Source organism: Sporolactobacillus spathodeae (assembly GCF_016908935.1).
GTDB lineage: Bacteria > Bacillota > Bacilli > Bacillales > Sporolactobacillaceae > Sporolactobacillus > Sporolactobacillus spathodeae.
The window spans coordinates 57,672-101,264 of sequence record NZ_JAFBEV010000010.1; the positions used below are offsets into that span (position 1 = coordinate 57,672).

43 protein-coding genes, 1 pseudogene and 1 riboswitch (1 of these 45 cut by a window edge) are annotated in these 43,593 nt (G+C 44.3%); of the genes and pseudogenes, 18 read left to right on the forward strand and 26 right to left on the reverse strand.

Annotated features, from left to right (window positions below; translation table 11 throughout):
• On the reverse strand, positions 1-21 hold the 5' portion of the coding sequence (locus tag JOC27_RS06875) for a zinc ribbon domain-containing protein (RefSeq protein WP_205006353.1). Its footprint begins 336 nt before the window's first position; the window shows 21 of its 357 coding nt (coding positions 1-21); the start codon lies at positions 19-21; its stop codon lies off the left edge, out of view.
• A 337-nt stretch (positions 22-358) separates the two neighbouring features.
• Between JOC27_RS06875 and JOC27_RS06880 the strand changes: the two are divergent.
• From JOC27_RS06880 to JOC27_RS06910, 7 genes and pseudogenes are all read left to right on the forward strand, one after another.
• Positions 359-590 (forward strand): annotated as a pseudogene (locus JOC27_RS06880) (cation efflux transmembrane domain-containing protein); the annotation flags it as partial.
• A 647-nt stretch (positions 591-1,237) separates the two neighbouring features.
• Positions 1,238-1,579 carry an ArsR/SmtB family transcription factor gene (locus JOC27_RS06885; protein WP_205006355.1) on the forward strand — a complete coding sequence of 114 codons (342 nt, stop codon included), beginning with the start codon at positions 1,238-1,240 and terminating at the stop codon, positions 1,577-1,579.
• Positions 1,576-2,637, forward strand: a complete 1,062-nt coding sequence (gene arsB / locus JOC27_RS06890) for an ACR3 family arsenite efflux transporter (RefSeq protein WP_205006357.1) — start codon at positions 1,576-1,578, stop codon at positions 2,635-2,637. Before JOC27_RS06885 ends, arsB begins: the two co-directional genes overlap by 4 nt.
• 1 nt (position 2,638) lies before the next feature.
• Positions 2,639-3,067, forward strand: coding sequence for an arsenate reductase (thioredoxin) (gene arsC / locus JOC27_RS06895; protein WP_205006359.1), 429 nt, complete (start codon positions 2,639-2,641; stop codon positions 3,065-3,067).
• Positions 3,068-3,084: 17 nt separating this feature from the next.
• The gene (locus JOC27_RS06900; RefSeq protein ID WP_205006360.1) at positions 3,085-3,888 is read left to right on the forward strand and encodes an arsenite methyltransferase; all 804 of its coding nucleotides are present in this window, start codon (positions 3,085-3,087) and stop codon (positions 3,886-3,888) included.
• Positions 3,889-4,192: 304 nt separating this feature from the next.
• Positions 4,193-5,077, forward strand: coding sequence for a cation diffusion facilitator family transporter (locus JOC27_RS06905; protein WP_205006362.1), 885 nt, complete (start codon positions 4,193-4,195; stop codon positions 5,075-5,077).
• A gap of 76 nt (positions 5,078-5,153) precedes the next feature.
• The gene (locus JOC27_RS06910) at positions 5,154-5,705 is read left to right on the forward strand and encodes a class I SAM-dependent methyltransferase (RefSeq protein ID WP_205006365.1); all 552 of its coding nucleotides are present in this window, start codon (positions 5,154-5,156) and stop codon (positions 5,703-5,705) included.
• Positions 5,706-5,882: 177 nt separating this feature from the next.
• Here the strand turns inward: JOC27_RS06910 and JOC27_RS06915 are convergent, their stop codons facing one another.
• The 4 genes from JOC27_RS06915 to JOC27_RS06930 all read right to left on the reverse strand — a co-directional run bounded on the left by JOC27_RS06915 (position 5,883) and on the right by JOC27_RS06930 (position 9,964).
• Positions 5,883-6,530: a 3-oxoacid CoA-transferase subunit B gene (locus tag JOC27_RS06915; RefSeq protein WP_205006367.1), complete on the reverse strand. Its 648-nt coding sequence runs from the start codon at positions 6,528-6,530 to the stop codon at positions 5,883-5,885.
• 31 nt (positions 6,531-6,561) lie between these two features.
• Positions 6,562-7,254, reverse strand: a complete 693-nt coding sequence (locus JOC27_RS06920) for a CoA transferase subunit A (RefSeq protein WP_205006368.1) — start codon at positions 7,252-7,254, stop codon at positions 6,562-6,564.
• 92 nt (positions 7,255-7,346) lie between these two features.
• Entirely contained in the window at positions 7,347-8,732 is a 1,386-nt protein-coding gene (locus JOC27_RS06925) for a GntP family permease (protein WP_205006370.1), read from the reverse strand.
• Positions 8,733-8,785: 53 nt separating this feature from the next.
• On the reverse strand, positions 8,786-9,964 hold the full coding sequence (locus JOC27_RS06930; RefSeq protein ID WP_205006373.1) for an acetyl-CoA C-acetyltransferase: 1,179 nt from the start codon (positions 9,962-9,964) through the stop codon (positions 8,786-8,788).
• 213 nt (positions 9,965-10,177) lie between these two features.
• Between JOC27_RS06930 and JOC27_RS06935 the strand changes: the two genes are divergently transcribed.
• On the forward strand, positions 10,178-10,951 hold the full coding sequence (locus JOC27_RS06935; RefSeq protein ID WP_205006375.1) for a 3-hydroxybutyrate dehydrogenase: 774 nt from the start codon (positions 10,178-10,180) through the stop codon (positions 10,949-10,951).
• 160 nt (positions 10,952-11,111) lie between these two features.
• Positions 11,112-13,535: a Xaa-Pro dipeptidyl-peptidase gene (locus JOC27_RS06940; protein ID WP_205006377.1), complete on the forward strand. Its 2,424-nt coding sequence runs from the start codon at positions 11,112-11,114 to the stop codon at positions 13,533-13,535.
• Positions 13,536-13,795: 260 nt separating this feature from the next.
• Here the strand turns inward: JOC27_RS06940 and JOC27_RS06945 are convergent, their stop codons facing one another.
• Positions 13,796-14,284 (reverse strand): hypothetical protein, encoded by a 489-nt coding sequence (locus JOC27_RS06945; protein WP_205006379.1) that lies wholly within the window; start codon positions 14,282-14,284, stop codon positions 13,796-13,798.
• 326 nt (positions 14,285-14,610) lie between these two features.
• Between JOC27_RS06945 and JOC27_RS06950 the strand changes: the two genes are divergently transcribed.
• Entirely contained in the window at positions 14,611-15,294 is a 684-nt protein-coding gene (locus tag JOC27_RS06950; RefSeq protein WP_205006381.1) for a DUF975 family protein, read from the forward strand.
• 122 nt (positions 15,295-15,416) lie between these two features.
• Here JOC27_RS06950 and JOC27_RS06955 read toward each other — a convergent pair whose 3' ends face one another.
• Together JOC27_RS06955 and JOC27_RS06960 are read right to left on the reverse strand one after the other, a co-directional pair.
• Positions 15,417-16,268 (reverse strand): VOC family protein, encoded by an 852-nt coding sequence (locus tag JOC27_RS06955; RefSeq protein ID WP_205006383.1) that lies wholly within the window; start codon positions 16,266-16,268, stop codon positions 15,417-15,419.
• A gap of 222 nt (positions 16,269-16,490) precedes the next feature.
• Positions 16,491-18,221 carry a methyl-accepting chemotaxis protein gene (locus tag JOC27_RS06960; protein ID WP_205006385.1) on the reverse strand — a complete coding sequence of 577 codons (1,731 nt, stop codon included), beginning with the start codon at positions 18,219-18,221 and terminating at the stop codon, positions 16,491-16,493.
• A gap of 229 nt (positions 18,222-18,450) precedes the next feature.
• On the opposite strand from JOC27_RS06960, the gene spoIIP reads away from it, so the two are divergent.
• A complete protein-coding gene (gene spoIIP / locus JOC27_RS06965; RefSeq protein ID WP_239529981.1) occupies positions 18,451-19,587 on the forward strand; it encodes a stage II sporulation protein P in 1,137 nt (378 codons plus the stop codon).
• Between the two features lie 186 nt (positions 19,588-19,773).
• On the forward strand, positions 19,774-21,372 hold the full coding sequence (gene mbcS, locus JOC27_RS06970) for an acyl-CoA synthetase MbcS (RefSeq protein WP_205006388.1): 1,599 nt from the start codon (positions 19,774-19,776) through the stop codon (positions 21,370-21,372).
• A gap of 340 nt (positions 21,373-21,712) precedes the next feature.
• Here the strand turns inward: mbcS and JOC27_RS06975 are convergent, their stop codons facing one another.
• From JOC27_RS06975 to JOC27_RS06990, 4 genes are all read right to left on the reverse strand, one after another.
• Positions 21,713-22,483 (reverse strand): SDR family NAD(P)-dependent oxidoreductase, encoded by a 771-nt coding sequence (locus JOC27_RS06975; RefSeq protein WP_205006390.1) that lies wholly within the window; start codon positions 22,481-22,483, stop codon positions 21,713-21,715.
• 72 nt (positions 22,484-22,555) lie between these two features.
• Positions 22,556-23,359 (reverse strand): energy-coupling factor transporter transmembrane component T family protein, encoded by an 804-nt coding sequence (locus JOC27_RS06980; RefSeq protein WP_205006392.1) that lies wholly within the window; start codon positions 23,357-23,359, stop codon positions 22,556-22,558.
• Positions 23,313-24,809 (reverse strand): ABC transporter ATP-binding protein, encoded by a 1,497-nt coding sequence (locus tag JOC27_RS06985; protein WP_239529982.1) that lies wholly within the window; start codon positions 24,807-24,809, stop codon positions 23,313-23,315. Before JOC27_RS06985 ends, JOC27_RS06980 begins: the two co-directional genes overlap by 47 nt.
• Entirely contained in the window at positions 24,790-25,389 is a 600-nt protein-coding gene (locus JOC27_RS06990; protein ID WP_239529983.1) for an ECF transporter S component, read from the reverse strand. The genes JOC27_RS06985 and JOC27_RS06990 overlap by 20 nt, the downstream gene beginning before the upstream one ends.
• Before the next feature lie 85 nt (positions 25,390-25,474).
• Positions 25,475-25,573, reverse strand: a riboswitch (TPP riboswitch).
• A 139-nt stretch (positions 25,574-25,712) separates the two neighbouring features.
• Between JOC27_RS06990 and JOC27_RS06995 the strand changes: the two genes are divergently transcribed.
• Together JOC27_RS06995 and JOC27_RS07000 are read left to right on the forward strand one after the other, a co-directional pair.
• Positions 25,713-26,246 carry a hypothetical protein gene (locus JOC27_RS06995; RefSeq protein ID WP_205006394.1) on the forward strand — a complete coding sequence of 178 codons (534 nt, stop codon included), beginning with the start codon at positions 25,713-25,715 and terminating at the stop codon, positions 26,244-26,246.
• 81 nt (positions 26,247-26,327) lie between these two features.
• Positions 26,328-26,531 carry a hypothetical protein gene (locus JOC27_RS07000; RefSeq protein ID WP_205006396.1) on the forward strand — a complete coding sequence of 68 codons (204 nt, stop codon included), beginning with the start codon at positions 26,328-26,330 and terminating at the stop codon, positions 26,529-26,531.
• On the opposite strand, the gene JOC27_RS07005 is transcribed toward JOC27_RS07000, so the two are convergent.
• Both JOC27_RS07005 and JOC27_RS07010 read right to left on the reverse strand, forming a co-directional pair.
• Entirely contained in the window at positions 26,508-26,927 is a 420-nt protein-coding gene (locus tag JOC27_RS07005; protein ID WP_205006398.1) for a YppE family protein, read from the reverse strand. The genes JOC27_RS07000 and JOC27_RS07005 overlap by 24 nt on opposite strands.
• 19 nt (positions 26,928-26,946) lie before the next feature.
• On the reverse strand, positions 26,947-27,267 hold the full coding sequence (locus tag JOC27_RS07010) for a hypothetical protein (protein WP_205006400.1): 321 nt from the start codon (positions 27,265-27,267) through the stop codon (positions 26,947-26,949).
• A gap of 264 nt (positions 27,268-27,531) precedes the next feature.
• Between JOC27_RS07010 and recU the strand changes: the two genes are divergently transcribed.
• A complete protein-coding gene (recU, locus tag JOC27_RS07015) occupies positions 27,532-28,140 on the forward strand; it encodes a Holliday junction resolvase RecU (RefSeq protein ID WP_205006402.1) in 609 nt (202 codons plus the stop codon).
• 86 nt (positions 28,141-28,226) lie between these two features.
• The gene (locus JOC27_RS07020) at positions 28,227-30,569 is read left to right on the forward strand and encodes a transglycosylase domain-containing protein (RefSeq protein ID WP_205006404.1); all 2,343 of its coding nucleotides are present in this window, start codon (positions 28,227-28,229) and stop codon (positions 30,567-30,569) included.
• A gap of 97 nt (positions 30,570-30,666) precedes the next feature.
• On the opposite strand, the gene JOC27_RS07025 is transcribed toward JOC27_RS07020, so the two are convergent.
• From JOC27_RS07025 to JOC27_RS07075, 11 genes are all read right to left on the reverse strand, one after another.
• Positions 30,667-31,182: a YpoC family protein gene (locus JOC27_RS07025; protein ID WP_205006405.1), complete on the reverse strand. Its 516-nt coding sequence runs from the start codon at positions 31,180-31,182 to the stop codon at positions 30,667-30,669.
• Positions 31,160-31,840: an endonuclease III gene (gene nth / locus JOC27_RS07030; RefSeq protein ID WP_205006446.1), complete on the reverse strand. Its 681-nt coding sequence runs from the start codon at positions 31,838-31,840 to the stop codon at positions 31,160-31,162. The genes JOC27_RS07025 and nth overlap by 23 nt, the downstream gene beginning before the upstream one ends.
• 14 nt (positions 31,841-31,854) lie before the next feature.
• Entirely contained in the window at positions 31,855-32,553 is a 699-nt protein-coding gene (locus tag JOC27_RS07035) for a DnaD domain-containing protein (protein WP_205006407.1), read from the reverse strand.
• A 254-nt stretch (positions 32,554-32,807) separates the two neighbouring features.
• Positions 32,808-34,100 carry an asparagine--tRNA ligase gene (gene asnS, locus JOC27_RS07040; protein WP_205006409.1) on the reverse strand — a complete coding sequence of 431 codons (1,293 nt, stop codon included), beginning with the start codon at positions 34,098-34,100 and terminating at the stop codon, positions 32,808-32,810.
• A gap of 36 nt (positions 34,101-34,136) precedes the next feature.
• The gene (locus tag JOC27_RS07045; protein ID WP_205006411.1) at positions 34,137-35,321 is read right to left on the reverse strand and encodes a pyridoxal phosphate-dependent aminotransferase; all 1,185 of its coding nucleotides are present in this window, start codon (positions 35,319-35,321) and stop codon (positions 34,137-34,139) included.
• A gap of 46 nt (positions 35,322-35,367) precedes the next feature.
• On the reverse strand, positions 35,368-35,850 hold the full coding sequence (locus JOC27_RS07050) for a cell wall elongation regulator TseB-like domain-containing protein (protein WP_205006413.1): 483 nt from the start codon (positions 35,848-35,850) through the stop codon (positions 35,368-35,370).
• Between the two features lie 276 nt (positions 35,851-36,126).
• Entirely contained in the window at positions 36,127-37,122 is a 996-nt protein-coding gene (locus JOC27_RS07055; RefSeq protein WP_205006415.1) for a biotin--[acetyl-CoA-carboxylase] ligase, read from the reverse strand.
• Positions 37,080-38,294 carry a CCA tRNA nucleotidyltransferase gene (locus JOC27_RS07060; RefSeq protein WP_205006417.1) on the reverse strand — a complete coding sequence of 405 codons (1,215 nt, stop codon included), beginning with the start codon at positions 38,292-38,294 and terminating at the stop codon, positions 37,080-37,082. The genes JOC27_RS07055 and JOC27_RS07060 overlap by 43 nt, the downstream gene beginning before the upstream one ends.
• 33 nt (positions 38,295-38,327) lie before the next feature.
• Positions 38,328-38,732: a methylglyoxal synthase gene (mgsA, locus tag JOC27_RS07065; protein ID WP_205006419.1), complete on the reverse strand. Its 405-nt coding sequence runs from the start codon at positions 38,730-38,732 to the stop codon at positions 38,328-38,330.
• Between the two features lie 97 nt (positions 38,733-38,829).
• Complete coding sequence (dapB, locus tag JOC27_RS07070) at positions 38,830-39,633, reverse strand: 4-hydroxy-tetrahydrodipicolinate reductase (RefSeq protein WP_205006421.1); 804 nt, start codon at positions 39,631-39,633, stop codon at positions 38,830-38,832.
• Positions 39,634-39,639: 6 nt separating this feature from the next.
• Positions 39,640-39,972, reverse strand: a complete 333-nt coding sequence (locus tag JOC27_RS07075) for a nucleotide pyrophosphohydrolase (RefSeq protein ID WP_415641040.1) — start codon at positions 39,970-39,972, stop codon at positions 39,640-39,642.
• Between the two features lie 363 nt (positions 39,973-40,335).
• On the opposite strand from JOC27_RS07075, the gene JOC27_RS07080 reads away from it, so the two are divergent.
• A complete protein-coding gene (locus JOC27_RS07080; protein WP_205006425.1) occupies positions 40,336-41,211 on the forward strand; it encodes a YitT family protein in 876 nt (291 codons plus the stop codon).
• Positions 41,212-41,630: 419 nt separating this feature from the next.
• Here JOC27_RS07080 and coaW read toward each other — a convergent pair whose 3' ends face one another.
• Positions 41,631-42,446, reverse strand: coding sequence for a type II pantothenate kinase (coaW, locus tag JOC27_RS07085; RefSeq protein ID WP_205006426.1), 816 nt, complete (start codon positions 42,444-42,446; stop codon positions 41,631-41,633).
• Between the two features lie 129 nt (positions 42,447-42,575).
• Between coaW and rarD the strand changes: the two genes are divergently transcribed.
• The gene (gene rarD, locus JOC27_RS07090; protein ID WP_205006428.1) at positions 42,576-43,511 is read left to right on the forward strand and encodes an EamA family transporter RarD; all 936 of its coding nucleotides are present in this window, start codon (positions 42,576-42,578) and stop codon (positions 43,509-43,511) included.
• Positions 43,512-43,593 lie beyond the last annotated feature (82 nt).

Genomic DNA, 43,593 nt, shown 5'->3' on the forward strand with positions numbered 1-43,593 from the left:
ACGCTCAAAAAAATCTGACATGTTCAAGCCCTCCTAGTGTATTCAACTTTGTTAAGACTTGTTTTAATCTTTAATGAATGATACATATGAATGATTGTTCATATGTTCAATTAAATTATATCTCATTTGTTTGAGATGTCAATTTCTATTGATCATTTCTTGTCAGATTAAGAAAATGCTCATTTTTCCAGTTTATTAAAAGTCTAAGATTAAGTCAGAACATCGATATCCTGTTATCTTTGTGCAACATTTTTTCGTAACCATTAATTTTATACAATCATCAAAAATGTTTGCTGTAGACACACACGGGTTCGAGTTGCTAAGAAGAACTGAATGGATGGGAATGAAGGTGCCAAACATGATACAAGACAAATATATGAACTTAAGACGTGGGGAGAGGAGCCATCATCAGCATTATTGCGTACGTCTGCTTATCAAGTTTTAAATTATTTATAGGTTTTTCAGCTGGATCACAAGCACTTAAAGCAGATGGGTTAAATAATACAACTGATATTGTTGCTTCCCTTGCCGTACTCATTGGTTTGAGATTATCTCAGCGTCCTGCTGACAGTGATCATCTCTATAGTCACCACTGCAGGTCGAGTCCCCAGGTTTGTGTCGCGTGCTGGTCGAGTCCCCACATTTGTGTCGCAAAATTTGAATATAAAAAACGACACAAATGTGGGGACTGTGCTGTTAAATAGGCATTTTTTTAGTCCCCAAGTTTGTGTCGCAAGACACATTTTGCATCATAAAATTAGGTGCTTTCGATAATATTCCTTCATCAAGATTTTGAATCGCAGCTTTAACTTCGTGTTCTTAATTGGATACATTTAATGTTTTATTCTCAGTTATTAAACCTTTTTAAAACGTAATTATATAGATCAAGAGCCGACTTTTTTAAGTCGGCTCTTGATCTATTTTTTACTTTCCAATAACACGACTCCTGCGCTCCATTAAAATAACGTCATGCCACGTACCATCAGGCATTTGAGCAATCTTTTCTCTGTACCCGATTTTCCTAAATCCACACTTTACATGCAATGCTAAACTTGCTTTTTTCTGTTTCAAGGTGTCAGCAAACATATTTTGGGTCAGAAAGTAACATTAAAATAAAACAACAAAGCTTATTTTTTTAAAAATAACTTTATGCCTCCCTTCTTTTGCTGGCAATTTATTTGATTTAAATATAAGCCAATGATAATATAATTGTAAAGATATATAAGAAGGAGCTTATATGAATAATAAAAATTTGGATGCTATGTCTTTTCTTCTGAAACTGATTAGTGATAAGACAAGGCTTCGCATGCTGGCCTATCTCAAGAATGGTGAAATGTGCGTTTGTGAATTCGTGGACTTATTCACTTTGACCCAGCCTGCAATTAGTCAGCATTTGAAGAAATTACGTACAGCAGGTGTGGTTCAGGAACGGAAACAAGGAACTTGGGTTTATTATCGCTTAAGCCCAGATTTGCCAAACTATATCTCACAGATTCTTGAGAACCTTCCCTCCCTGAAAGCAAAGTCCTGTGACTGTCAAACCCGTGAAGATCTTATACAATTGGAGTCATTAAAATGAAAAAGTTGTCTTTTCTTGATCGTTATTTAACGCTGTGGATATTTATGGCAATGACTATTGGCATTCTAATGGGTCGATTGATCCCTTCTTTCGTTCAAGCGATGAATACGCTCCAGGTTGGCACAACATCCATTCCGATCGCAATTGGCTTAATCATTATGCTGTATCCCCCATTAGCGAAGGTCCGTTATGAAGAACTCGGGAAAGTATTCAAGGATGTGAAAGTTCTCAGCTTATCGCTCGTCCAAAATTGGTTGATCGGTCCGGTATTCATGTTTGCCCTTGCTGTTATTTTCCTGCATGGCTATCCAGCTTATATGACAGGTTTGATAATGATTGGCTTGGCACGTTGCATCGCGATGGTGATTATCTGGAATGATTTGGCACAAGGAAACCGCGAATACACGGCTGGACTGGTCGCTTTTAACTCGATTTTTCAAATTCTGTTTTATTCTGTTTTTGCATATTTCTTCGTGACTGTGCTTCCGGGATGGCTCGGTTTAGAAGGACTTCAGATCCATGTCACGATGATTGAAATTGCACAAAGCGTTTTCATTTACTTAGGAATACCTTTTTTGGCAGGCATCCTGACGCGTTTAATCTTGGTTTCTGTAAAGGGAAAAGAATGGTATGAAAATGCCTTTTGTCCGCTGATTAGTCCCCTTGCCTTAGTCGCGCTTCTTTTCACAATTATTGTGATGTTTTCAATCAAAGGCGAAATGATTATCCAGTTACCTCTTGATGTAGTCCGAGTAGCCATACCGCTCATGATTTATTTCGTCATCATGTTTTTCGCCTCCTTTTTTCTCTCAAGGAGAATTGGCGCAGATTATGGTAAAACATCGGCTCTGAGCTTTACGGCAGCCAGCAATAATTTTGAACTTGCGATCGCAACAGCTGTAGGGCTATTCGGTATTCAATCTGGAGAAGCTTTCGCTGCTGTCATTGGTCCACTCGTGGAAGTTCCAGTCATGATTGGCTTGGTAAATGTCGCACTATTTTTCAGAAAAAAATTCAGCTTTAAAGCCCCTACCACAAACGTGAAGGATGGAATTTAATATGGATAAAAAAATCATTTATTTTCTCTGCACAGGAAATTCTTGTCGGAGTCAAATGGCTGAAGGCTTTGGAAAAAAGTATTTAGGAGACACATATGATTTCCGTTCAGCAGGCATTGAAGCTCATGGATTAAACCCAAACGCAGTTAAAGCCATGAAAGAAGTAGGGGTCGATATTTCACAACATAAATCTAAACTTATTGATATGGATTTATTGAAGCAGGCTTACCTCGTCGTCACCCTTTGTGGGGATGCTGAAGAACGATGCCCGATGACTCCCCAACAGGTTAGACGGGAACATTGGGGCTTCGATGATCCTGCAAAGGCTCAAGGTACCGAAGCTGAAAAATGGGCGGTGTTCCAGCGTGTCCGTGATGGTATTGAAAAGCGAATAAAACAGTTTGCAACAGAAGAACAATTGATTAAATAAAAAAGGAGTTGGTCAATATGTCAATTTCGAATGACAAAATTCGGCAAAACGTTCGGAACCGGTACAAGAAGATTGCTCTTCAGGATGTCTCTACCCCATCCTGTGGCTGTTCCTCTGAAGTGGGATGCTGCGATACGCAAGCTGATCGTAACAGTGTTTCCGAACAACTGGGCTACTCTGCTGAAGAATTAAATGCGGTACCTGAAGGAGCAAATTTAGGGTTAGGGTGCGGCAATCCACAGGCCATCGCCTCTTTAAAGCCTGGTGAGCATGTGCTGGATCTTGGAAGTGGTGGCGGATTTGATTGCTTCCTTGCCGCTCGTCAGGTGGGCGAAACAGGTCAGGCTATTGGTGTTGATATGACGCCCGAAATGGTCAGCCGGTCACGGCAAAACGCTGTTAATGGGCACATCACCAATGTTGATTTTCGTTTGGGAGAAATTGAACATTTGCCTGTGGCCGACCAGTCTATCGATGTCATTCTGTCAAATTGCGTGATCAATCTTTCACCGGATAAACCTCAAGTATTTAAAGAGGCTTTTCGTGTACTTAAGAAAGGCGGGCGACTGGCGATTTCAGATGTTGTGCTTACTGCTGAATTACCTGCCGATATAAAAAATGACCTAGATGTTTCCTACTCAGGCTGTATTTCAGGAGCTTCCTCAATCCCTGATCTTCAAAACATGTTGGAACAAAATGGATTTTCACAAATTGAGATTAGACCCAAAGACGAATCCAAGGCATTCATCAAAGAATGGATTCCAGGAGCAACTATCGAAAACTATATTGTATCGTCAACGATTCAAGCCGTTAAACCTTAATATAGTGAATAAATAAGCCGACTTAAAAAAGTCGGCCATTTTTTTCCAATAACGCGACTCCTGCGTTCCATTAAAACAACGTTAAGTGAAGGTCGAAAAATGTTGCGCGCTGATTCAAGAAGAAAATACTTTACCACCCTCCTTGCATTCACTGCTGATGAAAATACGGATAAACCCGTAAAAGTTCTCTTTGTGAAACACTTTTTCATTTTAACTGATTTTATGTAAACGCAAACAAAGATTGCTGTAGACACACACACATTTGGGTTGCTATGATGTTATGAATGAAAGAAGGTGCTTGCTCATGATCCAAGAAAAATATATGAATCTAAAACGTGGCGAACGAGGGGCAATCGTCAGCATTATTGCCTATCTCTGTTTATCTAGCCTAAAACTCTATATTGGTTTCTTGACTGGTTCACAAGCACTTAAAGCAGATGGTTTAAACAACACTACTGATATAATCGCCTCACTTGCTGTGCTCATCGGCTTGAGAGTATCCCAACGTCCGCCTGACAGTGATCATCTTTATGGTCACTGGAAGAGCGAAACTATAGCTTCTCTGGTCGCTTCCTTTATCATGATGGCTGTTGGCTTACAAGTTATGTTCGATGGTGTTACATCTATTTTTAAAGGTAATGAAGAAACACCTGATTTGATTGCTGCATGGACTGGACTGGTTTGTGCCGCTATCATGTTCTTGATCTACAGCTACAACAAAAACCTGGCAGAAAGAACCAAAAGTTTGTCTGTCATGGCCGCAGCAAAAGATAATCTTTCAGATGCTTGGGTCGGTATCGGTACTTCAGTCGGTATATTTGGCTCCCAGTTAAATCTTCCCTGGCTTGACACATTAGCCGCCATATTCGTGGGCTTTCTTATCTGCAAAACAGCATGGGATATTTTCCGCGAATCCTCGTATAACTTGTCCGATGGATTTGATGAAAATAAAATAAAGGATTTTCAAGAAACGGTCTTGTCTATTAATGGCGTTGAAAGTGTTCAGAAACTAAAGGCAAGAAATTATGGAAACAACGTCGTTGTTGATCTCGTTATAATTGTGGATCCTTATTCTGCACTGAAAGATGCACATGATATCTCGACTCAAGTTGAGCAAGCACTTATCACAAAACATAGGATTTATGAAGTTAATGTTCACTTCGAACCAAAATCAAATGTGCCTGAATAAGCCAAATGAATTTGTGATAGATAAGGCAAAATTTCATGAAAAGAGCAGATAAAAAATGAAATATAGAGAGTCTGGAATGCCTGATGAACAGTTATGGACCACCTTTTATAGCCCAGAACAGATTCTCGCGCAGTTAGACGTAAATCAAAATGTCCATTCATTAGTCGATTTGGGTTGTGGCTATGGCACTTTTTTACTCCCTGCAGCCCGTTTAATTCGTGGAATGGCTATTGGCATCGATATTGAACCACTAATGATTGAGCGATGTAAACAAAAGGCACAAGCACAGCATTTGAAAAATATCACTCTGCTGTGCGTGGATATTTCAACATCAAGTACAAAAATATTGGATGATTATAAGGGAACGATTAATTATATTACGCTCTTCAATATTTTGCATTGTGAGCAACCAATCCCTTTACTGAAAAACGCTTATAAACTTTTAAATAATAAAGGTAAAGTAGGCGTTATTCATTGGAAACAGGAGAAAACACCAAGAGGACCTTCAATGGCGATTAGACCGACACCTGAGACAATATGTGCGTGGGCAGAAAGAGTGGGCTTGCATTTTGTCAAATACATTGAGCTACCACCCTATCATTTTGGATTATTGTTTGAAAAGCTTTAAAGATTATTATCCTTTCTCGTTCGACACCTACCTTCCTTTGCTAACGAAGAAAAATACAGTAAAAAAGAGCGAAGGCGTCTCGCACCTTCGCTCTTTTTTTTGTGCAAATTTTAGATACTTTCTTATCTTGGAGCAAAACACGGCAGCTTTGCTGCCGTGTGGGGAGAATTCTCGCGCTTAAGCTTCCTGAAGTGCCGGCGCAATGGTAAAATCCGCCTCTGTTTTTTTTCTGACATCCTGTAATGTGCTTCCAGGTTGCAGCTCGGTCAATTGGAGCTGTCCGTCTTTCAATTGAAAGACAGCCAAATCGGTAATTAGACAATCAACAACCGCTTTTCCAGTTAAAGGGAGCGTGCATGCTTTCCTGATTTTTGGATCCCCTCTTTTTGTGACGTGATCCATGATCACAACGGTCCGTTTTGCGCCTTGGACGAGATCCATCGCACCCCCCATCCCCTTAACCATTTTGCCTGGAATCATCCAATTGGCGAGATCGCCTGTCTCAGAAACTTCCATGCCGCCTAGGATGGCTAGATCGATATGCCCGCCGCGGATCATCGCGAAGGATTCAGCACTATCGAAATATGCAGCACCTGGAATTTCACTGACTGTTTCTTTGCCTGCATTAATTAAATCCGGATCAATGGCATTTTCATTCGGATACGGTCCAATGCCGAGCAGTCCGTTTTCAGATTGCAGCATCACGCCGAAATCGGATGGAATGCGATCGGCTATCAATGTCGGCATGCCGATGCCAAGATTGACATACATGCCCGCTTGAATCTCACTTAAAGCACGACTAAGAATCCGTTCACGTCCTTCCATAGCCTCTTCCCCCTCTCTTCTTATGATAGAACTATCGGGCCACGGTCCGTCGCTCTATCCGCTTCTCATAGCCAGCGCCTACGAAAATACTTTGAACGAAAACAGATGGCGTATGGATTTGGTCTGGATCAAGCGCGCCTGTATGAACCAGACTTTCCACTTCCGCAAATGTCTTTCGTCCAGCTGCCGCGGCGAGTGGATTGAAGTTGCGTGCTGTTTTCCGATAAACGAGATTGCCGATCGGATCAGCCGCCCACGCTTTGACCAATGCATAGTCAGCAGTAATACTTTTTTCCATTATATAGGTGCGACCGTTGAACACGCGCTCCTCTTTACCTTCAGCAATTGGTGTGCCGACGCCGGTTGCGGTATAAAAAGCGGGAATTCCTGCGCCCCCAGCCCTGAGACGTTCCGCAAGCGTTCCCTGCGGAACGAGTTCGACTTCCAATTCACCGCTTAGAAATTGTTGCTCAAATCGTTTATTCTCCCCGACATAAGATGCAACCATTTTCGTGATTTGTTTATTTTCGAGTAGGAGACCGAGTCCCCAATCATCGACACCGCAATTATTGCTAATCACTGTTAAATCACGGACGCCGCTCTCGCGTAGACCAAGTATCAATTTTTCAGGAATGCCGCAAAGACCGAATCCGCCGACAATCAGACTGGCACCATCATGAATTTGCTCGATCATTGAATCAATTGTTGGCGTGACTTTATTCAACGAATGCTTCCCCTTTCTATTTGAAAAGTTCTGTGAAACGCTGGGTTCCCCTTTGCTTCCTATATCTCCAAAGCAAAGCCAATAGTAAAGGATTAGAAGAAGAATGAACTAACCCCGGCGATGAGAAAAACTGTCGCAGTCTTGATCACGGTAATCGCGAAAATATCCTTATAAGATTGACGATGGGTCAGTCCAGTAATCGCAAGCAATGTGATAACAGCACCATTATGTGGTAATGTGTCCATACCGCCGGATGCCATTGATGCGATTCGGTGCAGTAATTCTGGGCTGATACCAAGTGTGTGCGCCGCGTGAAGATAAGACTTGCTCATGATTTCAAGCGCGATTGAAAGTCCCCCTGAAGCCGATCCAGTAATACCGGAAAGCACATTGACAGATACAGCTTCGGAAAGCAGTGGATTGCTGCTGGCATTCAATACGTGATGCTGAATGGCGGTGAACCCAGGTAATGTTTTAATGACATTGCCGAAGCCGACTTCAGAGGCTGTATTGAAAATAGCCAGTAGTGCGCCAGATGCGGCAATTGTCAATGTCGTCGTTAATTTGACGCTTACCTGCCGAAAATTTAGCAGTAAGGCGGTCAGTATGCCAAGGCTCAAAGCTGCAATCAGTGACCATGAAGAGACAACAGTTGCTGGATCGGCAATCAGAAACACTTTTTTCAGCATCTCTGGATTATACCAATGGCTTGCAGCTATACCGCTGCGGCTGAATAGGAAATTACTGATAATCACGAGGATGAGTGGCAGAACGGCAAGCCAGAATTTCGGAAGTTTGGCTTCTGGATTGATTTCAGGTTCATTTTTATGTCCCGTGCCGTACCCCTCGCTTGCTCGGGCCGCTTTTCGTCGGGCACGTTCCAACCAGAGCATCCCCATGCTGAAAACGATGACTGATCCGATGATGCCGACGAGTGGTGCCGCATATGCATCGGTGCCAAAATAATTTGTCGGAATGATGTTCTGAATCTGCGGTGTACCAGGTAGTGCGTCCATCGTGAAAGTAAACGCGCCGAGTGCAATCGTTCCCGGAATTAGTCGCTTTGGAATATCGGCTTCTTTAAAAATAGCTGCTGCAAACGGATAGACGGCAAATGCGACAACAAACAACGATACCCCACCGTAAGTGAGCAAGGCACAGGCGAGCACAACGGACAAAATTGCATGTTTTGATCCCATTTTTCCAACGATTGAATGCGCGATTGATGCTGCAGCGCCGTTCATTTCCATGATTTTGCCGAAAATAGCGCCAAGCAGGAATATTGGAAAAAAGTTTTTTACATAATTACCGGCATTGGTCATGAAGATTTCCGTATACGTGGGCAATAAATGACCACCAGAAAGCAAAACAGCTAAGAGAGCCATAATTGGCGCGAGAATGATCACCGGATAACCGCGGTAAGCCAGAAACATCAGTAAGCCGAGTGCAATTAAAATCGCTAGAATTTGAAAAAACATCTATCATCTCCCCAATCTTATAAAATAAGAGCGCTTACATTTAATCGTGTTGTTTAACTTTGCTCAACAATCATTGCTGTTCCTTGACCGCCGCCAACACATAACGCGGCCGCTCCACGGCTGGCCCCGGTCCTTCTCATGCTGTAGAGAAGTGTCACTAAAATCCGTGCACCGGAAGCGCCGACAGGATGGCCAAGCGCAATCGCGCCACCTTGGCAATTAACCTTATCCGGGTCAAGTTCCAACTGATCCAAAACAACGAGTGACTGAGCGGCAAAAGCTTCATTGATTTCAAATAGATCAATGTCGCGGGGGCTAAGTCCTTGCTTGGTCAAAGCTTTGCGCATGGCTGGGACGGGTCCATAGCCCATAATTGCTGGGTCAACACCAACATTGGCGTATGAGCGTATCGCAGCAAGAATCGGCAGGCCAAGTTCCTCTGCTTTGCGGCGGGAAGCAACGACCAGCATCGCCGCGCCATCGTTGATACCTGATGCATTACCAACAGTGACTGTGCCATTGTCTTTAAATGCGGGACGCAGCTTGCCAAGCGTCGCCAACGACAGCCCGGCCCGTGGATGTTCATCGATGCGCACCCACTTTTTTTGCTTTTTCTCAGGCACTTCCACCGGAACAATTTCTGCGTCAAACCAGCCGTTTCTTTGCGCGGCTTCCGTTTTTTGCTGACTGTTCAACGCGAAAGCATCCTGTCTTTCCCGACTGATTGTCCACCGTTCCGCCATGTTTTCCGCAGTTATTCCCATATGGTACTGATGAAAAGCATCGGTCAATGCATCCTTAACCATTGAATCCTCGATCGCTCCATCGCCCATCCGTCCCCCCCAACGGTACTTGTCAAGAAGATACGGCGCGCGGCTCATACTCTCCGTGCCGCCAGCGAGCACAAGTTCCGCTTCTCCTGTTTCCACAGCCTGTGCAGCGAGAATGACAGCGCGCAGACCGGATCCGCAGAGCATATTAATACTAAGCGCGGGTGCGGTTGTGGAGACGCCTGATTGTAGCGATACTTGTCTGGCGATATTTTGACCTAGGCCTGCGGAAAGAATGTTGCCGATAATCGTTTCCTCAATCTGCTCACTTTTGATTCCGGCACGCTTAATCGCTTCCTTTGCCGCGCATGTTCCAAGCGTCACAGCTGAAAGCTTCGATAAAGCACCGCCAAACGAGCCGATCGGTGTTCGGGCCGCACTCACGATAACTGCTTCTTGCATGCTACTTCACCCCTTTCACTCAAAAATGGTAGGCAAACAATGATTGATGTTGTGTCAACATAATTTATGGCGGTTATATGACAAATATGTGTATTTTGTTTGTCTGTTCTATTGAATTGGGCATATACTTAATTCTGTTGGAGGTCTAGAACACATAAATGTAACCGATTACATTGGCTTGTCAAAACTTTTAAATGGGTGGAGGTTCTTCTTATGGGACAAAGAACAGCTGTGATAACTGGGTCAGCACGTGGCATTGGCTATTCCATTGGCAAAACATTTGCTGAAAAAGGGATTCGGGTGATATTGTCAGACATCAATGAAGAAGCGGTCAATCAAAGTGCAAAAGCGTTACAGTCGCAGGGCCTACCGGTCAGTGCCATTCCGGCGGATGTAACAAGTGAACAAGATTTGAGCCACTTAATTGAAAAGACAGTTGGCGAGTTCGGGACGCTTGATATCCTCATAAATAATGCCGGACTGCAGCATGTCGCACCGATTGAGGCATTTCCAACTGATAAATTTGAACAAATGGTTCGGATCATGCTTGTCGCCCCCTTTGTAGCGATAAAGCATGTTCTGCCTGTCATGAAGGAACAAAAGTTTGGTCGGATTATTAATATGGCTTCGATCAATGGGCTGATCGGTTTCGCCAATAAAGCCGCCTATAATAGCGCGAAACACGGATTAATCGGTTTGACCAAAGTTGCCGCTCTGGAAAGTGCGCCGTACGGTATCACAGTCAATGCTATCTGTCCAGGATATGTTGATACCGCGCTTGTCCGCGGTCAGATGAATGATTTGGCCAAAACGCGGAATGTACCACTCGAAAAAGTGCTTGATGAAGTCATCTTTCCGCTCGTTCCTCAGAAACGATTGCTTGATGTTTCAGAGATCGCCGGATATGCCTATTTTCTCGCCAGTAACGAAGCACGCGGCGTGACCGGGCAGGCTGTCGTGCTGGATGGTGGTTATACTGCGCAATAATTGAAACCAATGCAGCTTATTGATAGATGTTGGCGCACTTTGATTGTCTGTGCGTCAACTTGTTTTTTTAGCCCATTGACCGAAGCCGTTTGGGAATCCGCTTGATGGCCTTGTTTTTCATGTTATAATGACTCCAGTCACTAATGAGGAGCCTCATTCTATGAAAAATAATCAATTTGCCCGGCAAACTGCCGATCATCAAACAGTTATTAAAGAATTAACACGAATTCATTTTCTCGATGATGCGACAAGCCATGCACCCACTGTATCCACTGCGTATCGTCTGCTACTTCGAAAGGCTTTTCCGCACGTCGCAAGCGAAAATACTTTTGCATGGAAACTAAAAAACTATCTTGCGACTCCAGTAATGGATTTGCAAGACTTTCTTTCATCCGATTTGCCAATCACTGCGGATGTGTTCTATTTAGCCGCTTTGCAGCTTCTTGACTTTCTTCCGGAAGTCGATTATGACTGCAGCAAACCGCTTGATGCAATGACGCGGATACAATTACCAATGATCGCGTCTGACACCGGTGCCTGGGATAGGGAGCAATTGCTAGACGCTTGGTATTTGCTGCTTGCGACCCACACGAAAAACGGTCAGACATATCTCGATAAACTGACGAATTTCGGCTATTTTGTCCCCTATTATTCTCTTCCTGTCGCTCAGAAACCGCTTTTCTTTAATGGTAAAGCGCAAGCGGTTTTTGATACGGATAAACTGATCCGTGAAGTTGTTTATGTTGAGTCCTCAGTGGATTCCGATCAAGATGGACAATTAGATTTATTGAAAGTTGAAATCATTCGGCCAAGAGACACGAATGATGGCTTAAAGGTTCCTGCCCTATTTACAGCCAGTCCTTATAATCAAGGGACTAATGATCAGGCCGGTCAAAAAGCGATGCATCCTGTCAATGTCCCGCTGACAGAGAAACGCCCCAATCATAGTACGCTTGCAGCAATCACAACTGAACAGCCATCTACTGATCGACTCGCTCCGCGCCCCGTCGCAGGAGAAACGCAGAAAGCCTGCGAATCATTTAGCCGTGAGCGCTCCTATACGTTAAACGATTATTTTCTCGCTCGCGGTTTTGCTGTTGTCTATTCTGCTGGAATCGGTACGCTGGATTCAGACGGTATTCAGACTTGCGGCGATCCGCAACAAACAGCGGCGACGATTGCTGTGATCGAATGGCTCAATGGTTCCCGACGCGCCTTCACTAATCGTACCGATAATCTTGCGATCCGTGCCTGGTGGTGCAATGGCAAAGTCGCGATGACCGGACGCTCATATCTGGGTACGCTAGCAACCGCAGCGGCGACGACTGGTGTTGACGGATTGAAGACTATTATATCTGAGGCAGCGATTTCTTCGTGGTACGACTATTATCGGGAAAACGGTCTGATGATAGCCCCAGACGGATTTCCGGGTGAAGACGCCGATGTGCTAGCAATCGAAACATTTAGCCGTATGAAGGCGCCTGCGGATTATCAGCGAATCAAACCATTCTTTAGGGAACAGATGGAAAAAATGGCTCGCGAGATGGATCGGGAATCTGGAAATTATAACGCTTTTTGGGATGCACGCAATTATCGCAAAATGATTAAAAATATCAAATGTGATGTTTTAATGGTTCATGGTTTGAATGATTGGAACGTGAAACCTGGACAGGTCGAAAAATTATGGCAGGGATTAAGAGATGTGCCTGTGACAAAGAAAATCATTCTTCATCAAGGCAAACATATTTATATCAATGCCTTTCGTTCCATCGATTATACCGATATGATTAACCTCTGGATTAGCCATGAACTTTACGGAGTAGCAAATGGCGCGAAAGCGCTTTTGCCGGATGTCATTGTTCAAGATAATTTGACGCCAGAGACATGGACAGCTTATTCCGATTGGGCAGCTCCTAATCAAGCAAAGAAGGTTTATTATCTCTCCAAAAAAGAATTGCGAGAAGATGCGCTGGCAGATGGTGTCCTCTCCTTTAAAGACTGCCTGCCTGATGCAGTATTTCAAGACTATGCAGCGCATCATCAGCACTGGGAAACTGCGCTATTGGACAAGAAAGAGCATGATTTATCGGAAAATCGACTGCTGTTCCAAACAACACCTTTTGTTGAAGACAAAATCATTGATGGTCGCGTAACGGTTCATATCACAGCGGCATCCGACCACTCATTTGGCATGCTTAGCTTTCAGCTTGTTGACTACGGCGAAGCCAAACGATTGACTGTTACGCCGACGACTATCCAATCAATGGATCTCGGCTACCATTGGCGTGAGGATAGCCTCCGTGAGTTTACACAGGCTTCTGATGCAACAGCCTACAAAATGATAACCAAAGGTCACATCAATCTGCAGAATCGTGAAAATGCGTGGTGTACAGAGGAGTTACAACCAGGACAGTTTTATCCGATCACTTTTGATTTGCAACCGACTTTTTACCGATTAGCGGCCGGTCATCAACTAGGTTTGGTTGTCTACGCTACGGACTTCGGTATGACGGTGCGAGGTAATCAGGAACTGCATTATTCGATTAAATTAGCCACAAGTCGCATTGACGTTCCTTTTAAATAAATACTTTGCTAGAGGAACTTGGACTTGCTAAGTCTTCTAAAACGATGGCCAATCGAATCCTTAGTTCTTCTTTAATATTCTGTATATAAAAAAGGCAGTCTGTTTCCGAAAGTTGGAAGCAGACTGCTTTTTTAAGAGATAAGGAAGAAAGTTTTTCGCACAAAAATGCAGCGAGGTGCGCTGGCGCCTTGCAGGAAGCGAGCAGCCGAAGCGCAATGGTTAAAAAAGGACTTGGTTATGCCAAGTTTTTCTGAACGCGATTAAAGATCGTTTGAATCAAAGCCATCAAAGCCATCAAAGCCATCAAAACCTGAATCGAAGAAACCGCCATCATTATTTGATTGAGAATCATTTGTACTGGATTCATTGCTATAATTATTGTCTGTGTTGCTGTTTGCTCCCACGTTATTCGTATTGTTGTTGCTATTTTCTGCATTCTGATGTTCTTGAAGCGCATTTGAAATTTCGCCACCGATAATGGCACCGCCGATTGCTCCCGCACCAGCGGCTAAGCCAGTCATCAGTGGCGACGAACCGCCGGAGAATCCGCTGCCATCTTGTGCCATTTGCGGGGTCCGCTGATCGTCAATAGGCGATCCTGTACGATCGGTAGCATTCGTACCATTATTCGTATGCTCCATCTGTTGCCTACGCCAGTCGTTTTCTTCCCGCAGTCGGCGATTGCTTTGAATCAGTTTGGCGACACCAATTCCTCCTGCAATAAGGACAACCAGTATCACGATGCTCATCAAAATTACCTCTTTTCAATCATTCAAACTTTAAATCATTACATAAAATAGTCGAATAATAGTCACATTTTATTAGTGTATGCGATCCGTTATTTACATTATTTTAAAAAACCCATTACATCAATTCATCAGAGAATATCGCTCATTCACAAAAAGAAAAACCCACCGATTGTTCTCCCATACCCGCTCATCCGGTATAATAAACAATAAAGTGAACGAATAAAGCATTACTTTTCAACAGGAACAATAGATTCGACTTTGGCGGTGTTCATGGTTCGTGTGCTGCTGAAGCAAACAAGGAATCATTCTAAAGGGAGGCATCAGTCATGCTTATTCACGAAATCAAACACTCTGCACGAAAATCGCTGAGCGGTCATTGGGCAAACACCGCTCTTTTGACCCTTTTCTCATTCATTCTTCAGCAGCTTGTTCCGTTTCAATTTGAACGAACAGTCAGCGGGAGTTGGCTAAGCCAAGCGACGCCATGGTATACCCAACCAGTAGAATTCGTCTATTCCCTTTTGCTTGTACCATTCACAGTTGGCATCACTTGGCTTTATATCGATCTTGTTCGCGGTCAAGAGCCGAAAATCAGCGATACTTTCCATAGTTATCAAAGTTTTCGTTTAACATTGAAATTGGTTGGGACATCCCTTCTTGTTGGTATTTATGTGCTACTTTGGTCATTACTATTGATTATCCCTGGAATATACAAAGGTTTTGCTTACGCGCAGACTTTTTATATTTTAAAAGACCACCCGGAGTATTCAATAAATGAAGCGATTACGGCAAGTAGAGAATTAATGTGGAAAAAGAAATGGAAATATTTCCTTCTGAACTTAAGTTTCATTGGCTGGCTCATACTCGGAATCATCACAATAGGTATCGCCCTTCTTTGGGTCGTTCCCTATATAAATGCTTCAAACAGTGTGTTTTATAACGATATCGCCAATGATCAAGGCTTGGCGTTGGAACCGGAAGACCCGAATACACCGACAGCTTTGTCTTGAATATTTTTGCTGCTCGGGAAGGAATCGGGTAAAGGCCCTCCGCGTAAAATCATATTTTTGTTATAAAAACCCTTATGGATAAATCATCCAGAGGGTTTTTTGATGTGTCTGACGACGTATTGTTATTGAATATCAAGGTATACAACAAGATTTGAAGGATCAAAGGCTTGAATGCGTCCATCCTTCGCTTCTGTGCGATAACCCAGTTGTTTCAGTCGTTCGATTGCTTTTTCTCGTCCTTCATAATCAGGAAAAGTAATTGTGAAATCGGACATCCCATAGGAAGTCGCAGTGGATGCCGGACGTCCCAAACTCATCCAAGTATTTAAACCAATGTGATGATGGTAACCGCCTGTCGAGATAAAATAAGCTTGATTGCTATAGGCGGCGACACGTTGGAAACCGAGTCCCTCACAATAAAAGCGTTCAGCAGCGTGTAAATCCGCGACTTGCAGATGAAGGTGACCGAGTATCGTCCCCTCTGGGATACCTTCCCAATTTTTGTCTTCACGTTCATCAAGCAGATGAGTATCCAGCGCAACGGTTGGCATTGTCACTTGACCGTCTGTCCACTGCCATTCACTTTCCGGTCGGTCGCGGTAGAGTTCGATACCATTACCATCTGGGTCGGCGAGATAGACCGCTTCACTGACGGCATGATCGGCCCCTCCTTGCAATGGGTAACTCTCTTTCAACAGATGGTAGACGACCATAGCCAAATCCTTTCGGCTCGGTAGTAAGATGGCAAAATGATACAGCCCGGCACGCCGTTCATCATGCGGGTCAAGCCCTGCTTTTTCTTGAACGGTGATCAGTGGTGTTTTTCCATCTGCGGTATAGGTTCGACTATCTGCTGTGCTTTGAAGCACGCGGAACCCGAGCATATTTTGATAGAAATCATCGGAGCGATTCAGATTTCTGACCAATAGATGGACATGGGTCACAAATGTATTTGGTTTTTTATGAAAAGACATACGCTTTCCCTCCGTCTCAATAACTTATAATATATTATCGACTATATATTAATAAGTTTATGAATACCAATAATTGTTCTCGGCGAAGAAAGAACGATACATGATAAAGGACAGTCCCTTCATAATCCTTTGTTGGTGGGAATATTCGTTTTAAAGAGAAAAAGCTTATCAAAGAATGTAGCGAATTCTTAACAAGCTGATAAAATATATAAAGATAATCATTCACGAGAACTTAAACTGACTGACAAGCCGTTCTAGCCGCCCTGATTTATCTTGCATACTGGATGCTTCACTTGAAAAATCAGTAATGGTACGATTGATTTCTTCGATGGCTTGAGAGATTTCACCTATACTGGATGCTGCCTGTTCAAAGACGGCGGCAAAACCACCAATCGATTGTCTGATATCGGTTCCGAATAAACTGGTTTGGTGCAGTTCATTGTTCAATGCAGCCATATTATTACCGGTTTGCAGCATTTGTTTCTGAATGGTGTCAAATTGCGATCCAGTGACAAGAATTTTATCTTCACCGCGATCAGCAGCTTCTTTACTCGTCATAAGCGCTAGCTCCACAGCTCGTGTTTCTGAGTGGATCCCCGTTACAATTTGTCCGATCTGCCCGACCATCTCTGATGTTTCAGTCGACAATTGCCGAATCGACGCTGCGATTACGGAAAAACCATTTTTTCCATCCCCTGAGCGTGCCGCCTCAATTGCCGCATTCAAGGCGAGCAGATTCGTTTGACCCGCTAAACGATTAATTGATTCGGTAATCTCCGATACTTTTGTGACATGTTGCTTTAGTTTTTTCATTTTCTCAGCACAGTGTTGCATACGCTTGCGAATGTCCGCCATCGATACGACCGAATCATTCATCGTTTGTTGTCCTTTTTCAGCAGTCGAAATGGCTTGTTGTGCCCATTCGCTCGTTATTTTCGCTTTACTTGCTTCCGATTCAATCTTCTTCATGAAAGAGACTGTTTTATCGGCAATTTCAGCAGTCTGACTTGCCTGAATGGAAATGCCAGACGACAACTCCTTCAGCGTCTGTTCCACCTGAGCGCTGTTGCCCGTGACAATTTCCACAGATTGTGCCAGTGACTGACTGTTTTTACGGGCTGCTCCCGTTAACAATCCGATCGCCTGAGTCATCTCTTTCAAATGGTGATTCAATCGGATAACTGAATCACCGATCTGACCGATTTCGTCATGCGCGCTCATTTTATGAATGGAGAGGCGCAAATCACCAGAAGCCATCTTCCCTGTCATCTCCAAAACGTCTTGCATCGATCTTTTGATGCTTTTCTGAATGCGACGTGTGACGAAACTGCTGATGACAATGGCTAAGAGGAGGCTTAAAGCAACCGATCCGAGAGCAATGCGTATTTGTGCATTCGCTTTGCTAATTGCCTCGTATTGTTTCGTCAGCACAGTTTGTCTTAATTGACTCAGCTTGTTCATTGTGTCTTGCTGCAATCTGTTCTGTTGCCGTCTCAGAGCGAGCGCTTGTTTTTGATCGTTCATCAATACAGCTGGCGCAAATTCATTCTGAAAAAGGTTGTAAGCGATTGAGTCATTGCGCATGATCTGCATCAATAATTGCTTTTGCCGCGCCGTTCGCATGTCGGGTTGCATCTTCTTTTCTGCAAGAGTCAGAACACGCTGATCCTCCGTATATTTTTTGATCGATCCGTCACCTGGGCGAAGCAGATAATCAACGACACGCGTATCCTTCTGACGAAAAAGTGAACCAATTTCGGTAATTCTTGCCACTTGCTGACCAGCGGCCCCAACCTGTCGGACTGCTTTTCCTGTTTGCAATAGAGAAATCGTAGAAAATGCAACAGAGAGAACCATCATTAAGAAAATAATGAGAATGTTAATTAAATAACGCCGGTTAATGCTCATCTGGGACCATTTTAGTTGCTCCCACGTGATAACTTTTCCTTTCATTGCCACCCTCCCCTGATCCTTTCCTCATCTATCCATCATTCAGTATTCAATTTGAGATCGATCGAAACAAGTCATATTTTGTTAATTTTTGTAAAACAGCATTTACAATCTCAATTTCTATGGCGTTAATCTTTCTAAATGTACTAGAAAAGAAGTCTATTCGACCGCTCTTCTTACATAGAATTTATCGAACAGCCTGGACATGCCAAATGCTTGGGGAGGGACATTTTTGAAAAAATTCCAGCCTATTCAACCCAACTCATTCCTGCCTCGTTTCCGCCAAATACTAGCAAGCGTAATTATCCTTTTTTTTCTGTTCTATGGGGTCATTGTTCTGATTGTCAGTTTTCAAATACGGTTGAGTTATATAGACAACGTCATGCAAAAATCGAATCTGTCGTCAGCCACACTTTTGACAGAAACATTCGGCAACGAAAATATTGTCTTCAGACATGCTGTTGCGAAAAATGATCGACCGAAAAGTCTCTCACATTTTTTATTGGAAGGATTAACGGATTTGCGCTTTGATGATATTCGCAGTTTATTTGGATCGGAGCTACCTGGTTTCACTTTGTACCATACGAAAATTTTCTATGCGGGCAAGGGTTTGAACTACAATACATTGCCCCAGGATAATCCACCACCTGAGATCAAATTGGAAACGCCGAAAGCACAAAAGCCAGATAAAGCGCAACAGGAAAAAAACAAGGCAAATAGCAAGCTGAATAAGCTTGTCTTCATCTATCATACGCATAGCTGGGAATCGTATAATCCAGCGCTTGGACCAAACGAAACAAGCGCAGTCAGCGCTGATCCAAGTAAAGATGTGATCTTTGACGGGCAGATTGTCGGTAATACTCTGGTCTCGCAAGGGATTGGTTTTCTTCATGATACGACAAATAAAAATGAAGAATTGCACAAGATGGGCTGGAACTACAACGAATCCTACCAGTTTTCGCGAATCGTTGTGCAAAAGGCGATCAAAAAAAATCCGTCACTTGCCTATTTTATTGATATACACCGGGATTCGTCAGGTCGGAAACTAACGACCATGACGATAAACGGGACCGTTTATGCCAGGATTAGCATCATTATCGGTGAAGCCAATCCCAATTATTCAGCTAATTTGTACATGGCCAAGCAAGTTAAAAATCTGTTGGATCAGAAGTATCCGGGTCTGGTTCGCGGGATTGTCGGTAAAACCAAAAATGACGGAAACGGGGTCTATAATCAAGATCTTTCAAAAAATGCAATTTTAGTGGAAATCGGTGGGGTCGCCAATACACTTGATGAGGTGCAACGAAGTTCCGTTACCTTCGGCGATGCACTTGCTACTTATATCAAGCAGCAAACAAAAACAAAATAATGGGGCATAATTAAATTGAAAATATTCTTCAATAAAAGTTATGTTATTTGAAATTTATGTGTAATTAGTTGCAATTAATAGTACCAGGTATTAATATTAAATAACAATCATATTTACTAGAACTCAATTTCTAACCGTACTCGAAAATAAAGAAAACCCAATATTAACCAAGGGAGAGAACTAAGGATGGAGTTACAGGATTTAATTGCACCCGAACATTATAATCTCACGAGTGAGATTGACAGATTTGATTCAGAGAAGACAGCGCTTCTCTGGGAGGATGAGAGCGGCAATCGACAAAGTGTCACCTATCATCAGCTCATCCAGAAGGGCAGACAATTTGCCAATGTTCTGGATCGATTAGGGATAAAGAAAGGCGACCGCGTAATGACCATTGTGCCACGGCTTATCGATGCCTATGTCATTTATCTCGGCGCTTTGCGTGCCGGAGTAGTCGTCATCCCCGGGTCAGAGCTGCTGCGGGCGCATGATATCGCCTTCCGGTTACAGCAAGGCAATGCCAAAGCGATCATCGCTTACGCCGCATTTACAAATGAAGTCGATAATATTGACGAAGAATTACCTGCGCTTCAGCACCGAATTTCAGTTGCTGGTGAGACAGAGGGATGGCTGTCTATGGATGCTTTGATGGCAACAGCGCCTGCAGCATATGACACAGTCGATACACGCCGTGATGATATGGCTTTTCTGACCTATACCTCGGGGACGGCTGGAACGCCGAAAGCTGTTGTTCATTCGCACGGCTGGGCATACGCACACCTGAGAATTGCCCCCACGCGCTGGCTTGATATCCGCGATGGCGATATCTTCTGGGCGACAGCCGGCCCAGGCTGGCAGAAATGGATTTGGAGTCCGTTCCTTTCCGTGCTTGGCAAAGGAGTCACAGGACTCGTCTACTTTGGAAGATTTCATCCAGAAAAACAGTTAAAGCTTCTTCAGGATTATAAGGTGAATGTCCTGTGCTGCACGCCGACTGAATACCGTTTAATGGCTAAAGTTGATAATCTTGAGCGCTTTGATCTGTCCCACCTACGCAACGCCTGCTCGGCTGGAGAGGCACTGAACCGAGGAGTCGTTGATACCTTTAAACAAACATTCGACATTGTTGTCAAAGATGGTTATGGACAGACTGAAAGTACACTTTTGATTGGAACGATGGTCGGTATGGATGTCCGAACGGGCTCAATGGGTAAACCGATTCTGGATACATTTATTACGATTGTTGATGAAAATGGTGATCCAGTCCCTGTCGGAGAAATCGGCAATATCGCAGTCCGTCGCGATTTTCCCGCTCTGTTCAAAACCTATTACAAACAACCGGATCGCTACCAGGCTGCGGTTATCGGTAATTATTTCTTGACCGGTGATCGGGCATCCAAAGATGAGGACGGTTATTTCTGGTTCCATGGCAGGCGCGATGATGTGATTATCAGTTCGGGCTATACGATCGGGCCGGTCGAAGTTGAGGATGCGGTGCTAAAGCATAATGCGGTCAAGGATTGTGCGGTTGTTGGCAGTCCGGATGCTGTTCGCGGATTTATTGTTAAGGCCTTTGTTGTGCTAAAGGATGGCTACACAGGCAGCGCGGAGCTAACTCGAGCGATTCAGACCTTTGTTAAGAAAGAGACCGCACCGTATAAATACCCTCGCTCAATTGAATTTGTTGGTGACTTGCCCAAAACTGTCTCCGGAAAAATCAAACGCGCAGATTTGCGTGCACTTGAATTGCGCCGGGCAAGTGAACACAACCTGAAGACGAATTAATACAATGATCAGCTCTAATTAATAGACTTTGTTAATCTTCTGTTGTTTTTAGTGATTATTGCCATGTGTTCGCTTGCCGCGGGCGCACCGCGAGCCACCTCGGACAAGCTAGAATCTGGGGCCCGTATGGCACGCTGTTCCCGCCAGCGTCTCACACATTGCCTTTTGGTCACAAAACAACAATAAATTTAAACATAGCCAAGTAATAAAAAGCACCGGAACGATTCATTCCGGTGCTTTTATTTTGCTATAAAGTTAAAAAGATTAAATTCGTACTCTCTGCAACGATTGAGTGTTTATAACATTGCATTGAGAAAAGCTCTGTCTTAGATTGAAGGATTCACTGCTCTTTTTTCACGCGCGTGACTGTGCGAACGGCTTTCACCGCGACGATTGAGGGCAGCAGTTTGGCTGCAAAGGCGCCAACACGATTCCATGCGCCCGTGATCATAACTTGTTTGCCACTTTTTAACGCAGTCCATCCTTTTTTCGCAACGACAGCCGCATCCATCGTTCGGGCAAACATTTTAATATTTTCTGCGTGGGCTACTTTCCCAAAATTGGTATGGGTCGGTCCTGGACATAACGCAGTGACATGAACACCCGTTCCCGCCAGCTCCTCCGCAAGCGCTTCGGTCAAAGAAAGCACAAAGGCTTTGCTTGCAAAATAAACCGCCATAAACGGCCCTGGTTGAAACGCTGCCGTACTCGCGACATTGAGCAGCATGCCTTGTCGCTTTTTTATATCCGGGAGAAAAAGGTAGGTCAATTCGGTCAAAGCGGCAATATTCAGCTGAATCATTTGCATTTGCTCTTGAAGCGTCAATGCATGAAAGGCACCTACCCGACCGAAGCCGGCATTATTGATCAACACATCGACAGTCAACCCTAATTCGGCTACCTTGTCATAAACCAACTTGGACGCACCTGGTAAACTCAGATCCTGAGCGATCACAACCACTTGCTGATTGGGAAGCGATGCCTTAATTTCCTGCAATTTGACGTGATTCCGTGCGACAAGAATCAGATTGTATCCTTCCGCGGCCAGAAGCTGAACCATTTCATAACCGATCCCGCTTGAAGCACCTGTAATCAGCGCTGTTTGTGTCATTATTCTTACCCGCCTCCTCCCTATCAAGCATACTTCGAAAAATATCGGGCCGTCAATTCAACCCAAACATATTTAGTATTGGTCCAATACGTGCACGAATGGTGTCAATGGAATCCAAACAGCCAGAATGAATGAGGCAGCAACAGTAAACCCGATCAGCAAACTAAAGAAAAAGTCATAACGACTCCATCCGATTGAATAGTAGAACGTGCGTGCCTCTGTCATCGAGAAGCGTTTTGCTTCCATCGCAACAGCGGTCCGCTGCGCCCGACGAATTGACTGTACAAGCATCGTCAGGCAATAGCGCTTGAATCGGTTATATGTAGCTGCAACTCCCTTGGCACGCGAAAGCCCTCTGACCTTCAAGGCTTGCCGAAGAATTTGAAATTCCTCAGCCATCATTGGCAACATCCGAAAGGCAGCGAGAAAGCCGTATGCAAAACGGACGGGCATTCTGCATTGCTGCATCAGGCTGTAAAAAAAAGGAACGGGTTCTGTTGTCGTCGCGAAAATCAGACTGAGCATACCAAATGTAAATGATCGTAAGCCGAGCATCAAACCTCTGGCCAAACTTTCCGTTGAAATACGGATCAGCCCGAATTGGAAAAGCAGATGAGTCCCTTTACCAAACAATGTCATGGCGGTCATACTGAACAATGATGTCAGCAATGCCATAAAGAGGAGTATGATTGATAGTTTCACTGGAATGCTGCGGTGCATTAAGTATACGATTAAAAAAAACAGTGAAGACCAAATCATGACGTTTAAATTGTCCACACAGAGAAAAACAATAAAGAGCGCAGCAATTATCAACAATTTGTAGGAAGGATTAATTTCTGCTAACCAGTTTTTCCCCCTCGTCCATTTGATGTCCATTCCCGATCACCTCACTTCCTGACCCCCTGTCCCTATGCGCGTTAGAAACCAAGCGACCGGCGTCAATCTCAAGGACGCGCGTCGCATAATGACGGACAATTTCCAGTTCGTGAGTCACCATAATGATTGTTGTGCCTTGCTGCTGCAACTCAGACAATTGATCAAGCAACTGGAAGGTGTTCTTTGCATCCTGACCAAAAGTCGGCTCATCAAGGAGCAACACTTGTGGTTGCTCCATCAGCGCTGTCGCAACACTCAGCCGACGCTTCTGACCGATTGATAATTGAAAGGGATGATTGCCGCGTACAGATGCGAGAGCAAATTTCTGCAGCATCTCACATACACGCCGGCGGATCAAATCCGGTGGGCACTGTTTGATCCGGAGAGAAAAGGCTAGCTCATCATCGACTCGATCGGTCACGAACTGGAATTCTGGATTTTGGAAGACGAAGGCAACCGCTTCCTCAGGATGCGTTAGATTCCAGATGCATTTTCCTTTTGTTGGCAGCAGGCGCTTCAAGCCTTCAAGTAGCGTACTCTTACCTGCGCCGTTTTTTCCGATGACGGCAACCCATTCCCCCCTATTAATCATTAAACTGTCAATGGAACATTTTATATGCCCATTCCGTTTGACAGAGAAACGATCCAACGTCAAAACAGTTGCTTGATAATCGGGCAGCTTTTTTGTTTGTATTCTTTGACTGAGATGGTCGCGCCATGCGCCAGGATACCAGATTCCGTCTTCAACAAGGCGCCTTTTCTGCTGTTTCAGTACCCTTTCTTTTGGACCGTCATCAATAATTGTTCCATCGTTTCCAAAGAGTACAACCCGGTCCACAAACTCAATCACTCGGTCGATTTTATGCTCAACAATGACTAATGTCCGGTTGTTGCTGACCTTTTGGAGTGATTGCCAGAAGTCTTCCGTCCCTTGAGGATCAAGCAATGCAGTCGGTTCGTCAAGAAAAAGGATATCCGGTTCGAGTGCCAAGACGCCGGCAATTGCAAGCCGCTGTTTCATCCCGCCTGATAAGCTATGGATGAGCTGATGCGGGTCGGGAAAATCAAGACCGACAAGATTCAAATAATGATTGATTAAATCTGGCATCTTCTCTCGAGCGATCTTGCGGTTTTCCAGGACAAAAGCAATGTCTTCATCTACATAAGGCATACAGAACTGTGTTTCGGGATCTTGAAAAATGAACCCCCAATTCGACGGTATTTCCTTTTTTTTCGCCTTGATCGCCATCGGCACGCTACTTGGAATTAGACCGGACAGTACTTGAAGCAGCGTTGATTTGCCGCAACCGGATGGACCGAGCAAGAGGATTTTTTCCCCCTCTGTGTACCGAAATGTTAAATCTTTAAAATGCATTTCTTTTTGTTTGGGAAAGGCGAGCCGCAGTTCAGTTACGCCCCAACGTGTACGCTCATTTATTGAGCACATCATAGTCTTCCTTGCTGACCGGACGGATAAGTTGGGTGACACCCGTTTTTTCAAGACCTTTGACGAGCACATAAGGAAAGAGTCCGGCAAGCAGTGCTGAACCAATGAAACGGAAAACGATGTTTAATGTTAAATTCCATCCAGCAAGATCAGTCAGGTAGCCATAGTAAACATCAAGAATTAACGAACCTGCAGAGGCGGCTAACCCTGATAAAATAGCCGGGATGAGTGAAAAGCGGCGATAAAAAACCGCGGCAAAGATCGCTTCCGAGAACAGGCCTTGAATCAGACCGTAATAAAGGTTCACGATACCACCACTCCCGCCAAAGAGAACTTCCGCTAATGCTGCAACAGTTTCAGCGAGGAACGCAGCGCCTGGTTTACGAATCAATACTGCCGCGAATGGTCCCGCGATAAACCAGATGCCGTATATCAATGCGTCCATCTGGAGACCGAACGATTTGAATAGGTCATAGACAGGTCCCATTAGCCGGAAAATCAGGCCAAATACAAGTGAAACGACGATCGTAACAAGAATATCTGTGAGATTAAGTGTGCGACTGACTTTTACTGATTGATTCATTTCTAATCCCCCCATGTTTTTAAATGCCGTGTGTCGACCGGTATGCGTCAAAAAAGCCGCCTTCAATAGTGAAAGCGGCTTAATGCTCGTTGATTCACCACTTTCCTACGCTGGTATTAACCAGATCAGGTCCAAGGGTCGGAACAACAGTCCCTCTCAGCAAGACGCACCCCTAGTGGACAAACGTATATTTTATTACATAATAACGATACACTTTTTGCATATCACTTATCAAGTCATAGGTACTTGATGAGCAGGATAAATTGGTCCAACACGGTCATTCTATAAATAGAAAAGACTATGACAGGGGTGATTCTTTGCCAATGAAAATTAATATTCGTCTTCTGCTCATTACCCTCGCGTTTCTGTTATGCATCGTAAAAACAGCTGCTGCCTCACCTGCACAGCCTGTGGAAATTTTCTCCACTAAAACGCTTCCTGACTATCATTCACTGCTCCTCCATTCAGACGCCATCGTTGCGGCGCATCTCGATGGCAGTTATACAAGTTGGAAAACGGGCAAACGGGTATCTGCTGCCGCTACACTTGTCAACAGCCGCCAACACCTCATCACTCACCGCGTCTTAAAAGGGACGGCTCCCACGTTTTTGCTGACGACTGGTGTTCGTCCGCTTCCTCGCCCTACTGATCCACTCAATCAACTCTATACGGGTCCTCTGGCTGACGGTGATTATCTGCTTTTCCTGAAAAAATATGGGAATGGCAGCGACTCGATTCTAAATGGTGGATTCAGTGCTGTCTATCCGCTTTATCAAGGACGAACGATCAGCCTGGAGAATGGTTTTTCAGAATTAGGCGGCAAGTCCCTTGATGAAATTAAGGAAATGGTTCACTGAAATTTACTTGCTGCTGTTCTAGAAAGCGAGACAAGCCATATACATAGGACATCAATTCATTTCAGCGGGAGGAAAAACGTCATGGAAAAAGTCATCGCTCATCTTCATCTAAAAAAACAAGGTATTCTGTTCGACTGCTTAAAAAGAATTGGTCAGCGTGCGCAGCGGGTATCAACAGAAGAGTGTCTTGAACGATTGACAACAATCATGTATCGGCTCATTCTCCTATTCGGTATTCCATATTTTCTTTTTATCCTTGTTTCATTTATTCGGATGGGCTATTAAATTCCCCTGATTGACTGTGTCAAAAGAATCAGCGAGTTCGGAAAGAAGTGTATCAAGCACATAGTCGATGGCTTGAATGGTCTCAATAAAACGACGCTGACGTGTGGTCTTTTGAAAGGCTGTCACACTGATCAATGTTAAATTATCACACGTGTCTTTGATTTGCTGCAGATGCAGATAACGTGGTTGATTTAACGCCACCCATTTATTGGCGAGTGGACTCCATTCAGCGAGTATTTGATCGGTCCGGTTAGCAAAAGGTTTGACCTCATTCTGAAAATCCGGCTTGTAGTCTGCCTTCTTGTATTGGATATAGAATTGAGCATACGCCTTTTGGCTGATTTCTTTCAATTGGTCAGTTAATTCAGCAAGACGATCGGTTGAAATTTCTTTCATTTAGCACACCTCGAATTGATTATTCTTCTGCAATTTTTTTGTCAGTCATTGTGAGAAGCGGGACATGTCTTCTGTTCTTTCTTTCCGTAGTGAATGGGTAAATTTTCTTATCTGCCACTTTCTCTTCTGCCATAGCGATCGGTCGTCCACAACACGCGGCTAATTGGTCAATGGCAAGAAAAGGAGTCAAATGCATCGACAGTGTCCTTCGATAGTTGTTAACCGTTTCATCAACTAAGTTGCAGTTTTGCCGGATGATTTTCTGAGCCATTTGATCGGTTTTCATCAGTAATAAATCCAATTGATGCGTGACATCACATGTTCTCCTGCTCTTTAACATCCTGTCCTCGCCCCTTTATCGCTAATCGTTCTTTTCCTACTGTAAGAGTACGAGAAAGCTAAAGCAGTCCCCTGCCTGTCCGACAAAACTAGAACAAATACAGCAAAACTAGTGCGTTCCAGTTATAATAATCATATTTTCGACAAAAATTGTTGTCAGAACCCTGATCGGCCGCCCTTTTTCCCTAAAAACGCACCGCTTCTGTCCACCTTTTGGTATACTGTGTTAAGATAAACGTAAAAATTTGAAAGGAGCAGCGCTATTTTGACGCTCTTTTATCCAAATGGACAGCCTTTTCAAAGGTCTGCCGAGGTGAAAACAAGCAATAATCAACAAGTGACAGTCAATTATGGCAAACGCGGAATGACGTTGGAAGAGGCCCTTAATGTGACCAATCAATATTACATTGAGTCGGATCAAGCCGTCATTTATAAGAAACCGACACCCATTCAGATTGTCCATGTTGATTATCCAAAGCGTAGCGCGGCCAGAATCACGGAAGCCTATTTCCGCAAGGCATCAACAACCGATTATAACGGCGTTTTTCTGGGAAAATATATTGATTTTGAGGCCAAGGAAACGACCCACCCTAATTATATACCATTGAAAAACTTCCACGAGCATCAAGTCCTTCATATGGCAAGGATTAAGCGGCACGGAGGCATTGGATTTATCATTGTCCGATTCACGCCAACAGACGAAATCTATTTACTTGATGCATCCTATTTGGAAAATCGTTGGAACGAAGCCATTCAAAAATCAGGTCGAAAGTCGCTTCCCAAAACGCTTTTTCAGGAAAAAGGCTATTTGGTTCCTCAGAACTATTTGCCGCGAATTGATTACCTTCGCGTGATAAAGGATGTATACTTTTAGCTGTCATATTCTTTCGGTTAAATCGAATACTATTATAAAGATTTTAACCATGAGACAGGCATTCCGGAAAGGTAGGAAAAAATAGCATGGTTGACTATCAGTCGAGGATGGAGAGGAGACGTGCGAAAGAAGAAGCAAAAGAAGCACGTCAGGCAACAAAAGCAAAACACACCCGCAAGTCTTCGGGTGGAGGTGGTGGAAGAAAAAAGCGAGGCTGGTTCAAGCGCACGCTAATCATCATTTTATTGATCTTTCTCTTTCTTATTCTTGCGGGCATATCCATGGTTTTCGCAATTGTCCGCAGCGCGCCTGCGTTGAATTCAAATGCCCTCCATAATGAGGTTTCTTCTGTGATTTATGATGAGTACAATAAAAAGGCGACCGTGGTCGACGCTGGGACGCATCGGCTCTACGCGGATCTAAACTCGATCCCGCTTTCTGTGCAAGACGCGTTTATTTCTACAGAGGATGTGCGCTTTTATCAACATTTTGGGATTGACCCCGTACGCATTGGCGGGTCAATCCTTGCTCAGTTTACGCATGGATACAAATCTGAAGGCGGCAGTACAATTGATCAGCAAGTTGTGCGCAATGCAATGCTGACACAAAATAAAACATTTAAACGTAAAATTCAGGAAATGTATTTAGCGGTCCAATTGGATAAGAAATATACAAAAAAACAGATTCTAGAAATGTATCTAAATCAGATCTATTTAGGCGGTGGTCCAACGTACGGCGTTGCGGCCGCTTCTGAACTGTATTTTGGCAAAAATATTAAAAATGTCGATTTAGCTCAAGCAGCGATGCTTGCCGCGATGACGCGGAACCCGGGCTACTATGATCCGATTGATCATCCGGCCCAGGCTAAGGCGCGGCGCGATCTGGTGCTTGATTTAATGGCAAAATACCACGCCATCTCGAAGGCACAGGCAACTGCTGCAAAGAGCGAATCGATGAAGCAAATGACAAAAGGTCATGGCAAGGTGACCTATAGCAATCGAAAATACGGCGCTTTTGTCGATTATGTTCGTCATGTCCTTGTCAATCAAGAAAAAGTAATCACCGAAAAAGAGTTTGATTCTGGTGGTTTGAAAATTTACACAACCTTAGATCCTTCGATTCAGAAGAAGACGCAATCGGTTTTGAATAATAGCAATAATTACCCTGGCATGAAACGGAATTTTCAAGCGGGCCTTTCTGTCATTGACACACAGACAGGTGCTATCCGTGCGCTTGGCGGCGGACGCAATTATCAGTACCTGATGAATACCAATCATTCATATAATAGCGTCGGTAGCGTCGGATCAACCGCTAAGCCGATTGTGGATTATGGACCGGCTATCGACTACCTGAAGTGGCCGACCGATTACCAGTTGGATGACAAAAAAGGTCTGAAATACACGGGCAGCACAAAAATGGTTAGCGATTGGGACGGAAAATTTATGGGCAAAATATCGATGCGCAAAGCACTCTATTTGTCGCGAAATGTTCCTGCTGTCAATACGCTGCAGCAAATCGATCAGGCAATGGGTAGCACCCGTCCGGTCATTAATTTTGCCAATAAGCTGGGCATGAATTTTACGCAGTCTCAATTTGACGAGAGCTATGCAATTGGTTCCTTCCACTCTTCACCTCTTTCTATGGCAGGAGCGTACGCGGCTTTCGGAAACAGCGGTGTTTATAATCAACCTTACGCGGTCCGTAAAATCGTCAAGCCCGATGGCGAAGTGATCACTTTGGATCACACGAAGCGTATCGCAATGCATGACTATACAGCTTATATGGTTACAGACATGCTCAAGGATGTTATGTCTAAAGGAACTGGTGTGATGGCAAATCTGCCTGGCACACCGCTTGCTGGCAAAACCGGTACGCAGAACATCCCTAGTGATTACGCCGCTCAAATGCAAATCTCCCCTTACGCGGTCAGTCATGGCGCATTGGATGAGTGGTTTGTCGGCTATACAACGCGCCTCACCACTGCAGTTTGGACCGGTTACGATGTAACCAATAATGATGTGAAGAATAAGCGTTATTTGCAGAGCAACTTCGGCACTTATCTTGCTCCAGGACAGCAAAACTATGCGAAGTTGATTTTTAAGAATGTGATGGGAACGATTATGCCTGGCGCACCCGACTTTATTCGCCCGAACTCGGTTATCAGCTTATCTGGGGGCGAGCTCGGGGTGCGTAATTCAACTGTTCAAAACCACTTTCAATCGAACAGTAGCTCTTCCAGTGCATCCTCGTCATCGAGTAGCTCGGCATCGTCGTCAAGCAGTTCAAGTTCAAGTTCGAGCTCAATACCGCCAGCCAGTTCATCGTCATCGAGCATCAGTTCATCGCCACAGGTAACATCTTCAGCGCCGCCTGTCTCATCGAGCGCCGCTGCGGCTCCGGCATCTGCGTCGTCATCAGCAGCGCCGTAACCCTATTAAAAAAACTTAACGTATAAAAAAGCCTTGGCAGGAAAATGCCAAGGCTTTTTATGTAGATAAGAATGTGTATCAGTTTTTGCTCAATCGATCATGAACGGGCCGACTTCATTAAGGACAACTTTTTGTACAATTCTTCTTCCATTGCTTCCAATTGAATAAATGATTGGTAGCGATCGGGTCGCTGCAATAAATAGCCAATTCGCTCTTCAATATTGAGCGGCGCGTATGCGAAATCAGACAATACGGGTAACAGTTTTTCCGGTTGCAGTGAGGTAACAGGCTGCTCGCTCGCCCAAAACATTTGATCGACAAATCCGGCGAGCGACTGAATCATATGTGTTTTCGCTTCTGCTGTTTTACGTTGGTGGAAAAATAAACGGATAGCCTCTTTTTTTTCCTGCCAAAATAAATGATAAAAATTATTTTTCTGCTGCCACGGCCATTCCTCGCTTAGTTTTGGCTCATCATGATAACGAATATCCATGATAAATGGTGCGGCAAACAAAGGAAAGTCAACTGATTCATCAATTGTAAGCGACGATTCCTCATAAAACGGATGATATTGAAATGCCTGAGGGATCTCAAATTTGCGGATCCGTTTCATAGGCTGTCACTCCTTCCTGCCGCATCCGCTTTCGACCTTCACGACAAACAGCCAAAAGCGGGCAGACAGGACATGCTGGATTCTGTGCACGGCAATGATAGCGACCGAAAAAAATCAGTTGATGATGCGATGCTGACCATCTCTCTCTCGGGATGCGTCGCATCAACGTTTTTTCCACTTCTAAAACACTATCTTTCCAACGACAGATGCCTAATCTTTTTGTCACCCGCTCGACATGGGTATCAACTGCCAACGCCGGAACGCCAAAAGCAACAGAGAGAATAACATTTGCTGTTTTTCGCCCGATCCCTGGGAGCTGAATTAGCGCTTCCATTGTTCTTGGTAATTGTCCATTATAATCCGTGATCAGACGTTCGCACATCTGGCGTATATGTTTCGCTTTATTTCTGTATAAACCAATTGAACGGATATCGTTTTGCAATTCCTCAAGAGGAACGGCAAGATAATCTTCCGGCACATGATATTTTTGAAAGAGACCTGGTGTGACACGGTTAACGAGTGCATCCGTGCATTGTGCGGACAGCATCACTGCGATTGCAAGTTCAAATGGATTGGCGTGGTTCAGTTCACAATGTGCATCAGGAAACATCTGTTCGATAATTGTAAATATAGAATCAATCTGTTTCTGATTTAAAATTTTTAAATCTCCTTTCAGGCTTTATCCAGCCAGTCATACGCAGGCATTTTTGGAATATGGTTTTCGGACTTCTCGCTTTGAGGCGTACGCGCGGTTTGCTGATGGCGACGAACCTGCGATCCATGCGCTTTTGCTTGTTCCAATGTTCGGACACCATTCTTACGCCAATCAAAGAGAATCCGATCAATATATCTAAAATTGAGTTTCCCAGAAACAACGGATTCCCGTAGCGCTGCTTTAATTAATTGCGGCGAGAAATGATCGTCATCCATCCACATCGCCAGCGTCTCGCATTCAATCGGCGAAAGTGGGCGGCCAAATTCGGTTTCAAATAGCGTGTACAAAGCCTGCTCGTTTCCCGCGACGTGTTCAGAACCCGTTCGATAGACAAATTGGATAAGCTTTTCCCATAAAGGCTGAAGCGAGTAGGATTCTGAATAAATCTGGTTGTCCTTCTTCTGTACAATTGATAAAAAGCCGCGCTGAATCAAATTCTGCAATTTATCAGCACATGTTGTTTCATCAAGAGTCATCCTTCGGCATAAATCATCAAATGTTGGAAAATTGTTCCCATTTATAAGAAAAGAATGAACTTCGATAAGGAGCATACACTCCTGTTCATTCAATCCGATGGCATGATAATTTTCAATAAGGAGCGAAGGCACATTGATTGTCCCTTTTAACATTAAATCAAGTATTAATTTCGTATCCATTCATGACACCTCTTGTTTTATTATAGCATGAACCCAATAAATATGATGCGTATTGGAAGCTTGTAAGAATTGTATATTAGAAAAACTTGGCTTAGCCAAGTCCTATGAACCATGACCAATCCTTAGTTTTTCTTATACTTAATTCCTTTGAAATCTTATGCATTCTATTGTACAAAAGAAAAACGGTGCATGATTTAATCACGCACCGAATTCCTTTTTGCATCTTGTTAGAGAAAATATTTTTTAAAAGACGATCACGGATAAATACGATTCAGTAACCGAGGGAATGGGCTCGCCTCGCGAATATGTTCAAGGCCACAAATCCAGGCAACAGCCCGCTCCAATCCGAGTCCAAATCCAGAATGCGGCACTGTACCGTATTGTCGCAATTCCAAATACCACTTATAAGAAGGATCATTCAAATTAAACTGCTCATAACGTTTTTTCATCAGATCAAGATCATCAATACGCTGGCTACCGCCGATAATTTCACCATAGCCTTCAGGAGCTAACAAATCCGCACAAAGCACGACATCTTCTCGTCCAGGCACTGGTTTCATGTAAAAAGCCTTGACTTTTGTCGGATATTCGGTAACGAAAACAGGCACATCAAAGTGTTCAGCGATTGCTGTTTCATGTGGCGATCCGAAATCATCACCCCATTCAATATCATCGAAACCTTGCTCTTTTAAAAATTCAATCGCCTGATCATAGGTGATACGCGGGAACGGCGCTTTGATTTTTTCCAACTTGGTTGTGTCACGGCCGATTGCTTTCAAATCGTTGGCGCAATTTTTCAACACCTGTGCAACAATATAGCTGACGTAATTCTCCTGTACGCGGAGATTCATCTCGTGATCGCAGAACGCCATCTCCGGTTCTATCATCCAGAATTCTATTAAATGCCGGCGTGTTTTCGACTTTTCAGCACGGAAAGCAGGTCCGAATGAAAAAACTTTGCCGAATGCCATCGCTGCTGCTTCCATATAGAGCTGACCGCTTTGCGACAGATAGGCGTCGCGATCGAAATACTTGGTATGAAACAGGTCGGTCGTACCTTCTGCGGAGCTTCCTGTCAAAATCGGCGGATCCACTTTAATAAAACCATTGTCATTGAAAAAGTCATAAGTAGCCTTAATAATTTGGTTGCGAATACGCAGAATCGCGTGCTGACGACTCGAACGCAACCAAAGATGTCGGTGATCCATCAGAAATTCGACACCATGTTCCTTAGGTGTTATTGGATAATCATGCGCAATCTGAATCACAGATAAGCCAGTCACTGTCAGTTCAAAACCTGACGGTGCGCGCTTATCTTCACGAACAGTTCCTGAAATATAAAGCGAGCTTTCCTGTGTCAGCGATTTTGCATCTTCCCAGACTTGCTCACTGACTTCATTTTTCAAGACAACGCCTTGAATAAAACCGGTACCATCACGTAGTTCAAGGAATTGAATTTTACCGCTTGATCGTTTATTGGCTAACCAGGCGCCGATTGTTACTTCGCCGCCAACATAATTTTTTACTTCTGATATTGTTGCATTCATCTTGCCAGGACCCCCAATAGACATGTATTGCTATAATTATTTTTTATGCTGATGAATAAAATTTTCTATTCGATCGAGAGCCGCTTCAAATTTCTCCAGTGAAGTGGCATAAGACAATCGAATATGCTCCGGTGCTCCGAACCCTGCACCAGGGACCACGGCGACCTTTTCCTCTTCCAGCAGTGCACCGGCCCAATCGCTGACGGATTGGAACCCACATGCTGCACTTGTTTCTGCGATATTTGGAAACAGATAAAAGGCACCTTGTGGTTTCAAGCAGCTGACGCCAGGAAGACTAATGAGACGTGGATAGACGGTATTGAGTCTTTTTTCAAATGCCTCTCGCATCAATTCGACACTTTCCTGAGGGCCATTATAGGCGGCAATTGCCGCGTATTGAGAGACTGAAGCCGGGTTAGACGTACTGTGGCTCGCAACATTCGTCATCGCTTTTATTAGGGCAGCCTCACCTGCTGCGTAACCAATCCGCCAGCCGGTCATCGCATGTGATTTAGAGACACCATTAATAATGATCGTATTCGCTTTAACCGCTTCAGAAAGTTGCGCGATCGAAAAAAATTTATTGCCATTATAAACCAACTTCTCATAAATTTCGTCTGAAATAATCAAAATATCATGTGCCAGACAAAACGCTGCAATTGATGCCAATTCTTCTTTAGAATAAATCATTCCTGTCGGATTGCTTGGTGAGTTTAGGATTAAGGCCCGCGTCTTTTCTGTTACCTTTTGCTCCAGATCAGAAACAGTGATTTTGAAGTGATGATCTTGAGAAGTAACAAGTGTTACTGGTACACCATCAGCTAGTTTCACTTGTTCCGGATAGCTGACCCAGAATGGCGATGGAATGATTACTTCATCGCCAGGATTCAATAAGGCTTGAAAAAGCAAATAGAGCACGTGTTTCGCACCGCTTCCGACAATAATTTCATTCGGTGCAAAATCAAAACCTTGATCCCTTTTTAATTTTTTTATGATTGCCTGTTTGAGTGCAGGCAAGCCGGCTGTCGGCGTATATTTGGTATGGCCAGCTTTAACCGCTTCACACGCGGCATCAATAATAAATTCAGGTGTGTTGAAATCAGGCTGTCCAGCTCCGAGACCAATGACGTCAAAGCCTTGTGCCGCCAATTCACCGGCTTTGGCAGTAATTGCCAATGTACTTGAAGGGGTGATGGTAGAGACGCGGTCAGCTAATTGCATGATTTTCTCTCCTTCTCCGGTTGTCTGTTGTATCTTGCAACACTGCTTAGATATTCAGTATCCGCTGAATTTCTTTGCCTGTGTCAAAATCGATTGAGATGTAATTATACGTATTATTTGGGGCGAGGAAAGTGACCTGCCAAATCGGTTGGCTATTAATCGCGCCAAGACGAATTGAAACAATTTTTTTTACATGAAAGCGCATGCCCTGAAAAATTTGCTGCGCTTTATTTCGAGAGATGCCGCGTCGAACCGCACGAACAATATACGGCGCTTTCTTTTTTTGATCGGGTACCCAAATATACATCGGCACCCCATTTCGTTCACCTTTAACCACTTGATAAGCATTGGTCCCGTGATAATAAGAAACGGAAAGCACTTTATCAATGTGATAATGATTTTGCGCTTTAGCAATGGCGCGGCTTGCTGCTTGCTGTTGGACCGTTTGATTCGTGTGATAAAGATCCCACATTACCCAACCAACTGCAACGACTAGCACGCACAGAATGCTGATAATCCACTTTTTCAAAAAATCACCTGAATTCAAAATAAAAGGTATTCGTAAAACAATTGTTGTTAAATTGGGCATCCGTCTATGGACAACAAGAAAAGCTGTGTAATCTAAGAGCTATTGCTTAACCCAGTGTAATAATTACAGGCCTTACGATTAGCACAGATGGGTCGTTTCCGACAATGCCGATGCCATTGTCAATCAGCTGTTGAATGAGCCACTAATATTATAACAAAAACCTTTTATTTTTTCCCCGTAAAGATAATACTTATTTGGCGCGATAGATGAAAGCATTTAATTCCATTCAATATCCGCAGAATATACACGGGTTATTTCTCCCTGCTCTTTTTCAAGAAGCAGGACGCCGTCATCATTTATCCCAATCGCTTTGCCGGATAGAACGTGTCCGCCAGGCTGACGGACCTTGATTTTCTTTCCAAGACTGGCGGCTCGTCGAACCCATAACGGCTTAATTGCGAGAAAACCTTTGTCCAGGTAGCGGTCATAAAGCGTCTCGAATCGCTTTAGAAAAACTTGTATCAGATGCGAAAGATCATAATGATCACCGGTAATCGCTCGCAGCGAAGAGGCTTTTCCGGCCAGCTCTCCGGAAAACGATTCAGGACTTGTGTTGCCGTTAATGCCGATGCCAATGATAACGGCTTTGACGAAGCTTGATTCCGCTTGAAGCTCAGTCAGAATACCGACGAGTTTCGCATTCTCATAGAGAATATCGTTCGGCCACTTAATCCGGCAGTAGAGACCGGAAACCTCTTCAATGGCGTCGGCGACAGCGACAGCTGTGAGCAGTGTCAGCTGCGGTGTTTTCTCGATTGGCAGTCGCGGTCTAAGGATCAGACTCATCGAGATATTGGTGCCGCGTGTAGATTGCCAGTGATGACCGAGCCGCCCTCTGCCGGCAACCTGTTCGTTGGTCACGACAAGCGTCCCTTCCTCTGCACCATCATCTGCAAGCTCCAACGCTTTTTTCTGCGTAGAGTCCATACGTTCGGAGAAAATAATCGTATGGCCTAGCTGTTTTGTTTCTAGTCCTGTCAGAATTGCCGCCTCATTGACACCATCAGGGGCAGAAATCAATCGATAGCCGCTTTTCTGCAACGCCTCGATTATGTAACCCTCCGCTGTCAATTCACGGATATGTTTCCAGACCGCTGTTCGCGAGCAATCGAGCAGCTGCGAGATTTTTTCACCAGATAAATAGTGTGAGCGGTTTTCGTACAGTAGTCTCAGAATGGCATTTTTTGTTCCTTTTGCCACGCGCTGAACCATTGCTCAATCGAACTCCTTTCATTTGCCAAATGGCCGCAAACGACAGCCCGTTCTGCATCTTCAAGCACAGAGGCGAGCCAAGGCCCGCCCTTTCTGCCAGACCAGTAAAGAAAATCGCGACCGTCTACTGCTAGTTCCTTTGTCGAATGAATCGAACACGCATTCCAAAGACCCGTGATCAATTGGCAGGTTTCATCCGCTTGCGCCAAGGTTTCTTCGCCAATGGCCGTGCGCACACGCTCTACAGCATAGGCCGTTTCCGGAAGCACTTTATAAACCATCCAACGGCTCCAGGATTGTCGACGCCGCTCGTCCAGCACACGTAGCAATTTTTTTACTGCTTTTTTGCGGGCACCTGACCACTTCCACCTTCCCGCGAAAGCGTCTAGTTGATCGTAACCGAGCACTGCGAGAAAAACCGACCATCGTTCTGCTTCACTCTGCAGCATGTCAAAATGGATAGCGTTGAACGCCTCTCTTTGACCCTTTTTTTGCAGCGGCAAATGTTCGATACAATGCGTTTCATATAACAAACCAATTGCCTGCACCGCATTGGGACCGGCAAGCAGACGGGTCATTTCCTGATCCACCCGCTCCATCGACAGTTTCTCGAGCAGAGAGGCATGTCGCGTAAATGCCTCCCTTTCATCACTACCGAGTGTGAAACCAAGTTCCGCGACAAACCGCATACCGCGCAGCATCCGCAATGGATCCTCATTGATTCGTTCTTCGGGGTTGCCGACCATTCGAACGATTTTAGTCCGCATATCGCTCTGCCCGCCAAATTGATCAATGATTTGTCCCGAAAGATCCATCGCTAGAGCGTTCATCGTAAAATCACGACGCATTAGATCTCTATCAAGCGTTCGCTCAAAATGAACCTGATTTGGATGACGAAAATCATCGTACCCTTGTTCGGAACGAAAAGTCGTCACCTCAAAAATTTTCCCCTTATGAAGGACGGCTACTGTTCCGTGCTGCATGCCAATTGGAATCGTTTTATTGAAGAATTGGCACACCTCATCTGGCCGCGCTGAAGTGGCAATGTCGACATCATGAACAGGCCGGCCGAGAAGAAAGTCACGAACCGCGCCGCCGACAGCATAAGCTAAGTAGCCTGCTCTTTCTAATCGCTGAATCACTTCAGCGGCCTCACCAAATGGAAAAGCCATGAAAATCCCTCATTTCTTCAAGCTGTGCGGCCATTAGCTTTCTTTTGAGACTAGATCGCGCCAATGAAATTCGCCATGCTTGAGCGCAAACATTAAAATTTCCGCAGATGCAAGGTTCGTCGCGAGAGGAATGCGGTACACATCGCTTAGACGTAGCAAGGCGTTAACATCTGGTTCGTGAGGCTGCGCTGTAAGCGGATCACGGAGGAAGATAACCAAATCCATCTCATTTGAGGCAATCATCGCACCAATCTGCTGATCGCCGCCTAAAGGACCCGACTGAAAACAATGGATTGTGAGTCCGGTTGCCGCATTGACTTTTTTTCCAGTTGTTCCGGTTGCATAGAGTTCGTGCGCCTTCAGAATATCCTGATAAGCGATGGCGAAATTTACCATCTCTGGTTTTTTCTTATCATGTGCGATTAATGCAATTTTCATAAAGCCTCTCTCCCTTAATTAAGATGGATTGTACGATTTGTATCGCTCGTCTAGCGAGAACCTCACGCAAACAAATTCCTGGTGCATTTCGCGTTAATTAATCAAGAACATTCTCGAGTCCATAGACTAGCGTGTCTAAAGCCATCGATGTTTTGACTGCGTAGGCTACGCCGGTCATGAATGATGCACGATCCATCGAATCGTGTCGCAATGTCAACAATTCACCTTTTCCGCCAAAAAGCACTTCTTGATGCGCGATCAGACCTGGAAGACGAATGCTATGAATTCTCATGCCTTCGTAATCAGCACCGCGCGCGCCTTGAAGTGTTTCTTTTTCATCTGGCGCACCTTGTATCTTCGCTTGTCGTGTTTTACTAATTAATTCAGCCGTCTTGACAGCAGTGCCGGATGGCGCGTCTTTCTTTTTGTCATGGTGCAGCTCGATAATTTCGACATCAGGAAAATATTTTGCGGCCAGCTGGCTGAACTTCATGACGAGAACAGCCCCGATCGCAAAATTAGGCGCAATAATACCACCAAGTTTTTTTGCATCCATCTGTTCTTTAAAAACCGCAACGTCTTCGTTTGTAAAGCCTGAAGTGCCAATTACAGGACGAACGCCATAATCAATTGCCTGTTGCAAATTGTGCTTACCGGATTCCGGATTGGTGAAATCAATCAGTACATCTGGTGCAGTTGCCGTGAACAATTGCTCGATATCTGTGTAGATGCGTGCGTCCGTACCTAAGATCCCGATTTTATCTGCAATTTTTTCTCCATCGTATTTCGTATCGGCTGCACCGACCAATTCGAACTCTGGATGATTCAGGATCATTCGAACCGTTTCCGACCCCATTCTGCCGCGCGCACCAGCAACGGCAATTTTGATTTTTTCTGTCATGTTTTCTCACTCCGTATCCTTTATTCTGGTCCAACGATCTTTATCTCGCGTATTGAACTTGTCCAAAACACTGCCAAGCGCGGAATCGAGATCAATATGTAAACGATTGGCAACACAAATGACGACAAAGAGCAAATCAGCCAATTCTTCCTCAACTGTTTTCTCCGTCTCGCTCGCCTTTTTCGGCTTTTCACCATAATAATGATTGATTTCCCGTGCGAGTTCGCCGAGCTCTTCGGTGAGCCGTGCCATCAATGCCAGTGGCGAAAAATAGCCTTCTTTGAATTGGCTGATATAGCGATCAACATCCTGTTGGCGCTCTGCCAATGATTTTCCCATAAAAATTCCCCCTGAATAAGCCATTTCTCCCCCACTCATTTTATATTAGATAGCTGGTACACGCAAAGGGCGCTTACAATTATTTCTCCTTTGTTAAAATCTGCTTTTGTTTTTAATCGTTTATTGCCATGTATTCGCTTGCCGGGAGTAGGAGCTAAAGTAATTTCATCACCTTTAAATTTTTAAATTTAAAGGTACATGAAAACACTAAAGTCAGATCGCGTATTCGTGGATTTTGAAACAGCGCCACATTTCCATTTTTCAAAACAATTTTACATTAACGGAACGTGTTGAAGCGGGGGTGTATTACGCTTATGATAGGATTGCTAAGTTGTTTCCAGTTTCCAGAAGGATGTGTGTCTATTGAAGCTTGATTTAAAAACGAAAGAAGTACTCTTTATATTACTCGGTGCCGCTCTCTATGCATTTGGACTCGTCAACTTTAATATGAAAAACCAACTGGCGGAAGGCGGCGTGACCGGCATTGCATTGATTCTTTATAATTTACTGCACATCGATCCAGCGTTCAGTAATATTGCCCTAAATATCCCGCTTTTTTTCGCTGGGTGGAAATTCTTTCGCAGAAATGAATTTATATATACGCTACTCGGGACATTTTCTTTATCAGGGTTCCTTTTTATATTTCAGCATTTATTTGCCTTTAATTTCACCCTTCGCCATGATTTATTCTTAGCCGCACTCTTTTCTGGCGTGTTCATCGGCGGCGGTCTCGGAATCATTTTCCGCTACGGCGGAACAACAGGAGGTTCTGATATTGTTGCCCGAATTACACATAAACGCTATGGTTGGTCAATGAGCAAAACGATGCTTGTAATCGACGCCACGGTCATCGTTGTCTCGCTGGTTTACCTCGATTATCGTCAGATGATGTATACCCTCGTCGGCGTTTTTGTCGGTGCCCGGATGATTGATACGATTCAGAAAGGGGCGTACGCTGGCAAAGCGGTGATGATTTTCTCACGGAAAAGCGATGAAATTGCCAATAAAATCATTGACTCACTCGATAGAAGTCTGACCTTAATCGATGGAAAAGGCGGTTACACGCGCCGAGAAATGAACGTCCTCTATTGTGTGGTCAGCCGAAATGAAGTCTTTCGTTTGAAAAATTTGATCCAAGAAATTGATCCGGAGGCTTTTGTAACCGTTAATGATGTCCACGAAGTTTTCGGAGAAGGATTCACCATTGATAAATCTCTAGCTAATTCGACTGATAAATAAACCAAAGAAGCCGAAACGGCTTCCTTTTTATAAGATAAGAATGTATAAGATTTTCTAAAAAAAATGGAGCGAAGGCGCGAGACGCCTGCGGGAAGAGCGAGCCAAGTGAGACCCCGCAGATTCTAGCTTGTCTGAGGAGACGCGCGGCGCCCGCGGCAAGCGAGCAGCCGGAGCGCAATTTTGCAAAAAAAGACTTGGCTACGCCAAGTTAATCTTAAAAGAATAAAAGGTATTTGATTTTGTGGCAAAATATGGCGAAGACGTTTTGACGCCCGCGGCAAGCGAACACATAGCAATAAACGATTAAAAATAACAAAAGATTTTAACAAAGCCTATAAGAAAAGAAAGTAAGGGTAGAAAAACTAAAGCCTTGCCATCGTTCAGAGGACCTTGCGTTTTTCCGTTTCAAATAGCGCTTATCAAAGACTGAGCATGGCACCGATCGCACCGCAATAGGAGCCATGTGGCAAGATATAGGGATGCATCCCGCAAAATTGACTATAAGAATCAACAATTTTTACCATCAGCGGATTAGCTACAAATGTGCTGCCAATATAGACGATATCCTGCAGACTTTCTTTTTGAGCAGCGAGAATCGCTAGCGTACTCACTGTTTCAGCAACAAGGCCGACGACAGCAGCTGCTTGATCAGCTGGCGAATACTTCAGTGATTCCTGCACACGCCCAAAATTACTCGCAGTCAAATCGCCCGGTATCGGCGGTTCAGCACCCGCATAAAGTTGGGCGACTGTTACGTCAATGTTGTCACGTCTTCCAGTCGCGCTGAGTTGGATAAATTGTTCAAAATCATTGATTCCCAACATTATTCCGGATAAGCCCATCAGCGTCCCTCCGCCGACGCCCGACCCGCCAATTCGCGCAGCATCTTTATTTCGAACGACATGGAGTGATGTACCCGTACCGACATTAGCAAGAATATAATTCGTCGGTACCGGGTTATCCCCTTTACTTAGCAGCCACTCTGCGCCTTGGAGGGAAGCATCAAATTCAGGGATGTGTGTCCAATCAACACTTTCTAGAGATTCCGCCAATTTCTGGGCGCCACCCCCTGTCAGACAGAATTCAGCGCCGTCATAGTGAGTCTCTAGCCACCTCGCGCAAGAAATAGGGTCATTGGAGGAGAATATACGGAAAACCGGTTGGCTTGCTGTCTGAATGGCGAGTTTGATAAGTGTACCGCCGGCATCTATTCCAATCTTAAATGGTGTGTGCATCGCTAACCTTCTTTTCAAACAATCATCTTTTTCTTTTCAAGAACTCTTGATACAGATAAAATACAACTATCTGTTGACATATATAAGCAATTTTATCGCTTTAATCTCTTTTTTGAAAGAAGGCAATTTATGAAATTTTCATCCGGAACTTCAGATCGAAAAAAAGGTGCGTTATACACGTTCAGCGCTTTTACATTATGGGGGCTGTTTCCAATTTACTGGAAACTGATTCAAAATGTTTCAGCTTTGGAAATTCTCTCACACCGAATTTTTTGGTCTTTTATTTTCATCGTATTTCTCATTATCATTGAACGCAAAACGGCGCGCATTCATAGGGTTTGGTGCCAGCTTGCCGCAAATCCGCGACAGCTTGGTTTTGTTCTGCTTGCATCTGTTCTAATTAGCGCCAACTGGCTGATCTATATTTGGGCCGTTAATAACGGTCATGTTGTTGAATCGAGTATGGGGTATTATATTAATCCACTCGTTAGCGTCTTGCTCGGCATTATTTTTCTTAAAGAAAGGCTGAACCGCTGGCAGACAATCGCTCTGCTTCTCGCAGCAGCAGGGGTGCTTGTTCAGACGATCGGTTTCGGTGGATTCCCATGGATTGCCCTTTCACTCGCACTCACATTTGGTTTCTACGGATTGACAAAGAAAATGATTCTCATCGATGCCATGATTGAATTGACTTTTGAGACGCTGTGCATGCTGCCGCTAGCTTTTATTTACCTCGCCCATCTTCAAATAGCGGGGACGTTGGCTTTTGCTTCTGGTCCCTTGCTGCAAACCGTATTGCTGATCGGGACGGGCATCGTTACGGCAGTGCCACTCTTGCTTTTTGCTGAAGGCGCGCAGCGTATCACCTTGACCATGGTTGGGTTTTTCCAGTATGTCTCGCCTACATTAACCTTGATAATTGGCCTTCTTGTCTTTCATGAACCCTTTACAATGATTCAGTTTTTCTCTTTCGCCCTAATCTGGGCTGGACTTCTTGTCTTCTCGTTCAGCAGTTTTCCACTTATGAAAAAGCGAAGGCATTTACCTTTTTCTGCAATCGAGTAGGAGGAAGCCTTCGGCTTCCGACCTCTCACACCACCGTGCGTACGGTTCCGTACACGGCGGTTCCATAATTTACACGCATACG

What these genes read in the sequence shown, in the direction of transcription:
- JOC27_RS06885 (WP_205006355.1), top strand. Translation starts at nt 1,238, where the DNA reads ATGAATAATAAAAATTTGGATGCTATGTCTTTTCTTCTGAAACTGATT.
- arsB (WP_205006357.1), top strand. Translation starts at nt 1,576, where the DNA reads ATGAAAAAGTTGTCTTTTCTTGATCGTTATTTAACGCTGTGGATATTT.
- arsC (WP_205006359.1), top strand. Translation starts at nt 2,639, where the DNA reads ATGGATAAAAAAATCATTTATTTTCTCTGCACAGGAAATTCTTGTCGG.
- JOC27_RS06900 (WP_205006360.1), top strand. Translation starts at nt 3,085, where the DNA reads ATGTCAATTTCGAATGACAAAATTCGGCAAAACGTTCGGAACCGGTAC.
- JOC27_RS06905 (WP_205006362.1), top strand. Translation starts at nt 4,193, where the DNA reads ATGATCCAAGAAAAATATATGAATCTAAAACGTGGCGAACGAGGGGCA.
- JOC27_RS06910 (WP_205006365.1), top strand. Translation starts at nt 5,154, where the DNA reads ATGCCTGATGAACAGTTATGGACCACCTTTTATAGCCCAGAACAGATT.
- JOC27_RS06915 (WP_205006367.1), bottom strand. Translation starts at nt 6,530, where the DNA reads ATGGAAGGACGTGAACGGATTCTTAGTCGTGCTTTAAGTGAGATTCAA.
- JOC27_RS06925 (WP_205006370.1), bottom strand. Translation starts at nt 8,732, where the DNA reads ATGTTTTTTCAAATTCTAGCGATTTTAATTGCACTCGGCTTACTGATG.
- JOC27_RS06930 (WP_205006373.1), bottom strand. Translation starts at nt 9,964, where the DNA reads ATGCAAGAAGCAGTTATCGTGAGTGCGGCCCGAACACCGATCGGCTCG.
- JOC27_RS06935 (WP_205006375.1), top strand. Translation starts at nt 10,178, where the DNA reads ATGGGACAAAGAACAGCTGTGATAACTGGGTCAGCACGTGGCATTGGC.
- JOC27_RS06940 (WP_205006377.1), top strand. Translation starts at nt 11,112, where the DNA reads ATGAAAAATAATCAATTTGCCCGGCAAACTGCCGATCATCAAACAGTT.
- JOC27_RS06945 (WP_205006379.1), bottom strand. Translation starts at nt 14,284, where the DNA reads ATGAGCATCGTGATACTGGTTGTCCTTATTGCAGGAGGAATTGGTGTC.
- JOC27_RS06950 (WP_205006381.1), top strand. Translation starts at nt 14,611, where the DNA reads ATGCTTATTCACGAAATCAAACACTCTGCACGAAAATCGCTGAGCGGT.
- JOC27_RS06955 (WP_205006383.1), bottom strand. Translation starts at nt 16,268, where the DNA reads ATGTCTTTTCATAAAAAACCAAATACATTTGTGACCCATGTCCATCTA.
- JOC27_RS06960 (WP_205006385.1), bottom strand. Translation starts at nt 18,221, where the DNA reads ATGAAAGGAAAAGTTATCACGTGGGAGCAACTAAAATGGTCCCAGATG.
- mbcS (WP_205006388.1), top strand. Translation starts at nt 19,774, where the DNA reads ATGGAGTTACAGGATTTAATTGCACCCGAACATTATAATCTCACGAGT.
- JOC27_RS06975 (WP_205006390.1), bottom strand. Translation starts at nt 22,483, where the DNA reads ATGACACAAACAGCGCTGATTACAGGTGCTTCAAGCGGGATCGGTTAT.
- JOC27_RS06980 (WP_205006392.1), bottom strand. Translation starts at nt 23,359, where the DNA reads ATGGACATCAAATGGACGAGGGGGAAAAACTGGTTAGCAGAAATTAAT.
- JOC27_RS06985 (WP_239529982.1), bottom strand. Translation starts at nt 24,809, where the DNA reads ATGATGTGCTCAATAAATGAGCGTACACGTTGGGGCGTAACTGAACTG.
- JOC27_RS06990 (WP_239529983.1), bottom strand. Translation starts at nt 25,389, where the DNA reads ATGAATCAATCAGTAAAAGTCAGTCGCACACTTAATCTCACAGATATT.
- JOC27_RS06995 (WP_205006394.1), top strand. Translation starts at nt 25,713, where the DNA reads ATGAAAATTAATATTCGTCTTCTGCTCATTACCCTCGCGTTTCTGTTA.
- JOC27_RS07000 (WP_205006396.1), top strand. Translation starts at nt 26,328, where the DNA reads ATGGAAAAAGTCATCGCTCATCTTCATCTAAAAAAACAAGGTATTCTG.
- JOC27_RS07005 (WP_205006398.1), bottom strand. Translation starts at nt 26,927, where the DNA reads ATGAAAGAAATTTCAACCGATCGTCTTGCTGAATTAACTGACCAATTG.
- JOC27_RS07010 (WP_205006400.1), bottom strand. Translation starts at nt 27,267, where the DNA reads ATGTTAAAGAGCAGGAGAACATGTGATGTCACGCATCAATTGGATTTA.
- JOC27_RS07020 (WP_205006404.1), top strand. Translation starts at nt 28,227, where the DNA reads ATGGTTGACTATCAGTCGAGGATGGAGAGGAGACGTGCGAAAGAAGAA.
- JOC27_RS07025 (WP_205006405.1), bottom strand. Translation starts at nt 31,182, where the DNA reads ATGAAACGGATCCGCAAATTTGAGATCCCTCAGGCATTTCAATATCAT.
- JOC27_RS07035 (WP_205006407.1), bottom strand. Translation starts at nt 32,553, where the DNA reads ATGGATACGAAATTAATACTTGATTTAATGTTAAAAGGGACAATCAAT.
- asnS (WP_205006409.1), bottom strand. Translation starts at nt 34,100, where the DNA reads ATGAATGCAACAATATCAGAAGTAAAAAATTATGTTGGCGGCGAAGTA.
- JOC27_RS07045 (WP_205006411.1), bottom strand. Translation starts at nt 35,321, where the DNA reads ATGCAATTAGCTGACCGCGTCTCTACCATCACCCCTTCAAGTACATTG.
- JOC27_RS07055 (WP_205006415.1), bottom strand. Translation starts at nt 37,122, where the DNA reads ATGGTTCAGCGCGTGGCAAAAGGAACAAAAAATGCCATTCTGAGACTA.
- JOC27_RS07060 (WP_205006417.1), bottom strand. Translation starts at nt 38,294, where the DNA reads ATGGCTTTTCCATTTGGTGAGGCCGCTGAAGTGATTCAGCGATTAGAA.
- mgsA (WP_205006419.1), bottom strand. Translation starts at nt 38,732, where the DNA reads ATGAAAATTGCATTAATCGCACATGATAAGAAAAAACCAGAGATGGTA.
- dapB (WP_205006421.1), bottom strand. Translation starts at nt 39,633, where the DNA reads ATGACAGAAAAAATCAAAATTGCCGTTGCTGGTGCGCGCGGCAGAATG.
- JOC27_RS07075 (WP_415641040.1), bottom strand. Translation starts at nt 39,972, where the DNA reads ATGGGAAAATCATTGGCAGAGCGCCAACAGGATGTTGATCGCTATATC.
- coaW (WP_205006426.1), bottom strand. Translation starts at nt 42,446, where the DNA reads ATGCACACACCATTTAAGATTGGAATAGATGCCGGCGGTACACTTATC.
- rarD (WP_205006428.1), top strand. Translation starts at nt 42,576, where the DNA reads ATGAAATTTTCATCCGGAACTTCAGATCGAAAAAAAGGTGCGTTATAC.